Source organism: Frondihabitans cladoniiphilus, assembly GCF_039544345.1.
Classification (GTDB): Bacteria; Actinomycetota; Actinomycetes; order Actinomycetales; family Microbacteriaceae; genus Frondihabitans; species Frondihabitans cladoniiphilus.
In genome coordinates, this window is the sequence record NZ_BAABLM010000005.1 from 1 (window position 1) to 52,146 (window position 52,146).

A 52,146-nucleotide genomic window follows, 5' to 3' on the forward strand; every position below is an offset into this window, starting at 1 on the left:
CGTCACCACCGCCGTCACCATCAAGAACGTCGGCACCGTCGCCGCCGGCACCTTCACCCTCACCCCCAGTGCCTGCACGCAGACCACCAATGGCGCCCTGAACGGTTCCGCCACCGACCTCTGCAGCCAGATGACCGTCGTCGTCACCAACACCACCACCAACGTCGTCGTCTACTCCGGCACCCTCGCCGGCTTCTCGGCCCAGAAGAACCTCCTCAGCGCCACCGTCACCTCCGTCCCCGCCGGCACGAGCACCGGGTTCTCCTTCGCCGTCACCCTCCCCTCCACCGTCGGCAACACCTACCAGGGCCTCGGCGTCACCCAGCCCCTCCTCTGGTCCTTCTCCAGCTAGCACCTCGAACCCGCCATCCCCAGCAGCAGGGCCGCCCACTCCGGGCGGCCCTGCTGTCGTTCGTCCGGGTGCCGTCGCAACCCTGCTGCAAATGTCGAGCGATCCGCGCGCCGGCGGGCCCGGCGGCCCATGTCCGCGGGGGTGCCGGGTCGAATCGCTCGCGATTTGCGCACGGGTGCAGGATGGGCCCATGCCCTCGCGCCCGCATCTGGTCCGCAGCCTCTGGACCCTGTTCGAACCCGTCCACGCCCTCACCTACTTCTCCGCCGAGGCTCGCGCAGCCTTCGCCGACGTCGGGCTGAAGCGCTATTGGGACGGCTACTTCGCCGGCCGCTCCGCCCCGCTCGGTGCTGTCACCGCCGCTCCGGTCGTCGCGCTGTTCAGCGGCTTCTCCCCCTTCCTCGCAGGTCGGGCGCTGCCGGCGGTCTGGTCGGTGGCGTCTCCCGAACGGGTCCTCGAGGCGAGGATGCACGGTGCCGCCGCCACGATCGCCCGCTACGTGCCCGATCCCTCCGTCGTCGCGCCTGCCGCCGACGCCCTCGCCGAGGTGGCGTCCCGTGTCGACGTCGCGGGCCGCCCTCTCGCCGCCGCGAACGCCGCCCTTCCCGTCCCCGCCGACCCCTACGAGCGCCTCTGGCAGGCGGCGACCACCCTTCGTGAGCACCGCGGCGACGGCCACGTCACGGCGCTGGTCTCGAAGGGGATCGCCGGACTCACCACCATCGTGCTCCGCAGCGGGGTCGACCTCGACGCGGCCCGGATGAAGGGCGCGCGCGGGTGGAGCGACGAGGCGTGGGATGCAGAACGGCAGCGCCTCGTCGAGCGCGGACTCCTGGCATCCACCGGAGGGATCACCGCCGAGGGCACCGCAGCGCTCGATCGGGCGGAGGACCTGACGAACGAGCTGGCGTCCGGGCCGTGGTCGTCGTCGTCGCATGCCGAGCTGCTCGAGGTCGCACGACTCCTGGGTCCGGTCGGGCTGGCGTGCAGTGCGGAGTTCCCGTTCCCCAACCCGATCGGCCTGCCCGCGCCGTGGGATCCGGTGGGGGATCCGTCCGGGGAGGCCGTGCCCGTGCATCCCGCGCCCTTGCGCTCTGCCTCCTGACTCCGTCCGCCCGCCCGCCGCGCCCTGCCCTGCCCCGCCCGCCCTGCCCTGTGACTCGTTCCTGTCGCAAATGTCGAGCGATCCTGGCCACGGCGGGCTCCGACCCCCATGCCTGCGGGGGCGCCCGGATGGATCACTCGCGATTTGCGCCCGCACGCACGACGAAGGGCCCGCCACCGAGGTGACGGGCCCTTCGTGAAGCAGGCTGGGGCTAGAGGCCCGGGTGCTGCTCCTGCGAGGTGGGGGGTGCGACGACCGACACGACCGGAGTGGCCGGGGCGACGGTGGGCGCGGGAGCCTGAGTGGCCGGGGCGGGCGCGGCTGCGGCAGTCGCAGCAGCGGCGGTCGCGGGGGCGGCCTTCTCGTCGGCCTTCATCTCGGACTTGAAGATGCGCATGGACTGGCCGACACCACGGGCGAGGGCGGGGAGCTTGGTAGCGCCGAACAGGAGCACGACGATGCCGAGGATGATGAGGAGGTGCCAACCACCGAGGTCACGCAGCATGGGATCTTCCTTTCGGGACTGGTACCACCAGAACGACACTCAGTCGATGCGGCGACGCGAGGGCGTCTGTCCAGTGACAACCAGGGTAACCCGACTTCGGCCATAACGGGAGCCCGGTTCTTTACCACGGAGTGCCTTGCCAGACACGAGAACGAAACACCGTCGAGGTAGAACCCGCTCGGCATGGGCGTCGAAAGCCGGCCTCAGGCCCCGAGCCGCCCGGTGAGCCGCCGATGGAATCCGGTGCTCCGCTCGTCGAGCCCCTCGATGGCCACCGTCGCACCCCCGGCCCGGTACTTCGTCTCGATGGAGTCGAGGGCGGCGACGGTCGAGGCGTCCCAGATCTGGGCCCGGGACAGGTCGACGGTCACGAGCGCCGGGTCGATCGAGTACGAGAACCGGTCGACGAGGTCGTTGCTGCTGCCGAAGAAGAGCGGGCCGACGACCGCGTAGTGCACGGAGGCGCCGTCCGGCGAGGCGGTACGGGTCACGTCGATCACGTGCGCGACCCGCCGCGCGAACAGCACCATGGCGAGCACGACGCCGACGATCACCCCGAGCGCGAGGTTGTTCGACACGACGACGACGGCCACCGTGACCGCCATCACCAGAGTCTCGGGGACGGGCATCCTGCGCAGTGTCGAAGGTTTCACGCTGTTCCAGTCGACGGTCGTGACGGCCACGACCATCATCACCGCGGCCAGGGCCACCATCGGGATCTGCCCCATGACCGAGCTGAGCCCGGTGACGAGGGCGAGCAGGAAGACCCCCGCCACGAAAGTCGAGATACGGGTGCGGGCGCGACCGGTCTTCACGTTCAGGATCGTCTGGCCGATCATCGCGCAGCCGGCGATACCGCCGTAGAACCCGGCGAGGATGTTCGAGACACCCAGCGCCCACGACTCGCGGCCCTTGTGCGACGGGGTGTCGGTCATCTCGTCGACGAGCTTGGCGGTGAGCAGCGTCTCCATGAGCCCGACGAAGGCGACGCTCAGCGCGGTCGGCCAGATCAGCTGCAGCGTGCCGAGGTCGAGCGGGACGGCGAGCACGGTGATCGAGGGCAGGTGGCCAGTCAGCGGACCCTCGTCGGCGACGTTCGGCACGACGAGGTGGGCGACGATCACGACCGCGGTCACCACGACGATCGCGATGAGCGGCGACGGAACGGCCTTCGTGAAGCGCGGCACCACGAAGATGATCGCGAACGTCAGCGCGAACAGGAGGTACGCGAGCCACGGCACGTTCAGCACGTGGGGCACCTGGGCGGTGAAGATCAGGACGCCGAGAGCGTTCACGAACCCGGTCATGACCGAGCGGGGGATGAACCGCATCAGTCGAGCGAGGCCCGCCAGTCCGAACACGATCTGGATGACGCCCGCGAGGATCACGGTCGGAAGCAGGTACTGCACGCCGTGCGCGTGGACCAGCGGCGCGATGACGAGCGCCACCGATCCGGCTGCGGCCGTGATGACACCGGGGCGTCCGCCGAGGATCGACATGGTGAGCGACAGCACGATGGAGGCGACGAGGCTCACCATCGGGTCGACGCCCGCGACGATCGAGAACGAGATCACCTCGGGCACCAGGGCGAGGGTCGTCACGAGGCCCGCGAGCACCTCGCGCGAGAGCTGCGGGGGCGAGCGGAGAGCGCCGAGGACGGTGAAGCGGGCCGGGGCGGCGACGGGGGATGCAGCCGCTGCCTCGGTCGGGCTGTCGGCGAGGGCCACGGCGACTCCTGTCGGGTAGGTGTCGAGCCTAGCCGGGCCGTGGGGCGGGCTGTGTCCGGTGCGCTCGCTGTGGCCGCCGCGGCGCTGCGAGGCGACGCGGTTCGGCCATGGCGCCCTGTCCGCGGCGCTGGCACGACGGCCGATCCGCGTCGGGTCAGGCCCGGCCCGGCTCGGCTCGGCTCGTTTGCCGCGCGGCAGACGAAGGGCCCCGGAGCGACGTGCGCTCCGGGGCCCTCGGTGTTTCAGTCGATCAGGCGATCAGTCCTGGAGCGCGCGGCGACGACGCGCCACGACGACCAGGCCGGCACCGGCGAGCAGCAGGAATCCGGCGACGCCGTACAGCGGGCCGTCGTTCGAGCCGGTGAAGGCCAGGGTGGCGGGCTTCGCGGCGGCGGCGGCTGCGGCGGTGGTCGTGCCGGTGGCGGCGGTGGTCACCGCGGCCGGTGCGGCGACGAGGAACTCACGCAGGTCCGAGCCGGTGGAGTTGTCGGGGAAGCCGTCGAGTGTCGGCGGAGTCGCGTCAGCGTTGGCCGCGTCGTCCGCATAGGCCGTCCAGTCGCCGGGCGCCAACGTCTGCGTCACGGACCAATTGCCCTGGGAGTCGACGAGCACGAACGGAGTCGGCTGGTACGAGTTGATGTCGAAGTTCTTGACCTCTGCCTGCTGGGCAGGGGTGGCGTCACCGTTCTGGACGGCGTATACGGCCGTCGGCAGGGCGAAGACGGACACGTACGTTCCCGGCTGAGAGGTCCCCGAGAAGGTCACCTGCACGCCCGAAGTCGATCCCGAGGCCGGCTTGACGAAGACGGGCTCGAGAACCACGGGTGCGGTCGGGAGTGTCAGGTTCACCGTGACCAGGCCGTTGTCGTCGTACTGGTGGACCTTCACCGTCTCTGCGTTGGGGGCGGTCGGGGTGAAGAGGAGGGTGGCGGTCCAGGTTCCGTCGGTGCCGACGAGAATTCGTCCGGGCGTGTTGCCTCCCGCGGCGTCGAAGGAGATGTAGTCCCCAGCGGTGCCCCTACCGGTGAACACGACGTTGCGGCGCGTGCTCGCGAAACCGTTCGCCGGAGTCAGGACCCGGAGGGTCGAGGCGGCCTGGGTGACGCCGACCACGATCGAAGGATCGTTGAGGTCTTCGCCGTCCGAGGTGGTGCCCTGGGCCTGGATGGTGGCGGTGCCGGCGTAGGTCTCCGTAACCGTTGCGGAGAAATGCCCCGTCCCGTCGACGGTGGCCGGGAAGGACTTCGAGGCAGTGACGACGTTGATGGTCGAGCCGATCGGCGCGGTGCCCGTCACCGGGAAGGGCGTGCCGGTAACAACGCTGGAGTTCGCGGCGGGGGTGGTGATGGCGATCGACGGGAGGGTGACGGACTCGTTCTGGGTCTCGTCCGCGCCGCTGGGATCCGAGACGATCTGCAGCTGCTGATGCGTGTCGAAGGTGTTGTCGAAGGTCGTGGTCAACTCCCACGCACCGGTGGTCGGATCAGCGGTCTCTTCGTCGTAGGGGCTGGTGGGATCGGTCGGGTCGATCAATTGGATGTCCACGCCCGGGGTGGTGGTGCCCTTGTAGTCGACCGTGAAGGTCGACGGCGTCGGAGTCGAGCTGGTGACGGTGAGGGTGGCCGGGGCAGCGGAGGCGGGCCCCGCGGCGAGCAGGGCTCCACCGAGGGCGAGGGTCAGCGCGGTCGGGATGACCAACGCCTTCCGGAGGGTGATCGTGAGCACGGAGCGGTGTTCCTTCGGGTGAGGTGGCGCGACGAAGCGCAGACGTCGATTCCCGATCGATTCCTCGACCTGATCGACTTGCACGATCCCCCGGAGTCGCCGTAGCGCACGACCCCAGCAGGGTCGTCTGAGTGAGAAGCTATCAGTTTGCACAGCGTGCAAAGCACCCCCGTTCGAGGGTCTTTTGACGACGTGCGCAAAACGGCTAGCGCGGCGCCGGCCCCGTCGACGACCGCACGACCAGGGTCGGCGGCACGAGCGTCGTCCGCGCCGGCAGCGACGGGTCGGCGATGCGCGAGAGCAGTGCCCGCACCACCTCCGTGCCGAGCGACGCCCCGCGGTCGTCGACGGTCGTGATGTCGACCAGGTGCGCCCCGGCGAGCGGCGAGTTGTCGTAGCCGACGACCGACACGTCACCCGGCACCGACAGCCCCTCATCGCGCAGGGCCCCGAGGGCTCCGACGGCCATCGTGTCGTTGGCCGTGAACACGGCGGAGACGGTGGGATGCCCGGCCAGCACTTCTCGCGTCGCCGCGAACCCGGCCTCCTCCGTCGTCTCGAGGCCGTGCCCCACGACGATCGGGGTGAGCCGTGCATCCCCCATCGCCCTCTCGTAGCCGCGCAGGCGGTTGGCCGCGGACCCGCCGAGGCCCGTGACGTGGGCGATGGCGGTGTGGCCGAGGGAGACGAGGTGCTCGACGGCCAGCCGGGAGCCGAGCTCTTCGTCGATGGCGACGACGTCGGCGCCGGGGATCACCCCGGCACGGCCACCGGCGACCACGGTGGGGATGCGCGCGGCACCCGGCCCGGTGAGGGCGTCGATCACATCGGGCGTCGGCTCGGCGGCGATGACGAGCCCCTCGACCCGCATGCCCAGAAAAGCCTCGACGGGGCTGCGCCCGAGGTGCGCGTTGAGCTGCGTGTCGGCGACGGTGAGGGAGAAGCGCTGGCCGAACAGCTCGTCGTCCATGCCGCGGATCAGGTTGACGAACCAGAGGTTGGTGTAGTCGTCGATCAGTACGCCGATGCCGTGGGTCCGGTTTCCCGCCAGCGCGGACGCGGCCAGACTCGGCCGGTAACCGAGCTCGTCGATGGCGGCCTGCACGGCCAGGCGGCGCTTCTCGCTGACGCCGACACCGCCCCGCAGCACGAGCGACACGAGCGACTTGGAGACGCCGGCGCGCTCGGCGACGTCGTAGATCGTCGGCCCAGCCGAATCGCGCATCCTGCCTCCTTGACGAGTCCGACCTCAAGTATGTACTGTCATCTCAGCCCGAACTTGTAGCGCTCCATTTTTTATCAGACAAGCAACCGACACAGCCGTTCCGACAGCAGTGTTTCGAAGGAGAAACCCATGGCAGACAGCATCGGCGTCGCCGTCATCGGCGCGGGAATGGCCGGCAAGGCCCACGCCGCCGCCTACCGAGTCGCCCCCTCGCTCTATCGCCCGACCCTGCCCGAGATCCGCCTCGTGTCGATCGGCGACGTCAACGCCGAGTTCGGCTCGCTCGCCGCCCGGCGCTTCGGCTACTCGCGCCACGACACCTCTTGGCAGGCCATCGCCGAGGCGCCCGACATCGACGTGGTCAGCGTCGTCGTCGCCAACTCGCTGCACCGCGAGATCGTCGAGGGCCTCCTCGCCGCGGGCAAGCACGTGCTCTGCGAGAAGCCCCTCAGCGATTCGATCGAGGATGCCCGAGCCATGGCCTCGGCCGCCGCCACCGCCTCGACCACCGCCCGCATCGGTTTCACGTTCCGCCGCACTCCCGGCATCGCGTACATCCGCGAGCTCATCCGGACCGGCGTGCTCGGCGACGTCCTCCACTTCTCCGGCCGCTACTGGACCGACTACGGTTCCGACCCCAAGGGGCCGATGAGCTGGCGCTTCACAGGGCCGGCGGGATCCGGGGCGCTCGCCGATGTGGGCAGCCACCTCTCGTACGTGGCCGAGTTCCTCGCCGGCGGGGTGAAGGAGGTCAGCGGCGGCCGTCTGGCGACCGTCATCACCGAGCGTCCCCTTCCCCTGGGCGCGGTCATGGGGCACGACCACGCCGAGGTCTCCGACGAGTACGACGCCGTCACGAACGACGACTACGCCACCTTCTCGGCCGCGTTCGAGCACGGGGTCGGCGACCTCGCCGTCTCCCGGGTCGCGGCCGGCCATGCCAACAGCCTCATCTTCGAGGTGTTCTGCGAGAACGGCTCGGCGCGGTTCGACCAGCGTCGGCCCGCCGAGATCGAGCTCTTCCTGAACGACGACAGCGCGGATCACAGCGGGGCAGCGCGGAACGGTTACCGTCAGGTCGTGCTCGGGCCCGCGCATCCCTATATCTCGGGGGGTCTCGCGATGGACGCCCCCAGCGTCGGTTTCGGCCAGAACGACGCCTTCGCCTACCAGGCCCGTGCCTTCCTCGACGAGGTCGCCGGCTTCTCCGAGGAGGAGTCGCTGCCCCGCAACGCCTCGTTCGACGAGGGCGTGCACAACATGGAACTCCTCGCCGCGGTGACAGCCTCGGCCGAGAACGACGGAAAGAAGGTCACCCTGTGAAGCTCGGCGTCTACAACGCGATCCAGCACGACCGCCCCCTGTCCGAAGCGCTGACGATCATCGGCGATCTCGGCCTGACCGGCATCGAGCTCAACTCGGGCGGATTCCTTCCCCCGGTGCACATCCCGAACATCGACGAGATCGCGACCTCGAAGGCGGCCGCCGACGAGTATCTCCGGGTCTTCGAGGGCACTGGCGTCGAGATCGCCGGGCTCAACTGCAACGGCAACCCGCTGCACCCGAACCGGGTCATCGGCGACGTCCACGCCGCCGACATCCGTACTTCGATCCTCGCGGCGGCGAACCTGGGGCAGACGCGCGTGGTGACGATGTCGGGACTGCCCGGCGGGTCGCCGACCGAACAGCACCCGAACTGGCAGGTCAACGCCTGGAACTCGGCCTCGCTCGACATGATCGACCGCCAGTTCGACGTCGCCGTGGCGTTCTGGAAGGAGATCGACCAGCTCGCCCGCGACAACGGCGTGAAGGTCGCTCTGGAGCTGCACCCGCAGAACCTCGTCTTCAACCCGGCCGGCATCCGACGCCTGGTCGAGCAGGGCGGCCTGACGAACATCGGCGTCGAACTCGACGCGAGTCACCTCTTCTGGCAGCAGATGGACCCGGTGGCCGTCGTCCGCAACCTCGGCCCGCTGGTGTTCCATGCGGCGGCGAAAGACGTGCGGATCAACCCGGCGGCGGCGATCAACGGCGTGCTCGACAACTCGTTCCGCAAGCTCGACCCGTCCGAGAAGCGCACGAACCTCGGCGGCGACGAGTGGGCGAACGAGTGGCCGAAGGAATCGGCGTGGGACTTCGTCGCCCTGGGCAAGGGGCACGACACCGCGTACTGGACCGAGTTCCTCCGCGCGCTGCGCGAGGTCGACCCGGACATCGCCGTCAACATCGAGCACGAGGACGTCTCGCTCGGGGCCATCGAAGGGCTCGAGATCGCGGCCGGTGTGCTGAAGGACGCCGACGCGGCCCTCGCCGCCACCGTCTGACACTTGCTGCGCTGGTCGTGGCGTAGGCGCTACGTTCTACCCATGACCAGCCAGCGCCTGTTCGCCGTCCTGCGCCTCCTCTTCGCGGCCCTCGGCCTGGTGGCCGTCGCCTCGCAGTTCGGCGTGACGCTCGCGAACCACTACAGCATTCCGAACTTCTTCTCCTACTTCACCAACCTCAGCAACCTCATCACCATCGTCGTGTTCGTCATCGGTGCGGTGCGGATCCTGCGAGGCGTGCCCGACACGCGCGCCTGGAACGTTGTGCGGTTCTGCAACACGGTCAACATGGTGTTCGTCGGCCTCGTCTTCAACATCCTGCTCACCGGTGGTGACGTCGGTGCGGTGATCCCGTGGGTCAACACCATCGTGCACATCGTGATGCCGATCGTCGTGCTGCTCGACTGGATCGTCCTGCCGCCGGCCGCTCGGCTGCGGCTCGTCACGGCGGTCGTCGGGTTGATCTTCCCGGTCGCCTACAGCGTCTACTCGCTGATCCGCGGGGCGGCGATCGGCTTCTACCCTTACCCCTTCTACAACCCGGCCAAGGTGGGCGGCTACGGCGGCGTCACGCTGTACCTGATCGCGCTGATCGTCGGGCTCATCGTCCTGGCCCTGATCGTGGTGCTGATCACGTGGGCGCGCCGTCCGGCCGGAGCGCGGGCGCGGGATCGGGTGCGCGCGTAGCTGCTGCCGGTGCGGCTGCTCCGGCTGAGGTCGGCGCGTGCATCCCGCGTCATGTAATGGACCGGTCCAGCTTGCGGCAGTAATGTCAGGACAAACAAGGAGGTTCGAAATGACAACGAATGATGCACGGCCCTTGCGCCTGGGAATCGTCGGCTACGGCGCGGGTGGACGCTACTTCCACGCGCCTTTCGTCCAGGCGGCCGACGGTGTCGAGCTGGTGGGCATCGTCGCCCGCTCCGCCGACAAGAAGGCGCAGGTCGAGGCCGAACTGCCCGGCGTCCCCACTTTCGACAGCCTGACCGACCTGCTCGCCGCGGGTGTCGACGCGGTGACGATCACGACGCCGCCGCAGACCCGCCACGACCTCGTGCTCGAGGCGATCGCAGCCGGGGTGCACGTCGTCGCCGACAAGCCGTTCGCGCCGACCGCCGCCGCTGCCGCCGAGCTCGCCGATGCCGCGGACGAGGCCGGCGTCGTGCTCGGGGTCTATCACAACCGCCGTTTCGACACCGACATCCGCACCCTGGCCGCGGTGGTCGCGGGCGGCGAGCTGGGCGACCTCTGGCGCTTCTACTCCCGCTTCGACCTCGACGAGCCGGGTTCGATCGAGGCCGGTCCCGACGGCGGGCTGCTGCGCGACATGGGCACGCACGTCGTCGACCAGGCGATCTGGCTGCTGGGCGACGTGGCCGAGGTCTCCGCCGAGCTCGACTGGATCGACCTTCCCGAGGGCCGCACCGACGCGGGCTTCGCGATCACCCTGCGCCACACCTCGGGCGTCACCTCGTACGTGTCGTCGTCGAAGGCGAACCACGTGGCAGCCAGACAGCTGCTCGTCTACGGCTCGGGCGGCAGCTACGAGTCGAACGGCACCGACGTACAGGCGGCGCAGATCTTCTCCGGTCGCCGCCCCGCCGCCGACAAGGACGGCTGGGGCTACGAGGACGAGTCGCGCTGGGGAGTCCTCCGCACGGCCGCCGGCGACAAGCCGGTGCCGAGCGAGCAGGGCGCCTACTTCGAGTTCTACGAGCAGTTCGCGGCGGCGGTGCGCGGAGAGGGGCCGGTGCCGTCGGATGCCCGGGCCGGCGTTCGCACCCTGGCCGTCCTCGACGCGGCGCGGCGCAGTGCCGAGCAGGGTGGGTGGCAGGCGCCGGTGGTGCCGTAGGGCGCGTTGCGGTGGCGGGCCCGCTGCTGCTGCGGGCCCGCCGCCGCTGCCGGCCCGCTCTGCGGGTGACTCCAGAACATGCCGCTCATGTTCGGCCGCGGCTGCACTTTCTGGAGTCGGCGCCGACCGCGGGTCCGCCACCGAGGCGCCGCGGTGCAGCAAGCGCGCGGGATGCACGGAGCAGCGTCATAGCAAACGAACAGCCGCCGCATCGAAGCCCCGAAGTTCGCGGCCGTAGCGTTCGAGGATCGCCGGTACGTGCATCCCCCGCTCTGCTCTGCCGGCCACCCGACAGAAGGAGCCCCTCATGACCTCCACCGCCACCGCGCCGACCCGCACCGCGAGCCTCGTCTCGAGCCGCAGCTCGACCCCGTTCGTCGTCGACCTCGCCGCCCCGTGGGCACCCGTCATCGCGTTCTCGCTGCAGCGCGTGACCAAGACCTACCGTCAGGGGCGGCACAGCCTCCGCGCGCTGAAGCGGGTCGACCTCGAGATCGCGCCTGGCGAATCGGTGGCGCTCCACGGTCCGGCGGGCAGCGGAAAGTCGACGCTGCTGCACCTGTTGGCCGGGCTCGAGCGCCCCACGAGCGGGGCGATCGCGCTCGGAACCCACGACCTGACCGGAGCCGGCGACCGCACCCTGTCGCTGATCCGCACGCTCGAGGTCGGCTTCGTCTTCTCGCGGGTCGGCCTGATCTCCACCCTGACCGCGGCCGAGAACGTGGTCGCGACTCCGACGATGGCCGACGTGCCGCCCGCGGATCGGCGGCGAAGCGCTCTGGCGGCGCTCGAGTCCGTGGGCCTCGCCGACCAGGCGGATCGTCTGGCGGCCGAGCTGTCGGAATCGCAGAGGCAGCGCGTCGCCCTCGCCCGAGCCCTGGTCAACGAGCCGACGGTGCTGCTGGTGGACGAGCCCGGCGCCACGCTCGACAGCTCGGCGCGGGCGGAGTTCCTCGACCTGCTCGACGGGGTCCGGCGCGACCGCGGCCTCACGCTCGTGGTCGCGACCGACGACGCCTCGGTCGCTGCCCACTGCTCGCGTCGGCTGGCGCTGAAGAACGGCCGGGTCGCCGAGGCGCGCTAGGTGTGTGGGGGCCGCTGGCTCGGTGGCCCGCTGGGCCGGTGGCCCGGTGGCCCGCGGCCCGCGGCCCGCTTGCTCGCTGGCACGCGGGTTCGGCTGCCCGACGGCCCGCTTGCCCGACGGCCCGGTCGGGTGCTCGCTCGGCCGTCGGGTCGGGTGCTTTCGGCTTGTGCACGTGGTTTCGCGCCGCGGCGCGAAACCACGCACCCCCGGCGAAACAACGCGACGGGTACCCGGCGCGGACACCGTCGGCCCAACGGCCGCCGACACCGTGACCGCCACGGCGACAAGTCGCCCCGCTTTACGTAAGTCGCCCTGCCGTGACGGGGCGACGTACGTAAAACGGGGCGACTTGCAGACGGTGGGATGCCGCGCCCTGCGACCCGCTGCCTCGACCGCGAGTCGCTGCCTCAACCGTGCACCACTGCCGCGACTGTGCGTCGCTGCCGCGAGGGTCCCCCGCCGCATCGACGGTGCTACGCCGCACCCACGCCCCGCCCGCGCACCGCCCCGCAAGACCCGGGCCGTCAGACGCCGCACCCCCACCCCCCACAAACACCGCCCCACAAACCCGCGCCGTCAGACCCCGCGCCCCACACCGCGCCCCGGAGCCGAGCTGTCGTACCCGGCCTCGTCGAGCAGGGCATCCTCCACCTCTTTGTCGTCGGGCCCGAGCCGCGCGCGCCGCTGTGCGAGCAGCCGTTCATACCAGGCCTCGTCGTCGGGGTCGCCGTAGCGCCGGTCGTGCTCGCGCGTGATCAGCACGATGTACATCACGATGCCGACGAGCCCGGCGATGAACGCGGCGATCGCGACCCACAGCGTCGGCCCGTAGTCGATGACGGGCTTGAGCAGGGGCGTCGGGCGCACGACGACGGCGGGCGTCTCGCGGACCATCTGCCCGTAAGCGGCGACGTAGGTCGGAAGCTGCAGCTTGCTCTGCAGGTCGGGCAGGTCGATAACGGCGACCTCGTTCGTGCCGGCGATGTCGGTCCGGTCGGCGATCGGGCCCTCCGTCGCGGCGAGCCGGGCCACGACTGTGACCGTTCCGGACGTCGGAGCGGGCACGGAGTCGGGCGCATCGTGCTTCGTGCCCGTTGCGAGCCAGCCGCGGTCGACGATGAACACCGACCCGTTCGCCGTCTCGAGCGGCACGAGCACTTCGAAGCCGGGATTGTCGTTGTACGAGCGGTCGCGCGCGAGGTACGTCTTGTTCGTCAGGTAGTGGCCGGTGACGCGCACCTGCCGGAACTCGTCGGCGGCGTCGTACGAGGTGCGGCTCGGCAGCAGCGTCGACAGGGCCACCGGAGCCCGGTCGTAGTTGGCGCTCTGCAGGTCGGCCGCCGCGACGACCGTGCCCCGCACCTGCCACTGGCTGTACGAGCCGACGAAGCAGATGGCCACGAAGACGAGCGTGCCGAGGGCGTACGCCAGCCACTTGGTCTCGAAGACGAACCGCCACTGCTGCACCTTGCAACCGTAATGCTCTCCGGCCATGAGTCTGCTGCGGGTCCGGTCGCCGGGGTTGTGCCGCTGGCAACTCAGGTCAGACGTCGCGCTCAGGCCCCTACGAGGCTCCAGCGCGCTATCCGTCCTGATTTGCCCGCCGCCGAAAACCACACCCCAGAGCGTGGGATGCCCCTCCCCACCGCCCGGCGAACCGCGAGCACCCCCGGCCTCCGCTTCCTCCCCTCCTCATCCGTGGCATCACCCCGCCCCGGCACGACCGACGGCAGCGCACCAAGGGCCGAGCCCAGCCCCAGGCCGCCGCCAGCCCAAGGGCCGCTGCCAGCCGGCGAGAGGACACTCGGGCCATGACCGACGACGAGACCGAACCGACGGCCGACGAGACGCAGAAGCGATTCGTCGGCCACCAGGACGTCACGTCGTGGTCGACCCCCGCCGGCAGGACGCTGGCACGGGAGCACCGTCGCCTCACAGAGGTTCTTGGAGAGCACGGCGCCCTCCTCGCGTCGCTGGCGGTCGGCGGCGCGATCTCCGTCGTCACCGCGTACTCCGCCTCTCGCATCTTCGACTCCGTCTCGGGCAGCACGGGCATCCAGTCCCTCGACAAGCCCATCCTCGCGGCCGCCAAACGGCTCCGGTCGCCGGCGTTGGACTTCACCGCGGCGAGCATCGCCCGCGTCTTCGGTCCGATCGGCATGCCGGCTCTGACTCTCGGTGCAGCCGCGATCCTGTCCCGCCGTCGTCACACTCGCGCACCGTTGACCTTGCTGGTCTCCGCGGGAACGGGTTCCCTGCTGATGACCCTCAGCGGAAAGGGCATGATCCGGCGGAACCGACCCGGCCGTTCCGACGCGATCGCGCCGTACGAGACATCCCCCTCGTTCCCCTCCGGCCACACGCTCAACGCGACCACCATCGCCGGCACCCTCGCGTATCTGCTGGTCCTCGGCCAGGAGAAGCAGCTTCCGCAGGCCGCCATCATCGCCGCGGGGGCCGGCACGGCGACGGCTGTCGGCCTGAGTCGGGTTCTCCTCGGGGCGCACTGGTTCACGGACGTCCTCGTCGGGTGGACGACCGGAACCGGGTGGCTGGGTCTCGTGGTCACGAGTCACCGCCTCTACCTGACGAGCAAGAAGAAGAGCGGGCCCCAGGCGCCGCGCGAGGAGGGCTGACCCGGCCGCTGGCCGGAGACTCGGACGGGCTCGGGCGGACTCCGGCGGGCTCCGGCCGCCCGGCGACGGCTCAGGCGGGCCCCGGCGGGCTGCAGACAGCTCCGCAGGGCTCCGCCGATCGCCCACATGTGAGGCCCGGCCGAGGTCATCCGTACTGTGAGGGCATGACCGACCCCCAGACCGCCGCGGTCATCTACAACCCCATCAAAGTCGACATCGACCTGCTCCGATCGACCGTCGGCCACGAAGCCGGACAGGCCGGTTGGGCCGAGAGCTTGTGGTTCGAGACGTCCGAAGAAGACGTCGGGCAGGATGCCACCGCCAGAGCCCTCGAGAAAGGCGTTGACCTGGTCATCGTCGCCGGTGGTGACGGCACCGTCCGAGCCGTCGTCGAAGCCGTCCGAGGTCACGACGTCCCTGTCGCGCTGCTGCCGTCCGGCACCGGGAACCTGCTCGCCCGCAACCTGGAGATGTCCCTCGACGACGTGCCCGGGAGCATCCACGCCGCCTTCACCGGAGCGGAACGCTCCATCGACGTCGGCATGATCCGGATCGAACGCGACGACAAGAGCCGGGACGAACACGCATTCGTCGTCATGGCGGGTCTTGGTCTGGACGCCAAGATGATCGCCAACACCGACGAAGGCCTCAAGAAGAAGGCCGGCTGGGCCGCGTACCTCAAAGCCATGGCCGTCTCCCTTCGCGACAAGGGCGAACTGCACGTGCGGTTCCGGTTGAACGACGGCAGACCGCTCCGAGCGACCGTCCACACGCTCATCCTCGCCAACTGCGGCTCGCTGCCGGGCAACATCCTCCTGCTGCCCGATGCGGTCCTCGACGACGGGCTGTTCGATCTCCTCATGGCACGCCCCGGCGGCCCGATCGGCTGGGTGAGGACTCTGGCGAAGGTGATCTGGGCGAACCAGATCGTCCGCCGCACGAAGACCGGCCACGATCTCGCCGGCCAGCAGAAGAACGATGGCGATCTCCACTTCGAGACGACCACCGATCTCGTTGCACGGTTCTCTCGCCCCGAGGAGATCGAGCTCGACGGAGACGGTTTCGGCAAGGCCGTCGCCTTCAAGGCGTGGGTCGAGCCCGGCTCGCTCCGGGTCCGCACCGCGACCGCGCCGTAATGCGGACGGGCGGCACCGCACCGGAGAGCAGCCCCGAGATCAGGACGTACCGGATCCCCACAACGGCAACGGGGGAGGATGCGCCCACCTTCGTCCTCCTGCACGGAATCGGACTCTCTCACCGGTTCTACGGTCGACTCGGCCGTGCCCTGTCCCGCACCGGACCCGTGGTGTCGTTCGATCTACCCGGTTTCGGCCCGACCCGGCACCCCGGCCGGCGGCTCAGCGTCGAAGACCACGCCGCCCTCGTCGCCGCGCAGCTCACCCGCCTGTCCACCGGGCCCGTCGTCGTGATCGGGCACTCCATGGGCGCCCAGTTCGCGACGGAGCTGGCCCGCACGTACCCGCACTTGGTCAGCCACGTCATCCTGATCGGGCCGGTGGTCGACGCTGCTCACCGCACCCTCCGGGCTCAGGCGTGGGCTCTGCTGCGAGATGCGCCGCTCGAGCCGCCGCGGACCCAGACTGCGGCCCTCTTCGACTACGTCCGGTGTGGCATCCCCTGGTTCCTCACCGAGGCCTTCGCCATGCGCGACTACCCCACCCACGAGCGGATCGTGGACGTGTCCCAACCGCTCCTCGTGCTCCGCGGCGAGCACGACCCCATCGCCAAGGCCGCCTGGTGCCACCACCTCGCCCAGCTCACCTCGGCCGGTACCGTCGAAACGCCGCCGCGCACTCGGCACAACGCGCCCCACGCTCGGCCCGAGGCCGTGGCGGAGGCCGTCCGGCGCTTCGTGCAGGAGCATGTGTAGCGCTCGCCGTCGACTGAAGACGATCCTGATTATGACCTCGCCGAGGTCGATGCGTCTGCGCCGTGGCACCCGCAAGATGTGGACCGAGAGCGTGGGATGCACGGGCCGGGCTTTGTAGCTACTCGTGACAGCGACGGGGCTGGGAGGTCGCAACGGTCCGAATCCGGACACCCGAGCTCGTTTCCAGCCGGGACGATGAGCACCCTGACGTCAGCCGCTATGACGGTTTGTTGGATCCCTAAGGCTAAAGGCAAGAGGTGACCGGCACTTCATGACAAAAACTCTAGACTCACTCCCATGGATGCTCCGCAGCAGGCTTGGCACTACACAACGGCTGCGGGCCTCCTCAGCATTATCGGGCGTAGTCGCCTATGGGCGACCTCTGCGGCGTTCATGAACGATCGTGACGAGATCCTTATCGGTCGCCATGCTCTACAGGCGGCCATCGACAATCACGTGCCACCTCTTGAAAAGTGGCAACTGGACCAGCTAAGCCGCCTCGGCGTGATGAAGGAGGGTGACGCCCACCGGGTTTTTCTGCTCTGTGCTGCTCTCGATGGTGATGCGCTGACCTTGTGGCGAAGCTACGGCGTGGGCAGCGAGGCTGAGTATGCCATCGAACTCGACGCCACCGTCGCGCTCCTGCCTGTGGAGCAGAACGACTTGGATTTCCATCCCGAGCCCGCGCCACCGGGGTGGGGCGATGACGCCAAAGACTTCGATGATGAGGGTCGGGCAATCACTACGTATGACGTCGATCAAGGTGTCGCGTATGGCGGTGATTGGGGCAATGTTGACTACCTGGACGTGAAAAGCTTCGCCGCCAGAGATCTTCTAGAAAACCTCCTGCGAGGCATGAAGAAGCCCAAGCCGGGGCACAGAACCATCCCGTTTTTCCTGGATTTCCTTGCCGGCCCCGACCCCACCGTGATGTTCAAGCATCCTGGCGTTAGCGATGAGGTTGAGGTTCGAGCAACTTGGGCAGTGCAGCCTTGGTGGAGGTTCGTGCTGTATCGAGCTGGTCGCTTCGGCATCACTCCTTACATCGAGGTCGCGTCCAAAGCTGAGAGCGTCGGCCAGATCGGCTACGAGAACTTCCTCAGGACCGACCAAGTCGGGCGCTTACCTATCCGTTCGATCCGAATCGGCCCAACGGGTGCTGCAGACATCGCCGAGAAGAGCCTTCGGGCTTTCCTCGACGCCAATGGGTACGGCGACGTCAGGATCGAACGGAGTTCGACCCCGTACCGCTGATGTTTCCTTCGAGGTGGAAGGTAGCCGCAACTTAGAAGATAACCGAACGTGCAACGGCGGTCGGGCCCTGTGCTGGGGAGCACCCTTGACCGGACTTACTGGCCACACCGAGTGTCGGCGGGTCCTCGCACGCTCGCCACATGGCGAAGTTTCGAGTGGTCGTGAGCGACAAGGCACTGGCGGAAGTGTTCGAGCAGATCGCAACGGCGGTTAGCGAGGCGGACGCCTCCTTCCGGTCCACTCACGAGGGGTACCCCGAGGAGATCGTCCGGGCGGATGCCGCATCGGCTCTGCCCATCGACCTCACCGGCGAGGGCGTCGACGCCTACGCTCTCGCGATGGCTACGGGCCAGGACTTCGAGTTTCAGCTAGGCGGGTAACGACAGCAGGAACGTGCCGAGCTGCGTGGCGAGAATGCCGCCGAGGGCACCGGCCCCACCCTTGCCAAGTGAATTGATCATCGATTTAACAATGCCGCGGACCCGTCCGGGTTCAGATTCGCTCGCCAGTTCGCCGCGCAGCTCCTCGTTGGCTGCGGCGACCTCCCGTTGAATCTCCTCCCCGAGTGCGGGCAGGGATTGGTCGACAGCGTCGGCCATCTTGGTCGCCTCGACGGCCCACTCCGCATTGTTGGTCAGGGTCTGCTGCACGTTCTCGCCGCCCTGCACGACGTTGGCGGAGCCGTGAATGTGCGCGGTGTAAGTGTTGGTGACGGCTGAACTCGGAGCGGGGTCCGAGACGGATCGGTTGTTCTCCACGGTGAAGAGTCCCTTTGCAGTCAGTGTCGGATGAATGGGTGAGTCATCGCCCCAAGTGCCCTGACCCTCGATGAAGCGGCCCTCGCGCAACCAGGTCGCAGCCTTCGACACGTCCTGCTCGGTGTACGGCAGTCCAAAGTACGTGAGGCCGGACTTCAAGAAGTCATCTCGGGTCGGGTAGCGGTCGTGCACCTCGATCTCCTCGTACAGCCAGCGCAGGTAAACGTCGCGCAGGTCGATGCGCCGCTCGATCACGGCGGACCGGGCACCGTTGAACGCCTCCCAGGCGTCAACGCCAGGACCCTTCATGAAGGCAGACGAGGCTCCGCCGAAGCGCTGGTCGTAGAGGATGAGCCCACGCTGGCCGAGGATCTTCATGTCCTCGTTGATCGTGTCGCGCTCGTATGGCACACCAGCATGGTCGGCAAGCTCGAAGACGCTGACGGGCTGCCCTGTGACCCCACCGCCTATCTCGATAATGACGCCGAGAAGTTGGTAGCGACGAACGTCGGCATGTGGGAGCTGACGGAGACTGTTTGCCATGGCGCCTCATTTCTCTTGTGCCCACAACGCTACTGACGACCCCCGACAGGAACGGGACGGGTGCAGGCGAGAGGAAGGCATCCAGAAGACCACTCCGGCCAGCTCCAGAGATCGTGGGCCGTTCAGCCAGGGGCTGGGGGCATCCGCGACTGCCGATGCTGAGGAGGCGCTAAAAGCCGATGAGTTTGGATCTAACTAGCCGTGCTGGATCCGCCGCCTGGCTCATCAGCGGACGCCGCCTCGATGAGCTCCTGGTAGCTCGGCCCCGCGGCGACCTCCGCAGCAGCATCGTGGGCGTCCCGCTGGAACTTATCCACAGGCGGAAAACGATCGGGCTTGGCGGCCGGTGATTTCGACGGGTAGTGCTGGATACGGATAGGCCGTGTTTCCGGGTCGCTCTCATAAAGGCCCATGCCGTCTCCTCCAAGTAAGTAGATCGTGGCAGAGCGTCAGCAGCCGGGCAACTCGTCGGGCTCCGGGTGGCTCCGCGCAATCAGGCGACGTATGTCGGCCTCGTGCTGGATCATCCATGCCACGACCGAGTTCAGTGTCCGACCGGTCTTAAGCCAAGGTCGCCGCCCGCCGTCGTCACGGCAGTACGCATAGCTGTGAAGGATCCACACCCCGTCGCGGTTCTCTGTGATGACGTAGCCCAGCGGGGGAGAGGGCGGCTGCTGCACAACCCAAAACCCGAACGAGCCGTGAGCCCAAGGGTGCGACTGTGGAGGCCGGCGCAGCATCCGCTCGACGCTCTCACCGCTGCCGTGAACTCCCATGAGTCGATCTGACCAGCACCCTCCGACAACTTTAAAGTGTGCAACAAGGATGGAAGGACACGCCCCCGCCGCCCTGGCTCTGGAGAGTGAGCGACGGGCCCAGATCCTGCAATCGAGGAGTGTCGAGGTTTTGCGCCCTGTCCTGTCGCCACTTCGCTTACGGGCTACCTCTATCCACCTGGCCGGAAACTTGCTATTTTTCGCCAAGGACGCCCAGCCCCCGCGGCCGAAGTTCGCGACGCTTGTCGTGGTCAATTCGTGCTGGGCTCGTCGTTCCCTGATCCGGTGATGGGCCCAGCACGACTCCCGTCTTTCGCCGATACGCTCCGAGCATGACCCCGGACGAACTAGCCGAGCTGACAGCTGACGCCGTATCTTCCCTCGGCGGGCAGAGTCTCCGCATCGTGGACGCGGCAACCAGTGTCGAGAGCAAGCCTGGCCTTTACGCTATCTGGGCTGACCAATTGACGTGGCGGGAGCTTGGTATCGAGTGGCGGGGCGCATCGTTTCCCCTGTACGTCGGTAAGTCCGAGAGCAGCCTCCTCGGTCGTGAGGTGAACACACACTTCGACGCGGGGAGTAGCAGCGCCTCCAAGACTGGCTCCTCAACGGTTCGCCGCTCCTTTGCCGCGCTCCTCGCATCATCGCTCGACCTGCAAGGCATCCCTAGGAACGTCGAGAAGCCCGGCTACTTCTCGACCTACTCAATCCGACCCGCCGACGACGCTCGGCTGACGGCATGGATGCATGAGCACCTGAGCCTTTCCATCTGGGGCTACCCGACGACTGCGGCCGTCCTTCTCGACCTCGTGGAGACAGAGGTCATCCGAGCTTGGGACCCGCCAATCAACATCCAGAAGGTACCGTCGAGTCGAGCTGAGCTGAAGGCAGCGAGGTCGCTCCTCGCTCGTCAAGCAGCGGCCTGGACTCCAATTAGCTGGGGGCTTACTTCGCCTTCTTGGCAGCCTTTGCTGCGGCTTTCTTTGCCTTCATCGAGTCAATCTGGCGCTGCTTCGCTTCGAGCCGAAGCTTGAGTTTGGCTTCCTTCATGCGGTGCTTGGCTTCGGCCTGCAGCTCTCGCGGGCTCCGGTTCTTGGAACCTGGTGGTCGACCCATAGTTGCTTTCCCCTCGTGGATGACGTGAACTTTTATCGTATCTTCCGAGAACGCATGCACAGAGTCCCCAGGTCTGGGGTCCGAAGTATGAGTCATGGGCGAGAAAGACCGGCACGGACGTGCCTAGGGAGTGCGGCTGGTGCTCCTCGATGGACCGCCCCGCGTGGGAGAGGCGCATCCTGGCCGGTACTCCGGTCTCGGTCGTAGCGGCTGACACGCCGTACTCGGTCAGCGCCGCTAACCGTCACCTGCGTCAGCACCTCCGCCCGGCCCTGTCAGCAGAAGTGCTGTCTCCGGCTGCCGACCTGCACGTCTCCGACTTCGCAGAAAAGCTTGTGTCACTGGTGTCCTCGGCGCACAGCGTCAGGCGCTACGCCGAATCGACAGCCAACCCTCGCCTGATCCTCCAGTCCATCAAGACAGAGGCGGACGTGCTCGAGACGATCATGCGTCGTCTCGGCATCGACTCCGAGGAAGGAGCCGAGGACTACGTGCAGGCCCGAAAGCTGACCTCCGCCGTCGGGGCACTGGTCCGCTCCGGCGACCACCCCGAGTTCTAGATGCTCTCGCCAAGCGCCTCGAAGAAGACGAGGCACGACAACTGTCCGATCAAATCCGTGCCCTCGCGGCCAGCAGTCACCACACCTAAGGAGCAGAACGTGCCGAACCAATCAGAACGCAAAGTCGTGGAGCTGACCGCCGTCCACGCTGGCGCCGTCGTCGGCCTGAGCGCTGAGGCAGTGGCCATGCCGCAGTACATCGACCTCGGCGAAGAGGGCGTCGGCTCTCTACAGATGGAGGACGGGACGAACCTCGCCGACGTGATCCTCGACCCGGACGAGCAGTTACGCCGTTACGGCCGTGTCGTCGCTCGGCTCGTCCCAGCCTCCGAGGCCAGACTGTGAGCGCGGCAGACACCCTCGTCGGTGAGGAGATTCATTTCTTTGGTTCCATCACGGTCATGGTCGACGACTTCCGGTCTTGGGTCGCAGCCTACGGTTCCGTCGTCTCGATCACGGCGGAGATGGTCGAGTCCAGCCGGGACCGCCACGGCGACTCATGGCTGGACCTCGCGGACGACGCAAGTCGGCAGGAGCGCCGATGGGGGCAGGTCATGTTTGCTCGTGGCCCCTGGCCTGACGGGCTCCCGCGCTTGCTTCCCGGAAGTGATGACTGGGCCGAGGCCAGAGAGAACGCCCGCAAGGCAGCTCACCACCTTCTCACCCCCGACGAGCGCCGCGCGGCCCTCGCCACCGTCGAGATGGAGTACGGCCCCGCGCCAAAGACGAGCCGCACCATTCTGAAACTGACCGGCGATGCCCGTGGGTAACCGTGACGCCAGCTACCGCTACCGGCTCGAAGTGCTGTTCGCTTTTCAGATGGCGTTCCTCGAAGTCCGGAACGCCGACGTAACCCGCAGCCTGTCGCAGCGCCTCCTGGATGGATCGGAACGAGGAGACATCCTCGGGATCGACACCTGGCTATTCAAGGTTCGGAACGCTCGCAACATTGACTTTTCCGAGGCCATGGACGCGGCACGTTTCGAGGCGCAGGCAGCCAGCGTGGAGAACTTCGCCGCCATCCAATCCCACCGAAACCGCTCCATCAACGACTCCTACGTCGTGATGCCCCTGAGCCAGCTCACCCGCCTCTTGCGAGACGGCATGAGCGCACAACTTCACTCCGAAGAACGCGACGGCATCGCGCGGACTGAGTGAAGCGGCAGCCTGGTCGCGTCCAACTCCTTGACGGCGTGACCAGGTACGCGGTGGCGGTCCTCCTTTCGGAGCAGGAACTAGGACCGCCACCGGTCGTCGATCAAGTGGCATGGCCGACGCGCTTGAAGTGAACTTGAGTATTGCTCCGTCAGCTATTCACGTGTCTGAAGTATGCAAGTCGACCATGGTCGCTGACAGAGATGGTCCGCCTGCGCTGGTCTGCGTCGTCCTTTGTATATGTGACCAAATGCGCTGCCTTCAGCTTGTCGATTCTGATGAGCAACGGCGGCATGGCTTTATATCCAAAATCGGCAAAGTCGCTTGGGCTACACGTGCCGGCTTTCTCCCTGAGGAGTTTGTCGAACACTTTCCAGTCAGCCGATGTCAAGTCGTGCGCATACGCAGAGTAGACACGGTCAGCCTCCACCTTGATCGACTCTTCGAATTTGTCGTCTCTTTTTTTGTCATCGAGCAGGACGAGAGCTTCAGGATCCTGGCCAAATGCGTACCGCTCTGAAAGATTCAGTGCATAGCGCAAGTTCTGCCCGATTGAGGCGTAGAGGTGCGCGAAAGCCTTTTCGGAAACCGGGACCACGGCGTCGTCACGGTTTTTCAGCGCGTCGGCGCGGGCCGCGATCACACCCGGGACAAGACTGTGGTCGAGGGGTAACACTTCAATCGGATCGAGGAAAACGCCTGTCATTTTCGGGCTCGCGTATGCGGCCCGAATCATGCCTTGTGCTCCACTGATAAGCCAGCGTAGGCCAGGCCGTTTGAAGAGCGCGTCCCTCAGCGGCTCCATCACGCTCAGCGCAGTTTCGCTGTCGCGCAATTCTTCGAGGTTGTCGAGAAAGCAGATCACCCCACCGGACGCGCGATCAGGGAATAGCTGGGCCAGCCATTCGTCGACTATGTCAAGAATTCCTGATTCCGAGAACCCGGACGAAGTATTGGGAGTCCGATTGCGACCGCCCGATAAGCCGCCGCCTTGGCCCAAAATGCTAGCACTCACTCCGCCAGACCATCCGCCCGCCTCAGGCGCTTGCAGCCAGCGCTTGACCGCCTCGATCCCGGCGAGTGTTCGTCCCTCCTGTTTTAGTTTGCCCGCGCTCTCCACCAAGGTGGCCGCCACGGCTCGCATGGTTTTCTGCTCAAAGCTTTCGCGTGAGTCGTCCGGACGGAGGCTGAGTCGGATTTTCATGGGAATAAATAGGGGACCGCCATTTGCACGCCATTGGGCCGCGTCCCATGCAGCCGCGGCAGCCAGACTGGTCTTTCCAACGCCAAAGTCTCCTTCAAGTGCCACGACGCTGGCGCCGCCGCTCAGCTGACGCGAAATCAATTTGAGTTCGCTACCCCGACCAACCAGGAGTCGTCGCCCTTCCGCTGAGAGCTCAATAGGATCGGTCGAATAGGGGTTGCCCCGAAACCCGTATTCCCACCAAATTGACGTTGGCATATTCATAGAACCCCCAGATGCTCGTATTGAAACCGTATCCTAGGGCCTCGACGCCAGGCGTCCTTTTTCTTGCTTTAGGACACTCGACTCCACCCCCGCTCAGAGGCACACGACAGGGCCTCCGCGTTCCAAAAGTATGTCCAAAAGCTTGCGTCTCATAACTGATATTCAGTAGACATATGAGACACGCTAGGATGAAATTGGACATGAGCAACCAAAGACAGCAGCTCGGCTACGTACGCGTCAGCACGAGCAAGCAGACAACAGACCAACAGCACGACGCCCTCAAGGCCGCCGGAGTGACCCGGATCTTCGAGGACGTGATGAGCGGAGCCAAAAAGGACCGGGCCGGACTCCAAGCCCTCCTTGCGTACGCGCGTGAGGGCGACACGATCACCGTCGTCGCACTCGACCGCCTCGGCAGGAGCATGACCCACGTCATCCTCACCATCGAGGAACTCCAAGAGCGAGGCATCCTCCTCCGCTCCCTCCGAGAGGGAGTCGACTTCTCGCAGCCCCTCGGCAAGATGCTGGCGGGCATCTTTGCCTCCATGGCCGAGTACGAGCGGGCCCCCATTAAGGAACGGGCCGACGCCGCGCGTGAAGCTGCACGTGCCCGCGGCAAGCAGACGGGACGACCTCGGGCCCTCGATCGACCCAAGATCGAGCGGGCCTGGAGCCTCCGAGAGGCCGGCTTCACGCCGTCCGAGATCGCCGCTTCCCTCAAGGTGAGCCGCGCCACCTTCTACCGCGCCTTCGACTCAGCCCGCGAACTGGCATCCGCCTAACCCACCCACAAGTCACTGCTGTGGGGTCGCCCGACGAGTCCATAAGGCGGTGACGACACCCAACCAACCGCCACCACGTGATGACACCAGCCTCTTAGCGGGTGAGAAACCCCTTCGACGGCGGGTGATTCCGGCCGAGAACGCTGAGACCCGCGTACGGACGGCTCACTCGCCCGTAGACACATTGGCGGTCAATCACCGCTGGTGCTGCGGCACCCAGCTCTCATCGAAAGACAACGCCATGCCAACGAAAAATGAAAGTGATTCTCCCCGTCCGCCTCGCCGACGTCGGCGCAAGTTCGGCAGCGTGAGGCGGACTAGTGCTGGTCGGTACCAAGCTCGTTACCCAAGTCCCGACGGTTCCGGCGCGATGCTCAACGGACCATCGACCTTCCGCACGCAGAAGGAGGCCGACGCCTTTCTCAACCGGGTTCAAGTCCAGATCGAAGACGACCGGTGGAACGACCCTCGGAAGAAGGCTCCTACGCTCCGTGAGTACATTCCGCATTTCCATGACAATCGTGAGGGTCGAGGCGGGGGCCGCATTAAGCCGCGGACACTTGAACTCTCCGACTCTCAGTTCAAGAACTACATCCTTCCAACGTTCGGCGACAAACCGCTAGATCAGATCACGGCATACGCCGTGAACGCTTGGTACAGCTCGCTGCCAGAGCGTCCCACCCTTCGTCGACAGTGCTACTCGTTGCTGAAGGCGCTGATGAATTCGGCCGTCGGGGAGGACACGATCACTGGACCGAACCCATGTCGGAAGAAGTCCGCCGGACAGAACAAGTACGACGAACGGCCCTACTTTCACTCGGCCAGGTGGAGGCCGTCATTGGTCTGCTCCCGCCCCACGTCCGGGCCCTCGCACTTGTTGCGTTCAACGCTCACCTTCGGCTGGGTGAGGTGCTGGCTCTCCGTTGCAGCGACATCGACCTGGAGCGGGCGCGTGTGCGAGTCGCCCTTGGTGTGACCGAGACGAAGGACGGCCAACACGAGGGGCAGACAAAGACCGCTTCGCAGCGCCTCATCGACGTGGATCGTGAGACCGTGGCGCTCTTGGCGCAGATACTCAGCCTCCGCGACCCGCTCTCAGACGAGCGTCTGTTCCGCCGCCCTGACGGGAGAGTGCTGCGTCATCAGCATGTCCAGAGAGCCTGGTCGAATGCCCGAGCCTCGGTCGGACTTCCAGCCCTCCACTTCCACGACCTGCGGCACGTTGGGCTAACCATGATCGCTGAGACGGGGGCTCCGCTCTCGGTTCTGAAGCATCGGGCCGGGCATGGAACGATCCAGGCAGCAATGAACTACCAGCATCGGGCCACCGAGCGTGGAGCCCAGGAGGCTGAGCTGTTCGCGAAACGAAAGCTGGAGGAGCGTCAACGGGTAGTGCTCGAGCGACAGGCCAAGTTGAAGGACGACGAAGGGGATCAACTGCCTGTGTAACGGCACACCGAATGGCACGGCTTCGAGAAAAGGCAACTTGCCCGCTCCGAGGACCGTGCCATTTCGCGGTTCTGCCTACAAATACAGGCATCTGTGTGTGGAGCGAGTGACGGGAATCGAACCCGCGCTACCAGCTTGGGAAGCTGGAGTTCTACCATTGAACTACACTCGCGCGGCAGCGCCCCAGGGGGCACAGCAGGTCCAGCATACCGAACGAGGGCGGTACGCGACGCACTGCGGCTGCACCGCGAGGCGGAGGTGTGACGGCAGGGTGCAGGGTCGGCGGACTTGGCGGAGGGCCCGGCAGATTGCGTCGGGAGGGGCATCCCACGCTCTCGCTGTTTCTGCCAAAGCGCGCCTGACCAGGGCTGGAGTCACGGCCGAAGCAATGGCCCCTGAAAAGCGCAGCGGCGTAATGGACGCTTAATTCGCAGGCCACGCAGGCGAAACGCGCCGGGCGCTTACTTGAACCCATGATCGTCACAGTCGTCGCCGGCAATCCCAAGCCCGCCTCCCGCACCCTCGATGCCGCCCGGCACGTTGCCGAGGCGCTGGCCGGGCGCGCTCCCGACAGTGAGGTCGACGTCGTCACCCTCGGGCCGTCGCTGCTCGGGTGGGGTGACGAGACGGTGAAGGCGGCCGTCGAGACCGTCGCGGGGTCCGACCTCGTGATCGTGGCGTCTCCTACGTACAAGGCGACGTACACGGGAGTGCTGAAGTGCTTCCTCGACCAGATCGCCGGAGCCACCGGCCTCAAGGGCGTCACCGTCGTGCCGCTCATGCTCGGCGCCGGACCCGCCCACGCCCTGGCGCCGGACGTGTTCCTCAAGCCGGTGCTCGTCGAACTCGGCGCCACCGTGCCGGTGCAGGGGCTGTACCTGAACGAGAAGACGTACGACGAGCCCGACGCCTACACGCACTGGCTCGACCTGTGGAAGGACATCGTGCTCGCCTCGGCCACGGCATCCACCTCGGCCTCGGTGAAGCGCGCATGACGGGCGACCGGAGCCAGGCTCGCGACGCGATCCACGCCGGCGACAACGGCATCGCCCGCGCCTTCGACCTCCTCGCCGCCGACCACCCCGATGCGGCCGCCCGTGTGAAGAGCGCCTTCGGGGCGTTCCCCTCCGGCGTCGCCGCCCTCTGCGCGGTGGTGGACGGCGTGAAGGTGGGGATGGTCGCCTCCTCGTTCAGCGTCGGCGTCTCGTTCGATCCGCCGATGGTGATGTTCTCGGTACAGGACTCCTCGACGACGTGGCCGGTGTTGAAGCAGGCCGAGCGGATCGGCATCTCGATCCTCGGCTCCGCCCACGACGCCGCCTGTTACCAGCTCTCGTCGCGCAAGGGCGACCGGTTCGCCGGCCTCGACGTGCAGGAGCTCGACAGCGGCGCGATCTTCGTGCACGACGCCGCCGTCTGGCTCGAATGCGTGATCCGCAGCGAGATCCCGGCCGGCGACCACCACGTCGTCGTGCTCGAGGTGACCTCGCTCCGAGTGGCCGAGGGGCAGGAGCCGCTCGTCTACCACGGCACCCGCTTCCGCCAGCTGCGGGCGGTCTCGTGACCCTTTGACCTCGGCGCGGCCCTTCCCCCGGGGCTGCGCAGGCGCGGTGGCCTGGCCCCGCGACGACCTCTTCGGCCCGAGCGGCGCGACCGTTTCGGGCGGACGCACCGATCCCACCGACGCTCGCGACTCCTCCTCTCCGCGAGCGTCGTGCTCGGGCCGAAGACGTCGTGAAGGCGATCCCCCGATCGTCGCCTCGCTCCGCTCCCTCGTCGAAGGGTGGGCGGAGGCTCGGCCCGACGGCCCCGGCGCACTCTCCTCCTGAGGTGCGGCGGGGTCGTCGTCGTCCGTAGGTGTGGGGGCGGGCTCGGGCTCGCTGCGACCGACGGGCCGGCGGCGCGACCGACTGGCCGGCGTCCCCGACAGGCTGGCCAGCGGCGCGACCGACTGGGCGAAGGCCCGACCGACGGGCTACAGGATCGAGACGATCCGCACGTCGACGGACGCCGGCGGCAGCGACGGTTCGAGGGCGAGGCGAGCGAGGATGCCCGTGGCGACCGCCCGGACGACCGACGGCCCCGAGGCGGAACCGTCGATCGCCACGTCGAGTTCGACGAGGGTGGAGGCCTCGGTCACCGTCAGCGCGACGTCGGGCTCGCGAGGCGCGGCGGTTTCTGCGCTGTCGGCGCCCGATCCGGACGACCCCGGCAGCGCACCCCCGACGGCCGATGTCAACCCGCTCCCCACGGCCGACGTCAACCCGCCGAGCACCCGCTTCGCCAGGCGCCCGACACCCGGCCGGGCCTGCACCCGTGCCACGCCGGGAACACCAGCCACCAGGTCGCCGAGCTCGAGCGCCAGGCTCTGTACGAACGAGGCGTTGCTCACCGCGCGACCTCCTCGTCGAGAAGGTGCACGTCGCCGATCACGATGTCGACGGCCGTCACGGCGAGCTCGGTGTGCAGCAGCAGTGCGGCACCCACGGCTTCGCGCACGTCGTCGGCCATGGCCGGAACGAACTCGCCCCGCAGCGCACTGATGGTCACTTCGACGCGGACGGGCGCATCGGGCGTCGTCACGTCGCCGTCGAGTGCGCACGAGATGACGACCGCGCCGGAGATCGAGTCGCCGGCCTCGCGGACGAGCCCGCGGACCGCGCCCTCCGTCATGTGGAGCGAGACGACGCCCGCGCCGGACTCGGCTCCGAGGGGGACGCCCAGGGGGATGTCGCGGCCGGCTCGGGATTCGAGGCGCACCCGGTCCATCACGCCGGAGAACCAGCTCGGGTCCGGTTCGGGCTGGGCGGCGGCATCGTCGTAGACGAGGCGGCCCGAGAGGGTACGCAGCCGCTGCAGGGCGGCGAGCTGGGAAGCGGTCGAGGGGTCGTCCTCGATGGCCGGGTCGTACGGAACACGCCCGCGATCGAGGTAGTCGGACAATCGCTCCAGCGTCACGGTGTCGCTCATCTCCACGCCTCCATCTCTCGGGTCAGGGTCTCTCGTGCTCGTGCCAGTTGGCCGCGCGCCGCCGTCGTCGTGATGCCGAGGTGTTCGGCGATCTCGCCGTACGACTCTCCGCCGACCTCGCGCAGCAGCCAACTCTGGCGCTGCAGGGCGGGCAGACGGTCGAGCGCCTTCGCGAGCCCGGCCATGGCATCGGCCGTTCCGGCGAGCCGGGCGGGATCGTCGGCGTCCGAGACGGGCAGCGAGGCGACGACGGCCTCGTCGTCGACGTCGGAGGCGGGCTTGCGCGAGCGGATCAGGTCGAACGACTTGCGCGAGACGATCTTCATCATCCAGCCGCGCACGGCATCCGGCGTCGTGAGGTTGGGCAGCTCGCGCCACACGGCCACCGACGCCTCCTGTACCGCGTCGCCGGCATCCGCGCGTGAGCCCGTGAGGCGGGTGGCGTAAGCGGTCATGAGGGAGAGGTGACGACGGAGCAGCACTTCGAAAGCGCGCTCGTCACCCTCGGCGGCTCGACGGGCGAGGATGCCGTCGGAGAGAAGCGACAGGTCTTGCCGACCCGGCGGCGTGCGCACGGGAGGTGGCGGGACGGGGGGAGCAGCGACGTTCACCCGTTCATGAAACTCCCACGGGCCGGGAAAGCCCCGGGGCGGCGGCTTCGAGAGTCGCAGGGCGGACATTTAGAAAGTCGCGGCGCGGCCCTGTCGGACGCCCCGGCGCGGCCTTCTCGAAATCGCCTCCGAAAAACTTTCGACGGATTCCGTGACGTTTCCGATCCTGGTGGCGTCTCATCACCAAGACCACAGCAACCACCCCTGAGGAGCACCGAAATGGCCGACAACAAGCCCACCCCCACCGTCACCACCCCGAGCCGAGTGGACAAGGCCCCGACGCCCGTCACCACGACCGTGGGCACGACGCCCTCCGCCACGACCACGTCGACCGCGGCCGGCAAGACCACCATTGCCGACTCGGTCATCTCCAAGGTCGCCGGCATCGCGGCCCGTGAGGTCCCCGGCGTCTTCGCTCTCGGTGGAGGCGCGGCTCGTGCCTTCGGCGCCATCCGCGACGTGATCGGCTCGACCGACCTGTCGCAGGGCGTCCGTGTCGAGGTCGGCGAGACCCAGGTCGCCGCCGACGTCACCATCGTCGTCGAGTACCCCACCCCGATGAACGCCGTCGCCGAGCAGGTCCGCACCGCCGTGGCCCAGGCCATCGAGCAGCTCGTCGGCATGCAGGTCGCCGAGATCAACGTCGCCATCAACGACGTCCACATCCCCGGTGACGACGACGACAACGAGCAGGCCGAAAGCCGCGTCCAGTGACTGCCACCACGACCGGCATCGCGATCGGAGCCGTTCTCGGCATCGTCGCGGTCGCCTTCGGATTCTGGGCGTTCATCCTCGTCGCCGTCTTCATGGCCGTCGGTGCCATCGTCGGACGCATCGTCGCCGGCAAGCTCGACGTCTCCAGCCTCGTCGACGTGATCCGCGGACGGCGCTCCTCCTCATGACCGACCCCCAGACCGCTGTTCCCGGCGACGACGCCACGGGAGCGGCCCTTCGCGGGTGGTCGCCGGATCCTGATTCCCCGGCGGCCACCCTTCCCCTCGCCCGTGGCCCGATCATCCCCGGCCACATCAGCATCGCCCCCCGCGCGCTGACGAAGGTCGGCAGCGCCGTCGTCGCCGAGGCGCTCGACGTGAACCCTCATGCGGTTCGCGTCGGTGCCCGCGACGACGACGGAAACCTGGCCCTCCAGGTGGAGACGACCATGCGCATCCCCCCGCTCTCGGCTGACGTCGAGATCGAGGGCGGTGGGGTCCTCGCCACCGTGCGGAACCTCCAGCGCACCGTCACCACGCGCGTCCACGACATCACGGGGCGTGCCGTCTCCCGGGTCGACGTGACCGTCACCGGCAGCGAACTCGACCGAACGGAGCGCGTCCGATGACGCTCACCACAGACAAGATCGACGACAGAGACGGGGATGCCCCGCGGCGCCTCGACGGGCCCGCCTCGTCGGCCGCCCCCGTCTCCGCCTCGACGTACCGACGCATCCTCCGTCGCGAGACCCACTCGTCCCGCTCCGGTGCCGCCGTCGTCTTCCTGATCGTGCTGCTGCTCGTCGCGGCCTACGTCGGCACCGAGGCGGTCTATGCCGCCTTGAACCGGAAGCCGCTGCTGTTCTCGCCGACCGACGTGCTCTCCACCCTCGTCTCCGCGGTGTCCACCGAAGGCGGCCTCGTGCTCGCCGTCGGCATCGCGACCGGCGTCCTCGGCATCATCCTGCTGATCATCGCCTTCACCGCCGGTCGCCGCGGGCGTCACACGGTCGACGACTCGCGAGTCGCCGTCGTCGTCGACGACCAGGTGATCGCCGCATCGCTCGCTCACCGGGCCCGCCTCGCGGGATCCCTCGCACCGGGCCAGGTCAACGCCTGGGTCGCCCGCAGCCACGCTCGCATCACGGTCACGCCCGCCTCGGGTGCGGCGGTCGACGAGGAGTCGCTGCTCGCCGCGAGCCGCGCCGAACTCGACGGCGTCGCCTACCGACCCGCGGTCATCCCGACCACCCGTGTCACCCCCAGCGGAAGGCTCGGCGCATGACCACCTCGAACAGATTCCTCAACCGGCTCTTCCTCGCCGTCACCGGCCTGATCGTGCTCGCGGTCGGTGTGTTCCTCGTGCTCGTCGCGCTGCCCGGCAACGTGCTGCTCTCCTGGACCAAGTCCGCCCGCGGCCAGGTCGCGACCTCGCTGCGCGACACCCCGCTGACCGGTTTCGGTGCGACGGGCGGAAGCTGGCTCACCGGCCTCCTCGCCGTGCTGTGCCTCGTCGTCGTGATCGTTGCCCTCGTGGCGATCTTCACCCGGGGTCGCGGTCGCATCGACCGCATCCTCGAGTCCGACGACACCTCCGGTCGCATCGAGATCTCCTCCCGCTTCGCGGAGACCGCGATCGTCGACGCCCTCTCGGACCGCCGCGACGTGACCTCGGTCGCCGTCACCGCCTACCGCCTCAAGAAGGCGCCGGCGCTGAAAGTCCGCCTCCGGGTCACTGCTGGCTCGTCGCCGAAGCCCGTCATCGAGGCCGCCTCGGGAGTCGTGCAGGGTCTCGACCGCGTGCTCGGCGAAGACAAGCTGATCCCGGTGCTGCTCGAGGTCGTCGGCGCTTCCGCCGTGCGCCCCGGTGCGGACTCGCGGGTCGTCTGAGCGGTTCTCGCCGCAGTTGTTCCAGCCGAGGGGTCGGCCGCTTGTGCGGTCGGCCCTTCGGCGTTCGCGCTGCCGTGTCTTTGCCCGTCCGTCCGCTCGTCCTGTCCGCCCGCGCGTCCCGTCCGCCCCATCGTCCCCGTCGCAATTCGCGAGCGATCCGGCACCCGACTCCCGCAAACCCCGGCGTGTCCGTGACCGGCGGCCAGAATCACTCGCGAATTGCGCACCCAACGCAACACGCAGCGCCCCGAGCGACCGCGACGTCAGAGCGCCAACAGCAGCTTCCCGATGTGCCCGGAGGACTCCATGCGGCGGTGTGCATCCCCCGCCTCGTCGAGTCGATAGACGCGATCGATCACGGGATGCACGAGCCCGCTCTCGATCAGCGGCCACACGTGCTCGCGGACGCCTCCGACGATCTCGATCTTCTCCGGCAGCGGCCGCGCTCGCAGCGTGGTCCCCCAGATGCGCCCCCGCTTGGCCATGAGCTTGCCGAGCGCGAAAGTGCTTTCGCCTCCGCTCTGGTTCGCGATGACCATGATCCGGCCGTTCGTCGCGAGCGCCTCGACGTTGCGGGCGAGGTAGTCGCCTCCGACCAGGTCGAGCACGACGTCGGCGCCGCGACCGCCCGTCACCTCGCGCACGACCGACACGAAGTCCTGCTCCTTGTAGTCGACGCCGACCGCGCCGAGGCTCTCGCAGAAGGCCACCTTCTCCGGGCTTCCGGCGGTGGCGACGACGGGGGATCCGAGAGCTCGCGCGATCTGGATCGCCATCGTCCCGATTCCGCTCGTGCCTCCATGGACGAGCAGCGTCTCACCCGGCTGAAGCTGCGCATTGAGGAACACGTTCGACCACACGGTCGCGGCCACCTCCGGCAATCCCGCCGCGTCGACGAGGTCGACGGTGTTCGGTTTCGGGAGCACGAGCCCGGCGTCGACAGTGGCGAACTCGGCGTAGCCGCCACCGGGCAGCAGGGCGCACACCTCGTCGCCGACCTTCCAGCCGGTCACCGACGGGCCGACCTCCTCGATCAGGCCGCTGACCTCCATGCCGAGGATCTCCGACGCTCCGGCGGGCGGCGGGTAATGCCCCTCGCGCTGGTTGAGGTCGGCTCGATTGAGGCCGGCGGCGGAGACCCGGACGAGTACTTCGCCGTCGCTCGGGGTGGGGCGAGGAGCCTCGCCCAGGGTGAGGACCTCGGGGCCGCCGTCTTCGGATCTCAGGATTGCGCGCATCCCACGATCTTGCTCCTCCGGCTCGCTTTTCGAATATTTCGGTAACATCGTGAGGAGGAAAGGTTCATCAATGACCGTGCATGATCAGAAACGGCGCTCCAAGACGTATCTCCCTGACGACTCGAACCACGACGCATTCGAAGACTTCGTGCAACAGCTCGAACACTTCGCCAACAAGCAGACGCGTCTCACTTCGGCCGAGGGCGACGAGGTTCTTCTTCCGGAGCCTCTTTTCGACGTCTTGAGGCGCGTCGCGAACGCCTTGGCGTCAGGGCATGGTGTGACCGTGATGCCGCAGGCGACCCGCTTGACCACACAACAGGCCGCAGAGATATTGGGAACCTCGCGTCCGACCCTCATCAAATTACTGGAGGGCGGTTCGATCCCCTTCGAATTGGTGGGGCGCCACCGGCGTGTGACTCTCAGCGACCTCGACGACTACAGAGCGCAAGCCGCCGCCGACCGGCGGGCTCTTCTCCGCCGCATCGCCCGAGAGGGGCAGGCGGAGGGCATGCTCGACGTGACGGCCGACGACCTTCCCCCACGCTGATCACGAATGGCGTTTCCCGTCTTCTTCGATACGTGCGCGGTGTTCGGCGCGCTGCTCAACGACCTTTTCCTCCGACTGGCGGATGCCGGCGCTTTTCGTCCTCTTTGGTCAGCGCACGTCATGGAGGAGCTGGAACGGAATCTGGCCTCTCGCGTCAATGAACGCGCGGCTCGCAGTCGAGTCGACGCAATGAGGAGGGCCTTTCCCGATGCGCTCGTGTCGGGCTATGACGACCTCATCGAGTCGATGACCTGCGACGTCAAAGACCGTCATGTCCTGGCCGCTGCGGTCCGATCGAATGCAGAGGTGGTCGTGACCTTCAATCTGCGGGACTTTCCCCACTCGTCGACGGCACCCTATGAACTCGAGGTGGTCCATCCTGATGCCTTCCTCCTCGACCAGCTCGACCTCTTCCCCTCGCTCGTCGTGTCCGTGCTCGATGATCTTGCGAGCGCCTACGAGAGGCCTGCCCTCACCGTCGATCAAGTCGTCAACCTTCTCGAGCGACAGGTTCCTGAATTCGCCGTCGCTGTTCGTGACTACCTCTGATCTCGTCCCGCGTCTCGAGGAGGCCTGTGAGCTCGACGCCCGCCAGTAGGCTGGCCGCGTGCTGCTCTCCGACCGCGACATCAAGGCCGAGCTCGACCTCGGCCGCATCGGCCTCGACCCGTACGACCCGGGTCTGATCCAGCCGTCGAGCATCGACGTGCGACTCGACCGGTTCTTCCGGCTGTTCGACAACCACAAGTACCCCTACATCGATCCGGCCGAAGACCAGCCCGAGCTGACGCACCTGGTCGAGGTGGCACCGGACGAGCCGTTCATCCTGCACCCGGGCGAATTCGTGCTCGGCTCCACCTACGAGCTGGTCACGCTGCCGGACGACATCGCGGCGCGCCTCGAGGGCAAGAGCTCGCTCGGGAGGCTCGGGCTTCTGACGCACTCGACCGCCGGCTTCGTCGACCCCGGGTTCTCGGGGCACGTGACCCTCGAGCTGTCGAACGTGGCGACCCTGCCGATCAAGCTCTGGCCGGGCATGAAGATCGGGCAGATCTGCTACTTCCGCCTGTCGTCGCCGGCCGAGAACCCCTACGGCTCGTCCGTGTACGGCAGCCGCTACCAGGGCCAGCGCGGCCCGACGGCGTCGCGCTCGTTCCAGAACTTCACCGCGACCGACACGGGTGCCGCGCCGTCGTCTGCCCGCGAGTAGGTGCTGATCCGCCCGCGAGGAGCGGCCGCCGCCCCACGTATGGCGGACTACGCGACGTGCCGCGGCGCGTGGAGATGGCCGCGATACGTATAGCGGCACCGGCGCCACCGGCGGCACCGGCGCCACCGGCGGCACCGGCGGCACCGTTGGCACGAGCGGCACTGCGCCGCGCCGCGCCCGAAGCAGCGCACGAGCCCCGCGGCTCAGACGGGCCAGGCCTCCAGCTGCCACCCGAGCCACGGGCTCCACGCGAACGGGGCCGCCGCGACCGAGGCCCGGAGGTCGTCCGGGGAGATCCACGCCCACTCCGCCACCTCGAGCGCGGACGGTGACGGCGAGCCGACCGCTGTCGCCGTGAAGACGGGGCAGATCTCGTTCTCGACGATGCCCGAGGCGTCGGTCGCGCGGTAGCGGAAGTCGGGGAGGATCGAGCGGACGTCGCGGACCTCCATGCCCAGCTCTTGGAACGCGCGTCGCCCGACCGCTTCGAGGGGGGTCTCGCCGGGGGCCGGATGGCCGCAGAACGAGTTGGTCCAGACGCCGGGCCAGGTGGCCTTCGTCAGGGCGCGTCGGGTGACCAGGACCTCGCCGTCGTCATTGACGACGTGGCAGCTGAACGCGAGATGCAGGGGAGTGGACGCCGTGTGGACGGTGGCCTTGAGGCTCGTTCCGACGGGGGAGCCGTCGTCGTCGACGAGCACCACGAACTCGTCGTCGACGCCCGCCGAAACAAAGCTGTCGACGCCCGTCGAAACAGGGCTGTCGACACTCGCCGGAGCAGCCGACGAGGTGGGGGGAGACGCGCTCGCGAGAGGCCGGAGAGGTGCCTGAGAGTCGGGGTTCATAGCGCGGTAGTCTGCCTGAATGGATGGTGATCACCTGCTCGCGGCGACGCGAGCCAGGCCTGGCGTTTCGACGGGGGTCGTTTCGACGAGCATCGCCGACCCCGACGCGGTGAAGACCTCCAACGAGGCTCGCTCCGAAGAGGTCGACGCCGTCCTCGACGACTTCTTCAGTCTAGCCAAGCGTCGCGCGAACGCGGTCAGCCAGCGGTACGGCGACCTGTGGGAGGTCCTCGAGCGCAACAGCGTCGGCGGCAAGCGCTTCCGGCCCCGCCTCGTCATCGCCGCGTACGAGGCGCTCGGCGGCGAAGACCGCGAGGCCTGCGCCCGGGTCGGCGCCGCGTTCGAGTTGCTGCACACCGCCCTCATCGTCCACGATGACGTCATCGACCGCGACTTCTCCCGGCGGGGCATCCCCAACGTCTCCGGTTCCTACCGTGACGAGGCGACCACCGCCGGCATCTCCACCCCGCAGGCCGAGCACCGGGGGATGAGCGCCGCGGTCATCGCAGGCGACCTCGCCCTGTCGGGTGCGAGCCGGCTCCTCCTCGGGCTGACCTGCGACGAGGTGTGCAAGTCGCGCCTCCTCGACATCCTCGACGAGGCCATCTTCGCGAGCGCCGGCGGCGAGCTGCTCGACGTCGAGCTGTCCCTCGCGCCCGAGGTGCCCACCGTGGCCGAGGTGCTCGACATGGAGCGCGCGAAGACGGCCGTCTACTCGTTCGAGGCCCCGCTCATGGCTGGTGCCGTGCTCGCCGGTGCGGACGCCGCCGTGGTCGACTCCCTGGAGGAGTTCGGTCGCGAGGTCGGCATCGCCTACCAGATCGTCGACGATCTCCTCGGGGTCTTCGGCGACGAGGAGGCGACCGGCAAGACGACGCTCGGCGACCTCCGCGAGGGCAAGCGCACCGTCCTCGTCGCTTACGCCGCCGCTACCGACGACTGGTTCGCCATCCGCCCGTTCATCGGCAAATCCGACCTCACGGTCGCCGAGGCCGAGCACGTCCGCGCCCGGCTCGTGTCGTGCGGTGCCCGCGACCTCGCCGAGCGGCTCATCGACGAGCACGCCTCGCGCGGCCTCGCGGTGCTGGGCCGCCCGGAGATCCCCGACGACCTCCGCCAGGTGCTCACCCCCATCGTCGAAACCGTCTTGGCGAGGGTCCGATGACAGTCGCACCCCGCCCGACGTCCCGCCCCGCATCTCACCGAAAGAACCGTCGATGACTCGCCTCGCCCTGTACTCGAAGGTCGCCGAAGAGACCTCGAGCGGGGTGATCCGCCGCTACTCGACGTCGTTCGGCCTCGCATCCCGCCTTCTCGGCTCCCGGGTGCGCCAGCACGTCGAGAACATCTACGCGCTGGTCCGCGTCGCCGACGAGATCGTCGACGGTCCGGCCGTCGAGGCCGGCCTCGACAGCGAGGCCGCACGCCGCCTGCTCGACGACTTCGAGCGCGAGACGCTGCAGGCGATCGAGTTCGGTTTCAGCGCCAACCTCGTGGTGCACGCCTTCGCCCTGACCGCCCGCAAGACCGGCTTCGGCGCCGACCTCGTCACCCCGTTCTTCGACTCGATGCGCAGCGACCTCAGCGAGACCGAGCACGACAGGGCCTCTTTCGACCGCTACGTGTACGGCTCGGCCGAGGTGGTCGGGCTGATGTGCCTCCGCGCCTTCGTCTACGGGCACGACTACGACGACGTCACGCAGGCGCGCCTCGAGCACGGCGCCCGTGCCCTCGGCGCCGCGTTCCAGAAGGTCAACTTCCTGCGCGATCTCGCCGACGACTTCCAGACGCTCGGGCGCAGCTACTTCCCCGGCATCGACCCGTCGTCGTTCACCGACGCCGAACGCGACGTGCTGGTGGCCGACATCGACGCCGACCTCCGCGTGTCCGGCGCCATCATCCCGAGCCTGCCCTCGAGTTCGCGCCGCGCCGTCGCCCTCGCCCACGGGTTGTTCGCCGAGCTCAACCGCCGCCTCGAGGTCACTCCCGCGAGCGAGCTGATGCGCTCGCGCGTCCGCGTGCCGAACCCCGTCAAGCTCCGCATCGCCGCCGCCTCCGCGGCCGGCCGCATCTCGGAGATCCCCCCGGCCGAGAAGCACGAGGTCCCCGCGTGAGCGCCCGCACCACCATGACCACGCCCGGCACCCCGGGGCCCAGCGTCCGCCGTCACGGAAAATCGGTGATCGTCATCGGCGGGGGCATCTCCGGCCTCGCCTCCGCCGCGCTCCTCGCCCGCGAGGGGCACGACGTCACCCTGTACGAGAAGGCGAGCACGGTCGGCGGGCGCGCGAGCTCGTGGCAGTCCGAGGGCTTCCGCTTCGACCTCGGCCCGAGCTGGTACCTCATGCCCGAGGTCTTCGACCACTTCTTCCGGCTGATGGGCACGTCGTCGGACGAGCAGCTCGACCTCGTCACGCTCGACCCCGGCTACCGCGTGCTGTTCGAGGGCGTCGACGCCCCGATCGACGTGCCCAACGGCCTCGAGGCCAACGTCGCCCTCTTCGACGAGATCGAACCCGGGGCCGGGCGGAGGATGCGCGACTACCTCGCCTCGTCCCGCGAGACCTACGACATCGCCAAAGAGCGGTTCCTCTACACCTCGTTCCGCAGCTGGCTCCCGCTGCTCCGGTCCGACGTCGTCACGCGCCTCCCCACCCTGGCCAAGCTGCTCCTCACCACCCTCGAGAAGCGCGTCGCCGCGACGGTCACCGACCCGCGGCTGCGTCAGATCCTCGGCTACCCCGCCGTCTTCCTCGGCTCCGCTCCGGCGCAGACGCCGAGCATGTACCACCTGATGTCGACGCTCGACCTCGACGACGGCGTGCTCTACCCGCAGGGCGGACTGACCACCGTGATCCAGCGCATCGCCGCACTCGCCGAAGAGGCCGGCGTGCGGATCGTGACCGACGCCACGGTCGAGCGCGTCCGCACCACCGGCACCGGCCGCAGGGCCCGGGCCACGGGAATCGACTGGACCGACGCCGAGGGCGCGACCCGTGCATCCTTCGCCGACGTCGTCGTGAGCGCCGCCGACCTGCATCACACCGAGACGAAGCTGCTGCCGCGAGAGCTCCAGAGCTACGGCGAGGGCTACTGGACCGGCCGCGACCCGGGCCCGAGCGCCCTGCTCATGTATCTGGGCGTCGAGGGCGAGGTGCCCGAGCTCGAGCACCACACGCTCTTCTTCTCGCGCGACTGGCACGAGAACTTCGCCCGCATCTTCGGCCCCGACAAGAAGATCCCCGAGCCGCCATCGCTCTACGTCTGCAAGCCGTCGACGGTCGACCCGTCCACCGCCCCGGCCGGGCAGACCAACCTCTTCGTGCTGGTGCCGCTGCCTCCGTTGCCCGCACTCGGACTCGGCGGCCTCGACGGCGCCGGCGCCGACGTGCTCGAGAAGCTCGGCGACACCGTCATCGACCAGATCGCGACCTGGGCGGGCATCCCCGACCTCGCCTCGCGCCTCGTCGTCAGGCGGACGCGCGGCCCCCAGGACTTCGTCGACGACTACAACTCGTGGTCGGGAAGCATGCTCGGCCCCGCGCACACGCTGGCGCAGAGCGCGATGTTCCGGGCCGGCAACGTGTCGAAGAAGGTGCGAGGCCTCTTCTACGTGGGCGGCTCCGTGCGGCCCGGCATCGGTCTGCCGATGTGCCTCATCAGCGCCGAGGTGCTGCTGAAGAACCTGCGGGGCGACACCAGCACCGAGCCGCTGCCCGAGCCGGCGCCGTCCGTCGCTCCCGTCGTCCCGGCACCCGCACCGGCAGCCCCGGCCGCGGTCTGAGACGTGGGCGTCCTCTACCTCCTGGGGCTCCTGATCGCCCTCACCGGAATGGTCGTGCTCGACCGTCGCTTCCAGCTCTTCTTCTGGCGCGACTGGCGGCGGGCCGTCGTGATCCTGCCGGTCGGTCTGGCGTTCTTCCTCGCGTGGGACCTCCTCGGCATCCGCCAGGGGATCTTCTTCCGCGGTGAGACCTCGTTCATGACCGGCCTCCAGGTCGCACGCGAACTCCCGGTCGAGGAGCCGTTCTTCCTCGCCCTCCTCTGCTACCTCACGATGAACCTGCTCGCCGGCCTGCCGCTCCTGGTGGCGGCCGTGGACGGGCGGCGGGGCGACGAGCGGCGTGGCGACGAGCGGCGTCGCGACGAGCGGCGTGGCGACGAGCGCCGCCGCAGCGGCGAAGACCCGGGCCCGCGGGATGCACGGCTCGGCTCCTCCGCGAAAGGCACCCCCCGATGACCTACTGGGGCCTGAACGCGTTCTTCCTCGCCGCCGCCGTGATCGTGGGGGCCGTCGCTCTCGGGGTGCACCTTCGTCGTCGCCGCGAGTCGAACCGCCTCCGCAACGTCTCCTGGATCATCGCCGTCGCCATCCTCCTCACCATGACCGCCGTGTTCGACAACGTCATGATCGGCATCGGCCTGGTCGGCTACGACGCCTCGAAGATCAGCGGCGTCTTCGTCGGCATCGCGCCTCTGGAAGACTTCTCGTACTCGGTCGCGGCCCTGATCCTGCTGCCGTCGCTGTGGGTGCTGCTGCCCTCCCGCAGTCGTGACCGATCCAACGCCACCACACCGACCCCCGAGGACTCCCGATGAAGACCTTGCGTGCCCTCTTCGTCGTCTCCCGCCCGCTGAGCTGGGTCAACACGGCGTTCCCGTTCGCGGCCGCCTACATCCTCGGCCAGGCCGGCACGCTGCACTCGAGCATCCCCCTGGGCCTGACCCTCGGCAATCCGACCGGAACCTCGTCGGGCTCGTCGGCCCTGAACTCCCTCCACCTGATCGCCGCCAGCCAGTTCGACTTCTCGCACGTGAACTGGCTCGTCGCGATCGTCGGAATCGTCTACTTCCTCGTGCCGTACAACCTCGCCATGTACGGCATCAACGACGTGTTCGACTACGAGAGCGACCTCCGCAACCCGCGCAAGGGCGGCGTCGAGGGGGCGATGGTCGACAAGAGCTTCCACCGGACCATCCTCACGGCCGTGGTCGTGACGAACGTCCCGTTCCTGCTCTTCCTGCTCGTCGTCGGCAGTGCCCTCAGCTGGCTGGTACTCGGCGTCAGCGTGCTCGCCGTGATCGCCTACTCGCTGAAGGGCCTGCGCTTCAAAGAGCGCCCCGTGCTCGACTCGCTCACGTCGAGCACCCACTTCACGAGCCCGGCGGTCTTCGGCCTGGTGCTCGCCGGGGCGGTCTTCACCCCGCAGCTCTACGCCCTCCTCGTCGCCTTCTTCCTCTGGGGCATGGCGAGCCACGCGTTCGGCGCCGTCCAAGACGTCGTGGCCGACCGCGAGGGCGACATCGCCTCGATCGCCACGGTCTTCGGCGCGAAGGCCACGGTCCGGTTCGCCTTCGTCGCGTATGTGCTGGCCGGGGTGCTGATGCTGTTCACCACCTGGCCCGGGCCACTGGCCGCGATCCTGGTCATCCCCTACGCGATCACCGTCGCGCCCTGGTGGAACGTCTCCGATGCCGATGCCGAAGGGGCCAACCGGGGCTGGCGGAGGTTCCTCGCGATCAACTTCTTCTGCGGATTCGTGACGACGCTGCTGCTGATCTGGTGGGTGTTCCTGAGTCGTTAGCCCGTGCATCCCACGCGAGTCAACCCCTGGGCATCGGCGGCGGATTTGGCCCCCGAGGCCCGGTGAGTGCCACGGTGGAGTCTCTGGAGAAGTGATCCAGAGCACGCTAACGAAGGAGAACCCCATGAAAGGCAAGATCCTGTTCGTCGCCGGTCTCGCAGCCGGATACGTGGTGGGTGCCCGCGCGGGTCGCCAGTCGTACGAGAAGATCAAGAGCCGCGCCGGCAACGTCTGGCACGACCCGAACGTCCAGAAGGGCGTCCACAAGGCCGAGGACTTCGTCGCCGAGAACGCCCCGATCGTCGGCAAGAAGGCCGCCGAGACCGCCAGCGACGCTGCTCACGCCGTCTCCGAGAAGGTCAAGTCGGCCACGTCCAAGGCCGACGACACCACGACCACTCCCTAGTCATGGCGATGTTCGACTCGATCCTCGGCGGTTCCGACGGGGAGGGGGGCATCAAGGGCCTGTTCAACCTGGTCCGGTCGCTGCCCGAGACCATCTCGCGGATCATCCGGGGCGAGATCGACCTCGCCAAGGCCGAGCTGATCGCCAAGCTCAAAAAGGCCGGCATCGGCATCGGGATGCTCGTGGTGGCGGCGCTGTTCGCCTTCCTCGTGCTCGAGGTGCTGGTCGCTGCCGCCATCCTGGCCCTGACCGCCGTGTTCACGCCCTGGCTCTCCGCCCTGCTCGTGGCCGCTGGTCTGCTGATCGTGGCCGCGTTGTTCGGCCTGGCGGGCTACCGCATGCTCAAGAAGGGCACGCCCCCGGTGCCGAGCGAGACCGTCAAGAACCTGAAGTCGGATGTCCGTACGCTCCGAGGAGAAGACACGAATGAGCCCGAAAACGGCTGAGGCGTCGAAGGCCGATCCGAAGTCGCGCGAGGCGAAAGAGCTCGCCGACACTCCGTCGGCCGACGATTCGCGCAAGCCCGACAACCTGAACGACATCCACAGGCGTACCTGGGCCTACACGTTCAAGAAGACGCTGCGCGAGTTCTCGAACGACAACTGCACCGACCTCGCCGCCGGCCTCACCTATTTCGCCGTCCAGGCGCTCTTCCCCGGGCTGCTGGCCGTCGTCTCGCTGCTCGGTCTCTTCGGTCAGGCCCAGAACACCACCAACCAGGTTCTCGACCTGATTCGACAGTTCACGTCGGACCAGATCGTCGATGCGATCAAGGGACCGGTGGCCCAGCTCGCGAGCTCTCCCGCGGCCGGCGTGACATTCGTCGTCGGTGTGCTGGGCGCGATCTGGTCGGCCTCCGGCTACGTGGGTGGTTTCGGCCGAGCGCTGAACCGCATTTACGACCGTCAGGAGGGGCGACCGATCTGGAAGCTCCGCCCGACCAATCTCCTCGTCACGGTCATCGCCGTCGTGCTGATCGTCGTCGCCGGCCTGATCCTCGTGCTCAGCGGAAGCGTCGCCACCACGATCGGCAACTTCATCGGCCTCGGCGACACCGTCATCGACGTCTGGAACGTCGTCAAGTGGCCGGTGCTCGGCGTCATCGTCGTGGTCGTCGTGGCGGTGCTCTACTATTTCGCGCCAAACGTGAAGCAGCCGAAGTTCCGCTGGATGAGCATGGGGGCGTTGCTGGCCATCGTCATCTGGCTCCTCGCCTCCGTCGGCTTCGCCTTCTACGTCGCGAACTTCTCGCACTACAACAAGACGTACGGCGCCCTCGGCGGCGTCATCGCCTTCCTGCTCTGGCTCTGGATCACGAACAACGCGCTGCTCTTCGGTGCCGAGTTCGACGCCGAGACCGAGCGAGGGCGCGAGCTGCAGGCCGGCATCCACGCCGAGGAGGACATCCAGCTGCCCCCGCGCGACACCCGCCAGATCGACAAGAAGGCCGAGAAGCACGAGAAGGACGTGCAGGAGGCCATCGAGGTGCGCGAGGCGGCGGTCGCCGAAGACGATCCGTTCCACGGCCTCGAGGGGCGCGACCGGATCCGCGCCGAACGCGAGGCCATCGCCAAGTCGACGAAGCCCGCCGACACTGTGTGACCGGCGGCATCGCTCCCGACACCGGAAACGGCTCGAAACACCTGTAGCTACTGGTGTCTCGAGCCGTTTTCGGTGTCGCGACGCGCTGACCGAAGGCTAGAGGCTCTGCATCACCTTGAGCAGCGCACCTGTCGGGTCCGACAGCGTGGCGAGCCGCCCGTACGGCGTGTCGGCCGGCTCGTCCACGACGGCCCCACCGAGCTCGACGGCCCGCGCCAGAGCGGCGTCGGCGTCGGCCACCAGGAAGTAGACGAGCCACGCGGCCGGGGCCCCGGGCGCCCAGTAGGCCGACGCGTCCATCACCCCGGCGTACGGCTGCCCGTCGACGAGGAGCTGCGCGTAGCGGAACTCCGGGGTGTCGGCCATCGTCGCGGTCTGCCAGCCGAAGGCCTGCTGGTAGAACTCGACCTCTCGGTGGAACTGCGTCGTGTGCAGCTCGAACCAGGCCGGGGCGCCGACCTCGGCGATCACCCCGAGTCCGGGGTTGGTGCCGGGCTCCCAGGCGGCCACGATGCCGCGGTCGGCGTCGGCCGCGACGAGCATCCGCCCCATCTCCATGACGTCCTGCGGCCCCATCAGCACGTCGCCCTCGGCATCGCGGATCGCGGTGGCCGTGGTCGCGACGTCGGAGCTGTGGAGATACACGGTCCAGGCGTCGGGCACCCCGGGCGCCTGTTGCGGCATCATCCCGCCGACGGCCGCGCCCTCGAGGTCGAGTGTCACGTAGTTCCCGAAGTCCGGGCCGGTGTCGGTCGTGGTCCAGCCGAAGAGCCCCTCGTAGAAGCGCTTGGCCGCCGGCACGTCCGACGTGTTCAACTCGATCCAGATGGGCGCACCCGTCGGGAACGTCAGGGGAGCGGGCATGGCAGTGCCTTTCTAGTAGTCGAATCCGAGCTCGGCGGGGTACTCGCCGCGGGCGGTGAGCTGGGCGGCCGCCTGCTGCACGTGGGCCAGGGCGAGACGCAGGATGCCCGGGCCGAAGCTCACGCGCGAGACCCCGAGTTCGGCGAGCCGCGCGAGGGGCACCGATGTCGGCCCGGAGATGACCGACACCTTGCCGCCGATCTCGTCGAGGGCGCGCTTCACGAGGTCCTCCGTCGAGAGGCCGAGGACGAATGCGCAGTCCGCTCCCGCCTCGAGGTAGGCGTTCGCTCGGCGCACCATGTCCTCCCAGTCGTCGGGGGCCCCGGCGAGCACGTCGACCCGCGCGTTGATGACGATCGGCACTCCGGCGCGGTCGCCGGCGGCACGGGCGGCGGCGATCTTGGCGACCTGGGTGTCGAGGTCGTAGAGGGGAGCCTTGGCCTGCCCCAGCGAGTCCTCGATGTTGAGGCCGGCGGCACCCGCTTCGATCAGGCGCCAGACGGTGTCGCGGGTGCCCGGTGCGTCCTTCGCGTAGGCCTTCTCGAAATCGACGGAGACCGGCAGATCGACGGCACGGATGACCAGCTGCGCGGCGGCGAGGGCCTCGTCGACGTCGAGCCCCTCACCGTCTTCCACCCCGTGGGCGTCGCTGATCGAGTGGCTGGCCGTGGCGAGCGCCTTGACGCCCGGTGTGGCTGCGACGACGCGCGCCGTGACGGCGTCCCAGACGTTGGTCACGATGAGTGGGTCGCCGGGAACGTGCAGCGAGCGGAGGAGTTCGGCCTTCTCGGCCGTGGACTGGATCGACATGCCCCCATCGAACCAGCCCCGCCCCGACAGCACCAGAGCGCGGCCGGGGCGAGCCGTCAGACCCGAGCCGTCAGACCCGAGCCGTCAGACCCCAGTCGTCAGACCCGAGCCGTCAGAAGTCGGTGATGCAGTCGACCGGGCGATCCGGGGCGAAGAGGGCGGATGCGCGGGCCACCGCCCCGTCCGCGTGCGCGACGATCAGACCCGCCTCCGCCAGCACGCCGGCCGACACCCCGCCGAGGTAGAGGGAGGCGAGGGTCGCGGCGTCGAGCTCGAGGTCGGGCAGGGCATCCCCCGTCTCGGTCAGGGTTCCGGTTCCGCCCTCGACGGCCAGCGTGAAGGTGCCCTCGCAGTAGCCGAGGTCGTCGTGGATCCGCAGGACGAGGCTGCCGTCGAGCGCATAAGGGCGGGCCGACAGGGCGGTGATCGGGTCGAGCACCCGCAACCAGATGTGGTCGGCCTCGCGGGTCGTCTCGAGGGTGCGGCTGTCGACGAGGGCGTGCAGCAGGGCGGTGTCGACCGCGCCGTGCCGGTACTCGATGGCGTCGACGAGGTCGACCCGCCCGAGGAAGTTCCAGAGGCCGAGGTAGGCGTTCGCGTCGGCGCCGACCAGGTCGACGACCTCGAGGACGGAGAGGCGGCCTTCCTCCTTCATGCGGTACGTGACGTAGCCGTCGATCGCGCCCGGGGCCTCGCCCTCGGCAGTGGGCGCGTAGTGCACGGCGGCCCGCACCGACTCGTCGGGCTTGCCCTCGTCGGTCTTCAGGCCGAGCACGCGGTCCCAGAACTGCTTCTGCCGATCGACCGACCCCGGCGTCCGGGCGTGGTACCCCGCGAACACCGCCCGGGCGACGGTGCCGAGGGAGGCGGCGTCGGCCAGCTCGACGCGGCCGGCGGGCTTGACGTGCAGCCCGAACGGTCGGTCGCGTCGAAGTCGCACACTCCGGTTGCGCACGGCGGGGCCGAAGCCGAAGCGGCGGTAGATGGTCGATTCGCTCGCGGTCAGCGCCGCCAGGGCCAGGCCGTCGGCAGCGGCTGCGGCGAGCCTGTCGGTCATCAGGTGGCGGAGCATCCCCCGTCTCTTGTGGGTCGGACGCACGGTGACGTCGGAGATCAGATACGAGTCGACGAGGATGCCCCCGCCCACGTCGATCGTCTTCGTGTAGCCGGTGTACGTGCCGACCGGCCACGTCTCGGCCAGTGAACCCGGCAGGGGCTCCTTCGCGTACACGCCCGTGAAGACGCGCCCGTCGTCGATCGCCCCGAGAGCCCCCTCGAGCACCGCGGCGTCGCTGTTGCTCTGGTGGAAGGCGATGCGGGTGGCGGCCAGCCAGTCGCGCGTGCGGTCGTCCGGCACGCCGTCGACCAGGGCGGGATCGAAGGTGCGGAGGTCGTAGTCGTCGTCGAAGGAAGCCATCGGATCAGCCTACGGGGGATGCACAGCCAATGCTCAACTGAAATATGTATTCTTCACGCAATCTGCCCCGATCAGGAGAACCGCCCATGTCGAACAACTCCCGCCGCCAAGAAGCCCGAGAGCGAGCCCGACTCGCCCGCATCGCCGCCCAGAGGCGCGAGCGTCGGGTCACCGTGCTCCTCCGCTCCAGCATCGTCGTCGGAGTCCTCGCCGTGCTGACGGTCGTCACGCTCGTGATCATGGCCGGGGTCAAGCCCGCAGGGCCCGGCCCGCGCAACCTGGCCGACGGCATCATCATCGGCGAAGGCTCGAAGGCGGTCCGCACGGCCGCCCTCAGCGCCGGTGAGGAGCCCTCGGCCCTCGTCGGCGTGGGTGGTGGCTCCGGTCCGGCGACGATCAAGCTCTTCGTCGACTACCAGTGCCCCGGGTGTGGTGCGCTCGAGAAGGAGAACGCCGACTACCTCGCAGGCCTGGTGGAGTCCGGCGCCGCGACCCTCGAGTACCACCCCGTCGCCATCCTCGACCGCATGTCGCTCGGTGCCCGCTACTCGAGCCGCGCCGCGAATGCCGCCGCCTGCGTCGCCGACCTCTCGCCGGACGCGTTCCCCGCCGTCACCGCCGCCCTGTTCGCCGCTCAGCCGGAGGAGGGCACGCGCGGCCCCGACGACGCGGAGCTGGCCAAGACCGTCACCGCCGTGAAGGGCCTCCAGAAAAAGGCCGAGATCCGCTCCTGCATCGACGACCAGCGTTTCGGCGGCTGGGTGAAGGAGGCCACCGACCGTGCGCTCGCCCAGGGCGCGCCGGGCACCGACCTCGACAAGCTGTCGCAGACGCCGACCGTGGTCGTGAACGGCAAGGTCTTCGACGCCTCGAAGGGCGTCACGTTCCAGGCGTTCGTCGCGTCGGTCGTCGGCGATGCCGCGAAGGCGGACGACTCGGCGAAGGGCGACTCCGCGACCGAGACGCCGGCTCCCGAGGCCGGAGCCCCCGAGGTGCCGCAGACCGAGCCCGAGCAGCAGCAGTAACCGCAGGCGCCCCTCAGTCAATCGCGCGCTGCACGGGGTGGACCCGCACCATCAGCGCCAGTCCGCCCAGCAGCACGATCGCGATCCCGATGATCCCGAACCGCGTGTCGCCGGTGACGGCCACGAACAGGGTGAACAACAGCGGTGCCAAAAAGCTCACCGCACGCCCGGTCGTGGCGTAGAGCCCGAAGACCTCGCCCTCCCGGCCGGGCGGAGTGACCCGCGCCAAGAAGGAGCGGCTCGCCGACTGCACCGGGCCGACGAACAGGCAGAGGAACAGGCCGCAGATCCAGAAGCCGAGCTGGGCATCCCCCACGAAGAGCACCACGATGGCCGCGAGCACGAGGCCCACCAGCGACGCCATGATGATCCGCTTCGCTCCGAGCCGGTCGTCGAGGCTGCCGGCCGCGAAGCTGCCGATGCCGGCGACGAGGTTGGCGGCGACGGCGAAGTAGATCACTTCGCTCGACGAGAAGCCGAACACCTGCGACGCGATGATCGCCCCGAACGTGAACACCGCCGCCAGGCCGTCGCGGAACACCGCCGACGCCACAAGGAAGAGCAGCACCTGCGGGTTCTTCCGGTAGAGCTCGGCGATCGTCCGCCCGAGGCGCCGGTACGAACCGGCGATGCCGATACGAGCGTGGGATGCCCGGCTCGGGTCCCGGGGGATCTCCGGCACCGACAGCAGCAGCGGCACTGCGAACACGCCGAACCAGATCGCGGCGACGAGGATCGCCAGCCGCACGCTCCACACCCCGCCCGCCGTCGACGAGGCGACTCCAAGCAGACCCGCGTGCCCGTCGACCCCGAAGCTCTGCAGGAACAGCACCAGTAACACGACGAGCAGGACGATCCCGCCGATGTAGCCGGCGCCCCAGCCCCAGCTCGACACGCGTCCGATCGTCTTCGGGGTGGAGACCTGCACGAGCATCGCGTTGTAGTTGACGCTCGCGAACTCGAAGACGAGGTTGCCGACGGCGAGCAGGGCGGCGCCCAGCACGAGGTACGACGGGATAGGCGCGACCAGCACCATCGCCGCCATCACGAGCACCAGGACGCCCGAGTTGATGCCGAGCCAGAGCTTGCGCCGCCCGCTGCCGTCCGACCGTTGCCCCAGGATCGGCGCGAGAAGAGCGACCAGGATCCCCGCGATCGTCAGCGCCCCCGAGACGATCGTCGCATTGTGCGCCTTCGCCGCGACGAGGGCCGGGTTGGTCGTGTCGTCGCCGGCAGCCGCCACGATCGTGGGGTCGACGAACGCCCCGCTCGCCAGGTAGGTCGAGAAGACGAACGTGGTGACCACCGCGTTGAACGCCGCCGAGCCCCAGTCCCAGAACGCCCACGCGACGATGCGTCGGCGCGGGATCGGAGCGGTGTCGGCCAGCGTCGCCTGCGTCATGCCTGGAACCTAGTGCCAAGCGGTGAACGAGCGGTAGCGCGGGATGCACGGTTCCCGCCCTCGACGAAGACTTGAGTCACTCTGGCTCAACTTTCAGTTTCGCGACTTGACTCTCAGGTCAGCCTGCGTAAACTTGAGCCTGTTGGACTCAACCCCAACCCCCGGTTTTTGAACACTCTTCGAACCATCACGCTTCGAACCGCAAGCAGAAGGAGAACACCCCCATGGCCCGTGCAGTAGGCATCGACCTCGGAACCACCAACTCGGTGGTCGCCGTCCTGGAGGGCGGCGAGCCCACCGTCATCGCGAACGCCGAGGGCCTGCGCACCACGCCCTCCGTCGTCGCGTTCACCAAAGACGGCGAGGTGCTCGTCGGCGAGACCGCCAAGCGCCAGAACGTCACCAACGTCGACCGCACCATCGCGTCCGTCAAGCGCCACATCGGCACCGACTGGACCGTCGCGATCGACGACAAGAAGTACACCCCGCAAGAGATCTCGGCGCGAATCCTCTCCAAGCTGAAGCGCGACGCCGAGCAGTACCTCGGCGAAGAGGTCACCGACGCGGTCATCACCGTCCCCGCCTACTTCGGCGACGCCGAGCGTCAGGCCACGAAGGAGGCCGGTGAGATCTCCGGTCTCAACGTGCTCCGCATCATCAACGAGCCGACCGCGGCCGCTCTCGCCTACGGCCTCGACAAGGGCAAGGAAGACGAGCTCATCCTGGTCTTCGACCTCGGTGGCGGCACGTTCGACGTCTCCCTCCTCGAGGTGGGCAAAGACGACGACTTCTCCACCATCCAGGTCCGCGCGACCTCCGGTGACAACCGCCTCGGCGGCGACGACTGGGACAACCGCATCGTCGACATGCTGATCAAGAAGTTCAAAGACGCCAACGGTGTCGACCTCTCGACCGACAAGATCGCGAAGCAGCGCCTGAAGGAGGCCGCTGAGCAGGCCAAGAAGGAGCTCTCCTCGAGCACCTCCACGAGCATCCAGCTGCCCTACCTCACGCTCACCGCGGACGGCCCCCTCAATCTCGACGAGACCATCACGCGCACCCAGTTCGAGCAGCTCACCAGCGACCTGCTCGAGCGCACCAAGAAGCCCTTCAACGACGTCATCAAGGAGGCCGGGGTCAAGGTCGGCGACATCGCCCACGTGGTCCTCGTGGGTGGCTCGACCCGTATGCCCGCCGTCTCCGAGGTCGTCAAGCAGCTCACCGGCGGCCAGGAGCCCAACAAGGGCGTCAACCCCGACGAGGTCGTGGCCGTCGGCGCCGCCCTCCAGGCCGGTGTCCTCAAGGGCGAGCGGAAAGACGTCCTCCTCATCGACGTCACCCCGCTCTCTCTCGGCATCGAGACCAAGGGTGGCGCGATGACCAAGCTCATCGAGCGCAACACGGCCATCCCGACCAAGCGCAGCGAGACCTTCACCACGGCCGACGACAACCAGCCGTCCGTCGCGATCCAGGTCTTCCAGGGCGAGCGCGAGTTCACCCGCGACAACAAGAACCTCGGCACGTTCGAGCTGACCGGTATCGCACCGGCTCCGCGGGGCATCCCCCAGATCGAGGTCACCTTCGACATCGACGCCAACGGCATCGTGCACGTGTCCGCCAAAGACAAGGGCACCGGCAAGGAGCAGTCGATGACCATCACCGGTGGCTCGTCGCTCTCGAAGGACGACATCGAGCGCATGGTGCGCGAGGCCGAGGAGAACGCCGCCGAAGACAAGGCGCGTCGCGAGGCCAACGAGCAGCGCAACACGGCCGAGCAGATGGTCTACTCCGTCGAGAAGCTCCTCAAGGAGAACGACGAGAAGCTCCCCGCCGACGTCAAGAGCGAGGTCCAGGGCGACGTCGACTCGCTGAAGTCCGCGCTCGCGGGCGACGACGACTCGGCCATCAAGCCGGCTCTCGACAAGCTCACCGAGTCGCAGCAGAAGATCGGTCAGGCGCTGTACGCGTCCGACCAGGCCACTGCCTCCGCCCCGACCGACGAGGCGCCCGCCGAGGGCGCTGCGGCGAACGACGAGGACATCGTCGACGCCGAGGTCGTGGACGACGACGAAGAGAAGAAGTAGTCGATGACCGACGCGAAGAACGACACCCCCGACGAGGAGCCGGTCCAGCCGGTCTCCGACGAGTCGACCCAGCCTCAGGGCGAGGCCACCTCCGAAGACGGCAGCACTGCTGACGTCGACGGGGTGGAGGACCTCGTCGAGGCCGAGGGGCCAGACATCGAGTTGAGCGCCGAAGACAGCGCCATCCTCGACCAGGCCTCGGTCGACCTCGTCGCCGACATGCGCCAGGACATGCTCCGGGCGCAGGCCGAGCTGGTCAACTTCCGGAAGCGCGTCGAGCGCGACCGCGAGGCCAACCGCGACGCCGTCATCGCCGAGGTCATCCGGGCCGTCCTGCCGGCGCTCGACGACCTGAACCGGGCGGAGACGCACGGAGACCTCGCCGAGGGTCCCATGACCGTCATCGCCCAGAAGCTCCGAGGCGGGTTCGACCGTTTCGGGTTGACCCAGGTCGGCGCGAAGGGCGACGTCTTCGATCCGAAGATCCACGACGCGATCGTCCAGCTCCCCACGGCCGACGTCACCGTCAACACGGTGGCCGACGTGATCGAGCCGGGCTACCTCCTCGGGGAGCGCGTGCTCCGCGCCGCCAAGGTCGCGGTCTCGGTCCCGGCCTAGCACCACCAGCACCACCGGC

General features: G+C 68.2%; 56 protein-coding genes, 1 tRNA gene and 2 pseudogenes. 42 read left to right on the forward strand and 17 right to left on the reverse strand.

The window, feature by feature from the left end; translation table 11 throughout:
- Positions 1 to 352, forward strand: a pseudogene (locus tag ABEA39_RS12000) (hypothetical protein); the annotation flags it as partial.
- Between the two features lie 190 nt (positions 353 to 542).
- On the forward strand, positions 543 to 1,457 hold the full coding sequence (locus tag ABEA39_RS12005) for an SCO6745 family protein (RefSeq protein ID WP_345376127.1): 915 nt from the start codon (positions 543 to 545) through the stop codon (positions 1,455 to 1,457).
- A gap of 211 nt (positions 1,458 to 1,668) precedes the next feature.
- On the opposite strand, the gene tatA is transcribed toward ABEA39_RS12005, so the two are convergent.
- From tatA to ABEA39_RS12025, 4 genes are all read right to left on the reverse strand, one after another.
- Positions 1,669 to 1,962, reverse strand: coding sequence for a twin-arginine translocase TatA/TatE family subunit (gene tatA / locus ABEA39_RS12010; protein ID WP_345376128.1), 294 nt, complete (start codon positions 1,960 to 1,962; stop codon positions 1,669 to 1,671).
- 203 nt (positions 1,963 to 2,165) lie between these two features.
- A complete protein-coding gene (locus ABEA39_RS12015) occupies positions 2,166 to 3,578 on the reverse strand; it encodes a SulP family inorganic anion transporter (protein WP_459076811.1) in 1,413 nt (470 codons plus the stop codon).
- Between the two features lie 369 nt (positions 3,579 to 3,947).
- The gene (locus ABEA39_RS12020; RefSeq protein WP_345376130.1) at positions 3,948 to 5,414 is read right to left on the reverse strand and encodes an LPXTG cell wall anchor domain-containing protein; all 1,467 of its coding nucleotides are present in this window, start codon (positions 5,412 to 5,414) and stop codon (positions 3,948 to 3,950) included.
- Between the two features lie 205 nt (positions 5,415 to 5,619).
- The gene (locus ABEA39_RS12025) at positions 5,620 to 6,639 is read right to left on the reverse strand and encodes a LacI family DNA-binding transcriptional regulator (protein ID WP_345376131.1); all 1,020 of its coding nucleotides are present in this window, start codon (positions 6,637 to 6,639) and stop codon (positions 5,620 to 5,622) included.
- Between the two features lie 129 nt (positions 6,640 to 6,768).
- On the opposite strand from ABEA39_RS12025, the gene ABEA39_RS12030 reads away from it, so the two are divergent.
- The 5 genes from ABEA39_RS12030 to ABEA39_RS12050 all read left to right on the forward strand — a co-directional run bounded on the left by ABEA39_RS12030 (position 6,769) and on the right by ABEA39_RS12050 (position 11,899).
- Positions 6,769 to 7,962: a Gfo/Idh/MocA family protein gene (locus ABEA39_RS12030; protein WP_345376132.1), complete on the forward strand. Its 1,194-nt coding sequence runs from the start codon at positions 6,769 to 6,771 to the stop codon at positions 7,960 to 7,962.
- Complete coding sequence (locus ABEA39_RS12035) at positions 7,959 to 8,963, forward strand: sugar phosphate isomerase/epimerase family protein (RefSeq protein WP_345376133.1); 1,005 nt, start codon at positions 7,959 to 7,961, stop codon at positions 8,961 to 8,963. Before ABEA39_RS12030 ends, ABEA39_RS12035 begins: the two co-directional genes overlap by 4 nt.
- 42 nt (positions 8,964 to 9,005) lie before the next feature.
- Entirely contained in the window at positions 9,006 to 9,650 is a 645-nt protein-coding gene (locus ABEA39_RS12040) for a Pr6Pr family membrane protein (protein ID WP_345376134.1), read from the forward strand.
- 109 nt (positions 9,651 to 9,759) lie between these two features.
- Complete coding sequence (locus ABEA39_RS12045; RefSeq protein WP_345376135.1) at positions 9,760 to 10,815, forward strand: Gfo/Idh/MocA family protein; 1,056 nt, start codon at positions 9,760 to 9,762, stop codon at positions 10,813 to 10,815.
- A gap of 307 nt (positions 10,816 to 11,122) precedes the next feature.
- Positions 11,123 to 11,899, forward strand: coding sequence for an ABC transporter ATP-binding protein (locus tag ABEA39_RS12050; RefSeq protein WP_345376136.1), 777 nt, complete (start codon positions 11,123 to 11,125; stop codon positions 11,897 to 11,899).
- Between the two features lie 576 nt (positions 11,900 to 12,475).
- Here the strand turns inward: ABEA39_RS12050 and ABEA39_RS12055 are convergent.
- Positions 12,476 to 13,393 carry an SURF1 family protein gene (locus ABEA39_RS12055; RefSeq protein ID WP_345376137.1) on the reverse strand — a complete coding sequence of 306 codons (918 nt, stop codon included), beginning with the start codon at positions 13,391 to 13,393 and terminating at the stop codon, positions 12,476 to 12,478.
- Positions 13,394 to 13,710: 317 nt separating this feature from the next.
- On the opposite strand from ABEA39_RS12055, the gene ABEA39_RS12060 reads away from it, so the two are divergent.
- The 5 genes from ABEA39_RS12060 to ABEA39_RS12080 all read left to right on the forward strand — a co-directional run bounded on the left by ABEA39_RS12060 (position 13,711) and on the right by ABEA39_RS12080 (position 18,060).
- Complete coding sequence (locus ABEA39_RS12060) at positions 13,711 to 14,535, forward strand: phosphatase PAP2 family protein (RefSeq protein WP_345376138.1); 825 nt, start codon at positions 13,711 to 13,713, stop codon at positions 14,533 to 14,535.
- A gap of 164 nt (positions 14,536 to 14,699) precedes the next feature.
- On the forward strand, positions 14,700 to 15,671 hold the full coding sequence (locus tag ABEA39_RS12065; protein ID WP_345376139.1) for a diacylglycerol/lipid kinase family protein: 972 nt from the start codon (positions 14,700 to 14,702) through the stop codon (positions 15,669 to 15,671).
- Complete coding sequence (locus ABEA39_RS12070) at positions 15,671 to 16,426, forward strand: alpha/beta fold hydrolase (protein ID WP_345376140.1); 756 nt, start codon at positions 15,671 to 15,673, stop codon at positions 16,424 to 16,426. The genes ABEA39_RS12065 and ABEA39_RS12070 overlap by 1 nt, the downstream gene beginning before the upstream one ends.
- Before the next feature lie 297 nt (positions 16,427 to 16,723).
- Positions 16,724 to 17,680, forward strand: coding sequence for a hypothetical protein (locus ABEA39_RS12075; protein ID WP_345376141.1), 957 nt, complete (start codon positions 16,724 to 16,726; stop codon positions 17,678 to 17,680).
- Positions 17,681 to 17,820: 140 nt separating this feature from the next.
- A complete protein-coding gene (locus ABEA39_RS12080) occupies positions 17,821 to 18,060 on the forward strand; it encodes a hypothetical protein (protein WP_345376144.1) in 240 nt (79 codons plus the stop codon).
- On the opposite strand, the gene ABEA39_RS12085 is transcribed toward ABEA39_RS12080, so the two are convergent.
- Positions 18,049 to 18,981 carry a hypothetical protein gene (locus ABEA39_RS12085; RefSeq protein ID WP_345376145.1) on the reverse strand — a complete coding sequence of 311 codons (933 nt, stop codon included), beginning with the start codon at positions 18,979 to 18,981 and terminating at the stop codon, positions 18,049 to 18,051. The two genes, ABEA39_RS12080 and ABEA39_RS12085, sit on opposite strands and share 12 nt — an antisense overlap.
- 1,108 nt (positions 18,982 to 20,089) lie before the next feature.
- Here ABEA39_RS12085 and ABEA39_RS12090 point away from each other — a divergent pair.
- From ABEA39_RS12090 to ABEA39_RS12110, 5 genes are all read left to right on the forward strand, one after another.
- Positions 20,090 to 20,791 (forward strand): GIY-YIG nuclease family protein, encoded by a 702-nt coding sequence (locus ABEA39_RS12090; RefSeq protein WP_345376146.1) that lies wholly within the window; start codon positions 20,090 to 20,092, stop codon positions 20,789 to 20,791.
- Between the two features lie 231 nt (positions 20,792 to 21,022).
- A complete protein-coding gene (locus tag ABEA39_RS12095; RefSeq protein WP_345376147.1) occupies positions 21,023 to 21,433 on the forward strand; it encodes a hypothetical protein in 411 nt (136 codons plus the stop codon).
- Positions 21,434 to 21,532: 99 nt separating this feature from the next.
- Complete coding sequence (locus ABEA39_RS12100) at positions 21,533 to 21,778, forward strand: hypothetical protein (protein WP_345376148.1); 246 nt, start codon at positions 21,533 to 21,535, stop codon at positions 21,776 to 21,778.
- A complete protein-coding gene (locus tag ABEA39_RS12105) occupies positions 21,775 to 22,203 on the forward strand; it encodes a hypothetical protein (protein ID WP_345376149.1) in 429 nt (142 codons plus the stop codon). The genes ABEA39_RS12100 and ABEA39_RS12105 overlap by 4 nt, the downstream gene beginning before the upstream one ends.
- Positions 22,190 to 22,591: a hypothetical protein gene (locus tag ABEA39_RS12110; protein ID WP_345376150.1), complete on the forward strand. Its 402-nt coding sequence runs from the start codon at positions 22,190 to 22,192 to the stop codon at positions 22,589 to 22,591. Before ABEA39_RS12105 ends, ABEA39_RS12110 begins: the two co-directional genes overlap by 14 nt.
- A gap of 148 nt (positions 22,592 to 22,739) precedes the next feature.
- Here the strand turns inward: ABEA39_RS12110 and ABEA39_RS12115 are convergent, their stop codons facing one another.
- Positions 22,740 to 23,933, reverse strand: coding sequence for a MarR family winged helix-turn-helix transcriptional regulator (locus tag ABEA39_RS12115; RefSeq protein WP_345376151.1), 1,194 nt, complete (start codon positions 23,931 to 23,933; stop codon positions 22,740 to 22,742).
- 323 nt (positions 23,934 to 24,256) lie between these two features.
- Here ABEA39_RS12115 and ABEA39_RS12120 point away from each other — a divergent pair, with 323 nt between their 5' ends.
- From ABEA39_RS12120 to ABEA39_RS12125, 3 genes and pseudogenes are all read left to right on the forward strand, one after another.
- Entirely contained in the window at positions 24,257 to 24,838 is a 582-nt protein-coding gene (locus tag ABEA39_RS12120) for a recombinase family protein (RefSeq protein WP_345376152.1), read from the forward strand.
- A gap of 370 nt (positions 24,839 to 25,208) precedes the next feature.
- Positions 25,209 to 25,493, forward strand: a pseudogene (locus tag ABEA39_RS18845) (tyrosine-type recombinase/integrase); the annotation flags it as partial.
- A gap of 170 nt (positions 25,494 to 25,663) precedes the next feature.
- Positions 25,664 to 26,287: a tyrosine-type recombinase/integrase gene (locus ABEA39_RS12125; protein WP_345376153.1), complete on the forward strand. Its 624-nt coding sequence runs from the start codon at positions 25,664 to 25,666 to the stop codon at positions 26,285 to 26,287.
- Between the two features lie 98 nt (positions 26,288 to 26,385).
- Here the strand turns inward: ABEA39_RS12125 and ABEA39_RS12130 are convergent.
- Positions 26,386 to 26,459 (reverse strand) — tRNA-Gly (locus ABEA39_RS12130).
- Positions 26,460 to 26,760: 301 nt separating this feature from the next.
- Here ABEA39_RS12130 and ABEA39_RS12135 point away from each other — a divergent pair.
- Positions 26,761 to 27,282 carry an NADPH-dependent FMN reductase gene (locus ABEA39_RS12135; RefSeq protein ID WP_345376154.1) on the forward strand — a complete coding sequence of 174 codons (522 nt, stop codon included), beginning with the start codon at positions 26,761 to 26,763 and terminating at the stop codon, positions 27,280 to 27,282.
- A complete protein-coding gene (locus ABEA39_RS12140) occupies positions 27,219 to 27,851 on the forward strand; it encodes a flavin reductase family protein (RefSeq protein WP_345376156.1) in 633 nt (210 codons plus the stop codon). Before ABEA39_RS12135 ends, ABEA39_RS12140 begins: the two co-directional genes overlap by 64 nt.
- Before the next feature lie 411 nt (positions 27,852 to 28,262).
- Here the strand turns inward: ABEA39_RS12140 and ABEA39_RS12145 are convergent, their stop codons facing one another.
- The 3 genes from ABEA39_RS12145 to ABEA39_RS12155 are packed head-to-tail and all read right to left on the reverse strand — an operon-like array spanning position 28,263 to position 29,832.
- Positions 28,263 to 28,679, reverse strand: a complete 417-nt coding sequence (locus ABEA39_RS12145) for a hypothetical protein (protein WP_345376157.1) — start codon at positions 28,677 to 28,679, stop codon at positions 28,263 to 28,265.
- Positions 28,676 to 29,257, reverse strand: coding sequence for an Asp23/Gls24 family envelope stress response protein (locus ABEA39_RS12150; RefSeq protein ID WP_345376158.1), 582 nt, complete (start codon positions 29,255 to 29,257; stop codon positions 28,676 to 28,678). Before ABEA39_RS12150 ends, ABEA39_RS12145 begins: the two co-directional genes overlap by 4 nt.
- Entirely contained in the window at positions 29,254 to 29,832 is a 579-nt protein-coding gene (locus tag ABEA39_RS12155) for an RNA polymerase sigma factor (RefSeq protein WP_345376159.1), read from the reverse strand. The genes ABEA39_RS12150 and ABEA39_RS12155 overlap by 4 nt, the downstream gene beginning before the upstream one ends.
- Positions 29,833 to 30,087: 255 nt before the next feature.
- Here ABEA39_RS12155 and ABEA39_RS12160 point away from each other — a divergent pair, with 255 nt between their 5' ends.
- From ABEA39_RS12160 to ABEA39_RS12180, 5 genes are read left to right on the forward strand one after another with little or no spacing between them, the layout of a single operon-like run.
- Positions 30,088 to 30,582, forward strand: a complete 495-nt coding sequence (locus ABEA39_RS12160) for an Asp23/Gls24 family envelope stress response protein (RefSeq protein WP_345376160.1) — start codon at positions 30,088 to 30,090, stop codon at positions 30,580 to 30,582.
- Positions 30,579 to 30,770, forward strand: coding sequence for a DUF2273 domain-containing protein (locus ABEA39_RS12165; protein WP_345376161.1), 192 nt, complete (start codon positions 30,579 to 30,581; stop codon positions 30,768 to 30,770). The genes ABEA39_RS12160 and ABEA39_RS12165 overlap by 4 nt, the downstream gene beginning before the upstream one ends.
- Positions 30,767 to 31,210 (forward strand): hypothetical protein, encoded by a 444-nt coding sequence (locus ABEA39_RS12170; RefSeq protein WP_345376162.1) that lies wholly within the window; start codon positions 30,767 to 30,769, stop codon positions 31,208 to 31,210. The genes ABEA39_RS12165 and ABEA39_RS12170 overlap by 4 nt, the downstream gene beginning before the upstream one ends.
- The gene (locus ABEA39_RS12175) at positions 31,207 to 31,866 is read left to right on the forward strand and encodes a hypothetical protein (protein ID WP_345376163.1); all 660 of its coding nucleotides are present in this window, start codon (positions 31,207 to 31,209) and stop codon (positions 31,864 to 31,866) included. Before ABEA39_RS12170 ends, ABEA39_RS12175 begins: the two co-directional genes overlap by 4 nt.
- Positions 31,863 to 32,471 carry a hypothetical protein gene (locus ABEA39_RS12180; RefSeq protein ID WP_345376164.1) on the forward strand — a complete coding sequence of 203 codons (609 nt, stop codon included), beginning with the start codon at positions 31,863 to 31,865 and terminating at the stop codon, positions 32,469 to 32,471. The genes ABEA39_RS12175 and ABEA39_RS12180 overlap by 4 nt, the downstream gene beginning before the upstream one ends.
- A 263-nt stretch (positions 32,472 to 32,734) precedes the next feature.
- On the opposite strand, the gene ABEA39_RS12185 is transcribed toward ABEA39_RS12180, so the two are convergent.
- A complete protein-coding gene (locus tag ABEA39_RS12185) occupies positions 32,735 to 33,709 on the reverse strand; it encodes an NAD(P)H-quinone oxidoreductase (protein ID WP_345376165.1) in 975 nt (324 codons plus the stop codon).
- A gap of 70 nt (positions 33,710 to 33,779) precedes the next feature.
- Here ABEA39_RS12185 and ABEA39_RS12190 point away from each other — a divergent pair, with 70 nt between their 5' ends.
- From ABEA39_RS12190 to dcd, 3 genes are read left to right on the forward strand one after another with little or no spacing between them, the layout of a single operon-like run.
- The gene (locus ABEA39_RS12190; RefSeq protein WP_345376166.1) at positions 33,780 to 34,259 is read left to right on the forward strand and encodes a helix-turn-helix domain-containing protein; all 480 of its coding nucleotides are present in this window, start codon (positions 33,780 to 33,782) and stop codon (positions 34,257 to 34,259) included.
- 6 nt (positions 34,260 to 34,265) lie between these two features.
- Positions 34,266 to 34,808: a PIN domain-containing protein gene (locus ABEA39_RS12195; protein ID WP_345376167.1), complete on the forward strand. Its 543-nt coding sequence runs from the start codon at positions 34,266 to 34,268 to the stop codon at positions 34,806 to 34,808.
- Between the two features lie 58 nt (positions 34,809 to 34,866).
- Positions 34,867 to 35,469: a dCTP deaminase gene (gene dcd / locus ABEA39_RS12200; RefSeq protein WP_345376168.1), complete on the forward strand. Its 603-nt coding sequence runs from the start codon at positions 34,867 to 34,869 to the stop codon at positions 35,467 to 35,469.
- Positions 35,470 to 35,672: 203 nt separating this feature from the next.
- On the opposite strand, the gene idi is transcribed toward dcd, so the two are convergent.
- A complete protein-coding gene (gene idi, locus ABEA39_RS12205; RefSeq protein ID WP_345376169.1) occupies positions 35,673 to 36,314 on the reverse strand; it encodes an isopentenyl-diphosphate Delta-isomerase in 642 nt (213 codons plus the stop codon).
- A gap of 19 nt (positions 36,315 to 36,333) precedes the next feature.
- Between idi and ABEA39_RS12210 the strand changes: the two genes are divergently transcribed.
- The 9 genes from ABEA39_RS12210 (at position 36,334) to ABEA39_RS12250 (ending at position 43,907) form a co-directional block, all read left to right on the forward strand.
- Positions 36,334 to 37,479: a polyprenyl synthetase family protein gene (locus tag ABEA39_RS12210; RefSeq protein ID WP_345376170.1), complete on the forward strand. Its 1,146-nt coding sequence runs from the start codon at positions 36,334 to 36,336 to the stop codon at positions 37,477 to 37,479.
- 52 nt (positions 37,480 to 37,531) lie between these two features.
- A complete protein-coding gene (locus tag ABEA39_RS12215) occupies positions 37,532 to 38,428 on the forward strand; it encodes a phytoene/squalene synthase family protein (RefSeq protein WP_345376171.1) in 897 nt (298 codons plus the stop codon).
- 14 nt (positions 38,429 to 38,442) lie between these two features.
- On the forward strand, positions 38,443 to 40,098 hold the full coding sequence (crtI, locus tag ABEA39_RS12220; RefSeq protein WP_345376584.1) for a phytoene desaturase family protein: 1,656 nt from the start codon (positions 38,443 to 38,445) through the stop codon (positions 40,096 to 40,098).
- Positions 40,099 to 40,101: 3 nt separating this feature from the next.
- A complete protein-coding gene (locus tag ABEA39_RS12225) occupies positions 40,102 to 40,554 on the forward strand; it encodes a lycopene cyclase domain-containing protein (RefSeq protein WP_345376172.1) in 453 nt (150 codons plus the stop codon).
- The gene (locus ABEA39_RS12230; RefSeq protein WP_345376173.1) at positions 40,551 to 40,913 is read left to right on the forward strand and encodes a lycopene cyclase domain-containing protein; all 363 of its coding nucleotides are present in this window, start codon (positions 40,551 to 40,553) and stop codon (positions 40,911 to 40,913) included. The genes ABEA39_RS12225 and ABEA39_RS12230 overlap by 4 nt, the downstream gene beginning before the upstream one ends.
- Positions 40,910 to 41,899 (forward strand): prenyltransferase, encoded by a 990-nt coding sequence (locus ABEA39_RS12235; RefSeq protein WP_345376174.1) that lies wholly within the window; start codon positions 40,910 to 40,912, stop codon positions 41,897 to 41,899. Before ABEA39_RS12230 ends, ABEA39_RS12235 begins: the two co-directional genes overlap by 4 nt.
- A gap of 124 nt (positions 41,900 to 42,023) precedes the next feature.
- On the forward strand, positions 42,024 to 42,305 hold the full coding sequence (locus tag ABEA39_RS12240) for a hypothetical protein (RefSeq protein ID WP_345376175.1): 282 nt from the start codon (positions 42,024 to 42,026) through the stop codon (positions 42,303 to 42,305).
- A 2-nt stretch (positions 42,306 to 42,307) separates the two neighbouring features.
- Positions 42,308 to 42,751: a phage holin family protein gene (locus ABEA39_RS12245; protein ID WP_345376176.1), complete on the forward strand. Its 444-nt coding sequence runs from the start codon at positions 42,308 to 42,310 to the stop codon at positions 42,749 to 42,751.
- Positions 42,732 to 43,907, forward strand: coding sequence for a YihY/virulence factor BrkB family protein (locus ABEA39_RS12250; RefSeq protein ID WP_345376177.1), 1,176 nt, complete (start codon positions 42,732 to 42,734; stop codon positions 43,905 to 43,907). Before ABEA39_RS12245 ends, ABEA39_RS12250 begins: the two co-directional genes overlap by 20 nt.
- Before the next feature lie 96 nt (positions 43,908 to 44,003).
- Here ABEA39_RS12250 and ABEA39_RS12255 read toward each other — a convergent pair whose 3' ends face one another.
- From ABEA39_RS12255 to ABEA39_RS12265, 3 genes are all read right to left on the reverse strand, one after another.
- Positions 44,004 to 44,771: a VOC family protein gene (locus tag ABEA39_RS12255; RefSeq protein ID WP_345376178.1), complete on the reverse strand. Its 768-nt coding sequence runs from the start codon at positions 44,769 to 44,771 to the stop codon at positions 44,004 to 44,006.
- A 12-nt stretch (positions 44,772 to 44,783) separates the two neighbouring features.
- Entirely contained in the window at positions 44,784 to 45,581 is a 798-nt protein-coding gene (locus ABEA39_RS12260; protein ID WP_345376179.1) for an isocitrate lyase/PEP mutase family protein, read from the reverse strand.
- Positions 45,582 to 45,693: 112 nt separating this feature from the next.
- Positions 45,694 to 46,998, reverse strand: coding sequence for a GNAT family N-acetyltransferase (locus ABEA39_RS12265; RefSeq protein ID WP_345376180.1), 1,305 nt, complete (start codon positions 46,996 to 46,998; stop codon positions 45,694 to 45,696).
- Between the two features lie 86 nt (positions 46,999 to 47,084).
- On the opposite strand from ABEA39_RS12265, the gene ABEA39_RS12270 reads away from it, so the two are divergent.
- Positions 47,085 to 48,023, forward strand: a complete 939-nt coding sequence (locus ABEA39_RS12270) for a DsbA family protein (RefSeq protein WP_345376181.1) — start codon at positions 47,085 to 47,087, stop codon at positions 48,021 to 48,023.
- A gap of 13 nt (positions 48,024 to 48,036) precedes the next feature.
- On the opposite strand, the gene ABEA39_RS12275 is transcribed toward ABEA39_RS12270, so the two are convergent.
- On the reverse strand, positions 48,037 to 49,425 hold the full coding sequence (locus ABEA39_RS12275) for an MFS transporter (RefSeq protein WP_345376182.1): 1,389 nt from the start codon (positions 49,423 to 49,425) through the stop codon (positions 48,037 to 48,039).
- 224 nt (positions 49,426 to 49,649) lie between these two features.
- Between ABEA39_RS12275 and dnaK the strand changes: the two genes are divergently transcribed.
- Positions 49,650 to 51,509, forward strand: coding sequence for a molecular chaperone DnaK (gene dnaK / locus ABEA39_RS12280; RefSeq protein WP_345376183.1), 1,860 nt, complete (start codon positions 49,650 to 49,652; stop codon positions 51,507 to 51,509).
- 3 nt (positions 51,510 to 51,512) lie between these two features.
- A complete protein-coding gene (locus ABEA39_RS12285; protein ID WP_345376184.1) occupies positions 51,513 to 52,127 on the forward strand; it encodes a nucleotide exchange factor GrpE in 615 nt (204 codons plus the stop codon).
- Positions 52,128 to 52,146 lie beyond the last annotated feature (19 nt).

Excerpts from the sequence above, each read along its gene's own strand:
- ABEA39_RS12005 (WP_345376127.1), top strand. The coding sequence starts at position 543 with ATGCCCTCGCGCCCGCATCTGGTCCGCAGCCTCTGGACCCTGTTCGAA.
- tatA (WP_345376128.1), bottom strand. The coding sequence starts at position 1,962 with ATGCTGCGTGACCTCGGTGGTTGGCACCTCCTCATCATCCTCGGCATC.
- ABEA39_RS12025 (WP_345376131.1), bottom strand. The coding sequence starts at position 6,639 with ATGCGCGATTCGGCTGGGCCGACGATCTACGACGTCGCCGAGCGCGCC.
- ABEA39_RS12030 (WP_345376132.1), top strand. The coding sequence starts at position 6,769 with ATGGCAGACAGCATCGGCGTCGCCGTCATCGGCGCGGGAATGGCCGGC.
- ABEA39_RS12040 (WP_345376134.1), top strand. The coding sequence starts at position 9,006 with ATGACCAGCCAGCGCCTGTTCGCCGTCCTGCGCCTCCTCTTCGCGGCC.
- ABEA39_RS12045 (WP_345376135.1), top strand. The coding sequence starts at position 9,760 with ATGACAACGAATGATGCACGGCCCTTGCGCCTGGGAATCGTCGGCTAC.
- ABEA39_RS12050 (WP_345376136.1), top strand. The coding sequence starts at position 11,123 with ATGACCTCCACCGCCACCGCGCCGACCCGCACCGCGAGCCTCGTCTCG.
- ABEA39_RS12055 (WP_345376137.1), bottom strand. The coding sequence starts at position 13,393 with ATGGCCGGAGAGCATTACGGTTGCAAGGTGCAGCAGTGGCGGTTCGTC.
- ABEA39_RS12060 (WP_345376138.1), top strand. The coding sequence starts at position 13,711 with ATGACCGACGACGAGACCGAACCGACGGCCGACGAGACGCAGAAGCGA.
- ABEA39_RS12065 (WP_345376139.1), top strand. The coding sequence starts at position 14,700 with ATGACCGACCCCCAGACCGCCGCGGTCATCTACAACCCCATCAAAGTC.
- ABEA39_RS12070 (WP_345376140.1), top strand. The coding sequence starts at position 15,671 with ATGCGGACGGGCGGCACCGCACCGGAGAGCAGCCCCGAGATCAGGACG.
- ABEA39_RS12075 (WP_345376141.1), top strand. The coding sequence starts at position 16,724 with ATGGATGCTCCGCAGCAGGCTTGGCACTACACAACGGCTGCGGGCCTC.
- ABEA39_RS12080 (WP_345376144.1), top strand. The coding sequence starts at position 17,821 with ATGGCGAAGTTTCGAGTGGTCGTGAGCGACAAGGCACTGGCGGAAGTG.
- ABEA39_RS12085 (WP_345376145.1), bottom strand. The coding sequence starts at position 18,981 with ATGGCAAACAGTCTCCGTCAGCTCCCACATGCCGACGTTCGTCGCTAC.
- ABEA39_RS12090 (WP_345376146.1), top strand. The coding sequence starts at position 20,090 with ATGACCCCGGACGAACTAGCCGAGCTGACAGCTGACGCCGTATCTTCC.
- ABEA39_RS12095 (WP_345376147.1), top strand. The coding sequence starts at position 21,023 with ATGGACCGCCCCGCGTGGGAGAGGCGCATCCTGGCCGGTACTCCGGTC.
- ABEA39_RS12110 (WP_345376150.1), top strand. The coding sequence starts at position 22,190 with ATGCCCGTGGGTAACCGTGACGCCAGCTACCGCTACCGGCTCGAAGTG.
- ABEA39_RS12120 (WP_345376152.1), top strand. The coding sequence starts at position 24,257 with ATGAGCAACCAAAGACAGCAGCTCGGCTACGTACGCGTCAGCACGAGC.
- ABEA39_RS12135 (WP_345376154.1), top strand. The coding sequence starts at position 26,761 with ATGATCGTCACAGTCGTCGCCGGCAATCCCAAGCCCGCCTCCCGCACC.
- ABEA39_RS12150 (WP_345376158.1), bottom strand. The coding sequence starts at position 29,257 with ATGAGCGACACCGTGACGCTGGAGCGATTGTCCGACTACCTCGATCGC.
- ABEA39_RS12160 (WP_345376160.1), top strand. The coding sequence starts at position 30,088 with ATGGCCGACAACAAGCCCACCCCCACCGTCACCACCCCGAGCCGAGTG.
- ABEA39_RS12170 (WP_345376162.1), top strand. The coding sequence starts at position 30,767 with ATGACCGACCCCCAGACCGCTGTTCCCGGCGACGACGCCACGGGAGCG.
- ABEA39_RS12175 (WP_345376163.1), top strand. The coding sequence starts at position 31,207 with ATGACGCTCACCACAGACAAGATCGACGACAGAGACGGGGATGCCCCG.
- ABEA39_RS12180 (WP_345376164.1), top strand. The coding sequence starts at position 31,863 with ATGACCACCTCGAACAGATTCCTCAACCGGCTCTTCCTCGCCGTCACC.
- ABEA39_RS12185 (WP_345376165.1), bottom strand. The coding sequence starts at position 33,709 with ATGCGCGCAATCCTGAGATCCGAAGACGGCGGCCCCGAGGTCCTCACC.
- ABEA39_RS12190 (WP_345376166.1), top strand. The coding sequence starts at position 33,780 with ATGACCGTGCATGATCAGAAACGGCGCTCCAAGACGTATCTCCCTGAC.
- ABEA39_RS12195 (WP_345376167.1), top strand. The coding sequence starts at position 34,266 with ATGGCGTTTCCCGTCTTCTTCGATACGTGCGCGGTGTTCGGCGCGCTG.
- idi (WP_345376169.1), bottom strand. The coding sequence starts at position 36,314 with ATGAACCCCGACTCTCAGGCACCTCTCCGGCCTCTCGCGAGCGCGTCT.
- ABEA39_RS12210 (WP_345376170.1), top strand. The coding sequence starts at position 36,334 with ATGGATGGTGATCACCTGCTCGCGGCGACGCGAGCCAGGCCTGGCGTT.
- ABEA39_RS12215 (WP_345376171.1), top strand. The coding sequence starts at position 37,532 with ATGACTCGCCTCGCCCTGTACTCGAAGGTCGCCGAAGAGACCTCGAGC.
- crtI (WP_345376584.1), top strand. The coding sequence starts at position 38,443 with ATGACCACGCCCGGCACCCCGGGGCCCAGCGTCCGCCGTCACGGAAAA.
- ABEA39_RS12230 (WP_345376173.1), top strand. The coding sequence starts at position 40,551 with ATGACCTACTGGGGCCTGAACGCGTTCTTCCTCGCCGCCGCCGTGATC.
- ABEA39_RS12235 (WP_345376174.1), top strand. The coding sequence starts at position 40,910 with ATGAAGACCTTGCGTGCCCTCTTCGTCGTCTCCCGCCCGCTGAGCTGG.
- ABEA39_RS12240 (WP_345376175.1), top strand. The coding sequence starts at position 42,024 with ATGAAAGGCAAGATCCTGTTCGTCGCCGGTCTCGCAGCCGGATACGTG.
- ABEA39_RS12245 (WP_345376176.1), top strand. The coding sequence starts at position 42,308 with ATGGCGATGTTCGACTCGATCCTCGGCGGTTCCGACGGGGAGGGGGGC.
- ABEA39_RS12250 (WP_345376177.1), top strand. The coding sequence starts at position 42,732 with ATGAGCCCGAAAACGGCTGAGGCGTCGAAGGCCGATCCGAAGTCGCGC.
- ABEA39_RS12255 (WP_345376178.1), bottom strand. The coding sequence starts at position 44,771 with ATGCCCGCTCCCCTGACGTTCCCGACGGGTGCGCCCATCTGGATCGAG.
- ABEA39_RS12260 (WP_345376179.1), bottom strand. The coding sequence starts at position 45,581 with ATGTCGATCCAGTCCACGGCCGAGAAGGCCGAACTCCTCCGCTCGCTG.
- ABEA39_RS12265 (WP_345376180.1), bottom strand. The coding sequence starts at position 46,998 with ATGGCTTCCTTCGACGACGACTACGACCTCCGCACCTTCGATCCCGCC.
- ABEA39_RS12270 (WP_345376181.1), top strand. The coding sequence starts at position 47,085 with ATGTCGAACAACTCCCGCCGCCAAGAAGCCCGAGAGCGAGCCCGACTC.
- ABEA39_RS12275 (WP_345376182.1), bottom strand. The coding sequence starts at position 49,425 with ATGACGCAGGCGACGCTGGCCGACACCGCTCCGATCCCGCGCCGACGC.
- dnaK (WP_345376183.1), top strand. The coding sequence starts at position 49,650 with ATGGCCCGTGCAGTAGGCATCGACCTCGGAACCACCAACTCGGTGGTC.
- ABEA39_RS12285 (WP_345376184.1), top strand. The coding sequence starts at position 51,513 with ATGACCGACGCGAAGAACGACACCCCCGACGAGGAGCCGGTCCAGCCG.